This is a genomic window from Flavobacterium sp. 90 (assembly GCF_004339525.1).
GTDB lineage: Bacteria > Bacteroidota > Bacteroidia > Flavobacteriales > Flavobacteriaceae > Flavobacterium.
Window position 1 is genome coordinate 3,632,915 of the sequence record NZ_SMGE01000001.1, and the last position, 57,671, is coordinate 3,690,585.

Genomic DNA, 57,671 nt, shown 5'->3' on the forward strand with positions numbered 1-57,671 from the left:
AAACAACTCCTTCAGAAAATGGAAAACCACTGCTATTTGAATTAAAATAAGCAAAACTATTTTTCGGCGGAGTAAAAGCATCTCCGCTTCCTGAGGTATTTGTAATAGAAACGCAAGAACTATTAACTAAAATATCGTTAATTAATTCTTGCGGTGTTTTTTGATCATTTACACTTATATATTGTGCGTTTACCTTAGAAGATAAACAACATAAAAACAAAACTGGTAAAAGGCATATATAACGATTCATAGTAGCAAATATACTATAAATCTCGATTTTTCAATAATTTATAAGAAAAGTATGTAAATAAATATGTCCAAACCAAAACAATTAAAATTGAAAGATAGTGTACGCTATAATCTTTAGTGTTTTCAACTCCAATTTGAGTTCCGATACTTCTTATGACATTAAGTCTCGAAATAGGTTCGATAATTAAATTTGACATCGCTTCCAACGGAAGAAATCTCGTAATATAATCAGCTGTATTGCTGTCCGGGAAAATTTTGAAAACCAGAAGACCTTTGATGATTCCTTCGATTATACTCCAAACCAAAAGAAAACCCAAAGCAAAAGCCGAGCGTTTAACCAAAATACCCAGAAATAAACAGAAAGAAAAGAAACCAACCAGTTTTACAAAGAAAGCTAATAGGTAATCTAAATCCATAAAAACAACATCAAGTTCTGTGTAAGATGAAAAGCTAAACCCTAAAATTAGACTCATCACAAAAACAAAAACTGTCGAGCAAAATGCAAAAAGAACTACAGTCAGAAATTTCGATAAAATGAATTCCTTTTTGCTTAAACCGTCAATTAGATTTTGTTTTAAAGTACCATAACTATATTCATTTGCCATCATCGAAACAATAACAATAGCCAGAAAAAGTTTTAGTAATGCTGCAACATAGGTATTAAAATGCCAGATATATGGGAAATTGAAAATACCCATTTCTGCCAAGTGAAATTTAAAAGGACCAATGTCAAATTTTATTGATGCAATTAATGCGATAAACGAAAGTAAAATGAAATAGGTTAGCGTAAGTACTTTACTGGCTTTATTTTTCCAGATTTTTTGTAATTCTATAGATAAAAGTCTTTTCATGGCTTAATTGGTTTTGATAGTGGCGTTTTTGGTTAATTCTAAAAATTGTGCTTCAAGACTGTTTTTACGTTTTACTAAATGGCTTAAAGCGATATTTTTAGAAAATAAATACAAATTCAGCTCAGAAGCTGATAAGTCAGATTTCAGATAAACCAAAATTTTTCCGTCTTCTTCCGTGATTCTCTCCACGGCTTCGTGGTTTTCCAAAACTGATTTTAGAGCTGAATTATCATTCGCCTGAAGTTCAAAGAAACCTTCATTTGCAGACATACTGTCAACAGAACCAGAATATAGAATTTCTCCTTTTCTTAAAACAATTACGTGAGAACATACTTTTTCGACTTCATCTAATAAATGTGAAGCCAATAAAATAGTAGTTCCTTGTGAAGCAATTTTTCTTATAATATCTCGAATCTGATGAATTCCCTGTGGGTCTAAACCATTTGTTGGTTCATCAAGAATCAAAATTTCAGGATCATTCAAAAGTGCAGAAGCTATTGCCAAACGTTGTTTCATTCCTAAAGAAAAAGTGCTGAACTTGCTGTCTTTTCTTTCGCTTAAACCAACAAGATCAAGCTTTTCGTTTATCTTGGAATAATTGATGCTTTTTATTTTACAAACTAATTTCAGGTTTTCTTCCGCTGTCATGTAAGGATAAAAGTTTGGTCTTTCGATAATAGCACCTACTTTTTTCAAGGCATCATGCGTTTGAACTTTTCCGTCAAACCAGCTGTAATTGCCCGAAGTTTTGTTTACAACATTCAAAACAATTCCTAAAGTGGTCGATTTTCCACTTCCGTTTGGGCCCAGAATTCCGTAAACGCGGCCTTTTTGTATTTCAAAAGATACATTTTTTAAGGCCTGAATGCGACCGTATCTTTTATGAAGATTCTCAATAGTAAGTATGGTTTCCAAATTTATTTCGGTTTTAGTTTTAAGTATGACGATTCAATTGGTATATTGTTACGTTAAATTTTATTTAATGTAAATTTGTATTAAAGATATTTAAAAAAATGAGCGAACCTTTAATGGTTTTAAAAAAACCTTCCTATCCTTTAACGCAATCATTATTAAGTTATTTAGAGCGATACGAGCGAATTTCGAAAGTATCAGTATTCTATGATGATTTATTGCGTTTTTCAGGTTCTGTAAATGTGTATGATAAAAATGAAAATGACACACTATGGATTCGGGTTTATTATAGCGAATTTGAAAGAAATGAAATCGATCTGAATCTGAAAAAAATCTATTCGCTTTTGCATTCTGATGGAAATAGTGAGATTATTCAGTTTCTGAATATTGATGCGATTGATTATTGCACTTTCGGAAATTCGAAACCTTTTAGAATCAAAGTTCGAAATATTCTCAATGATAACTATGTGCATTTTTATATTAAAAAAGCAGATGCTTCAAGAATTTACGGTTTAGAATTAGAAGACATTCTTTCGCCAGATAAAATCAACTTTTTAGTTTATAAAGACACACTGATAGAAGAGCATATTATCGGGATTCCGGGTGATGTTTTTATGGATACATTATTGGATAATTGTACAGAAATGGAGAAATCGCAAATCGCAAAAGAATTTGTAAAGTTCAACGAGCGCTGTATGATCAGGCTTCTTGGAGATATGCGTGCGTATAATTATGTAATAGTGCCAATTCACGATTTTGATCAAGTGGTTTACAAAATACGTCCAATTGATTTTGATCAGCAATGTTATGAAGGTAATTTTAAAGTTTATCGCCCACAGTTTTTCAAGGAAAATTATCCGATGATAAAACTCATTAAAGAGAAACTGGAAGAACGTTCCATCATTCAATATAAAGACGAAGAACGAGCGATTCTTGCAAAACGTATTCATTCTGCAGAAAACAGAATAAAGAAATTATTGAATATAATGTGTCACGATACTATTTCGACAGAAGAGCATTTGAATCAACTAAAAATGGAATTATACCGTTATACCAACGATATGAAGTTCAAGAATGCAATATCAATGGGACATATTATGTTTGCTGCATTTGAATTTATAACGCGTAACTTTAAAAATACTAATTTGGTTTAATTTTTAAACCATATAAGTTATAGAAGTCAATTTAAGAAGTTGTTTTTACATGAACTTATATGGCTTAAATGGTTTACATTGAACTTAAACATTTAAAAATTATGAAAAAGTTTTTTTTACTTGGAGTTTCTATTGCTTTATTGGCTTGTCAGCAAGACTCAAATACTGATTTTAAGACACTTTATTCACTTCCTAAAAAGTTAAAAGAAGTTTCAGGAATTACCTATTTTCCGGAGACTAATTTGATTTATACTTTAGAAGACAGCGGAAACGCAAATAAAATCTATGCGATAAATTCAGAAGGAAAATTAAATAAAACCATCACGATTACAAACGCAACAAATGTCGATTGGGAAGACATTACCAAAGATAAAAGCGGTAATATTTATATTGGTGATTTCGGGAATAATGCTAATGAGCGCAAAGATTTATGCATTTATAAAGTCAATAAAAATCAGCTAAGTAAAGATTTGGCTGTAGCCGAATATAAAGTTTCTTTCTCGTATCCGGAACAGACAGAATTTCCTCCAAAGAAAAAAGAGATGTTTTTTGACGTTGAAGGCTTTTTTGAACACGGAAATTACTTTTATCTTTTTACCAAAAACCGAAGCAAAAATTTTGACGGAACGGCTTTTATTTATAAAATTCTAAATGCTCCCGGAACCCAAAAAGCAACGAAAATAGGAGAGTTTAAAACCTGTGATAATTACAATCATTGTGTTCTGACAAGTGCTACAATTAGTCCTGACGGAAAAAAAGTAGTTTTGTTAAGTCACGATAAAATTGTTTTATTCAAAGGTTTCAAAGGAGATTTGTTCCACAAAGGATCTCAAACCGAAATAAAATTAGGTCACTTTTCGCAAAAAGAAGCAATAGTTTTCAAAGACAACAACACATTGCTTATCGCCGATGAAAAAACAAACAAAATAGGAGGGAAGGTTTATGAGTTTAAACTTAAGTAAGGTTCTGAGGTACTAAGATGCTAAGGGTCTAAGAATAAAAAAGTTTGCTACGAATTTCACAAATTTTCACCAATTAATTATTCGTGGAAATTTGTGAAATTCGTGGCAAAAACCTTTGAACCTTTGTCCCTATGCCACTACAGCTAGAAGCTATAAGCTGCTCCAAAAATAACCCTTCCTTTTTCGTCAGGAGATTTAAAATAAGAGATTCTTGCTGTCAAAACGTTGATTGCATTCAGCCAAAGTCCGCCACCATAATCCTGGTGCCATTTTCTGGAACTTTCGCCGTCAAGCCAAATTCTTCCATAATCAAAACCACCTAAAATTCCGTAAGTTAATGGCGCTACAGTGCGCTGAATTTTTCCAATAGTAAAACGTAAATCAGAACTTTGAGAGAAATAAGAACTTCCTAAAAAGCGTTCGTTTCTATAACCTCGCAAGTCTTTGTCACCACCCAAAGTTGCACCTTGATAAAACTCGTAATTGTTATTTAGAAGAGCTTTTCCTTTTAAAAGAGTTGCTAAAACTAATTTTCCGTTATGATCAATTTTATGAGTAAATCCTAAAAGACTTTCCAGCGTTGGGAAGTTTTGTTTAGTATTATCTAAATTAGCCATCCATGTTGCCGAAATCATAAAAGCAACCCCAAGAGTTGGTTTCGCAGCAAAATCAGCATTTTTAAAGGCATATTTTACTTTCATTCCGCCATAAACCTGACTGTCAAAAACAATTGGATTTATAATATTTGGAGTATCTATAAATCTGTTGTCTGTTTCTTCAACTCGCATTTGTTGTAACATTGGCTGAATACTAAATTCACTTCCATAACGCCCAACATGTCTGATGGCTCCCGAAACATTAAACTTTTGAATACGAACACGATTATAATCCATTCCAAAAGTATCGTCGTTATTTTTAGTTTCGTTTCCGTAACCAAAATAATTCATAGCAAAATTTGGAGTTGTGTATTGAGATTCAACATCAATAACCCACTTACCTAATAATCCCGGAAAATGTGCCGCATAATTAAATTCCAAACCTCCGGTTGCAAAATAATAGAAACCGTTTAGAACATGTCTTTGTGTGTAAGGGTTCTGTTTGAAATTATTAACCGTATAATTTAAGTTGAAACCTACTTTTACGCCATCATCAGGATTATATCCAATATTTGGAAGTCCTGAAACTACATTATATTTTGGTTTTTCATAATTATACAAGTTCACATCATAATCATCCGTTAGCTGAGTTCTTGTTTTAGAATCAAGATTGTAAGTGTTGTTTTTTGATTTAAAATCATAAACAATCACTCTTTTTCCGTTTTCGATATTATACGTATCATTATTTTGACCACCAATTAAACGAATTTTAATGCTTGATTTTTTATCTCCAATTACTTGGAAAACATCAGAATCATCTAAACCATAAATCCATAAATTTGAAGTTTTTGCATCTGTAACGGTTTTTGTATATAGTAATTCGTCACCTTCTTTTTTAACCCTGAAAACTTGAATTTCAAGACTTTTCTTTGCATTGTGATTAATGACAAACTTGTCTTTTTTATCTGTTCCGGCAATCATTACCGTATGACTTAAAACATCAAAATAAGTAGAAGCATATTTTTGAAGGTCTTTTTTTCTACTTCTTAGTTTTTGCTTTATATCTTCGATTGTTTCATCCTGAACTTCTTTTGGTAAACTTTTAAAAGCCTCGTCAATGTCTTTATCAGTTAAATTCTCCTGAATGAATTTTGCCTGAGCAATCCAGTCTTTTTCATCTGCAGTTTTTAAGAACGCCAAATCCATAGGATAAGGTTCTCTGTTAATCCATTTTACGTTGTCGATTTTATTTTTAAAGGTTCTCATATGACGAAGCGCCGGAATATTCATTAAAAGAGAAAGCAAAGTCCCGTCATACTTGGCAAAAGCCTGATCACGATCACGCGGAATTGGTTTGTAAATAACTTTGTCTCCAATTTTATGTTCAGCCCAACGCCATTGATCACTATGTCTGTCCCAATCGCCAATAAGCATATCAAATAAACGTGCTTTTATGTATTCTTTTTCATCCACGCTATATTTTTCGTCCTTATGAAGATTTTTCATCATATCGTCCGTACTAATAATATTAGTTGGATTTCCGAAGTTTTTGGCATCCAAATGATTATCAGCTGGTCTTTCTTCGACCATATATAATCCATCTCCAAAATTCGAATTAAATTCACCCAAAGCGTTTTGTTTCGGGATATAATATAAGATTGGGTTTGTATGCAAAATCCCTAATTTATCCGCCATATTACCAACTGCAAAAGGAGTATAAGGATGACAAGTGGTATAAAAGTCAAGAAGGAAATTTTCGGCATAAGTATCTTCAAAATCATTCACAATGTATTGATCTTTAAACGCAACAGATTGCAAAAATGCAGTGGCGCTTTTTTTCAAAGCTCTCATTACATATTCCCTTCCTTTAGGATCAGACATTCGCAATGAAACAGATTGATGTCCTCCGCCTTCGCGAATTGGTTTTAAACCGCCCATTAAAGTGTCAAGAGTTGCGGTTTTGGCTTCGATTGGTAAGCTGTAATATTTTCGATAATGATTTCCAAATAAAAATTTATGAACTAAACTCTTTTGAGTCATTTTCTCTGAATAAATAGAAGTCGTAATCTTTGGCGGGAAATCATTAGAAGGATTTGGTTTCCAGTTAAATTCTTTTGCTTTTATAATTTCATGTTCAAAAAGCTCTTTTTCCTTATTGTTTTCATTTCCAAAGAAAGTCACTTTTGCATCACCACTTTTAAATAAAGTAAGCGTTGCATAACCATTTCCTCCGTAAGAGAATTCAGTTGGATTTATGGCTCTTGCGGCTTCAGATTTTGATCCGGCGCCACTAATAATTTGCTTGATATTTTCTTTGTTAACGTACTGTAAGTTATGATCGTGTCCGGAAACTACAATTACATTTTTCTGAGCCTGTAAAAGCGTTTTAATTCTCTTGGCATAAATTGTATATTGTTTATTTTGAATATCCTGCGGACTTGCACCGGAAGTTTTTCGCAATAAATTAATAATAGAACCAATTACCGGCAACGGAATTTTTTGTTCTAATGGAAACAATTGTTTTTCTAAAGAATATTGACCGCCGTGAGATCCGTTGCTCATCAAAGGATGATGAATGGCGATAACAACCGTTTTTTCCTGATTTTTATTTAAAATACTTTCCAGTTCAGTAAAAAAATCTTCTCTGGTTTTAATGTCGCAATTATCGTTTATCGTTGGATGATTGTCCCAATCTTCCAGAAACCATTCACTATCAATGGTAACCAAAGTTGCTGTGCTGTCAATTTTCACATCTTCGATTGGACAGCTTTTGCGAGGTAAAAAGGCTTTTTTGTCATTAAGATATTTAGTCACAAAATCAGCCTGACGTTCCAGACCTTTTATACCATTGTACCAATCGTGATTTCCGGGAATAAAAATCGTTTTTCCTTTAAAACCTTCTGTCAATTTTAATTGATTTTTAAGCTTCGTTTCGGCCAAAGCTTTCTCAGAAGCATTGTCATTTGCAGGAAAACCTTTAGGATAAATATTATCTCCTAAAAATAATAAAGTTGCTTTTTTATTTGATTTTTTTAGCTTCTGGTGCAATAGTTCAAGCGTTTGCTGCGCTTGCTCTTCATCAGCATTTCCTGCATCGCCAACTAAATAAAAAGTGTGTGCAATTTTTATGGTATCAGTTGCGTTTTCCGTTTGGTTTGCACTAACATTTTTTCCATATTGCGCTTTATGCGTTGCGCAGGAGTAAACAAGTAACAATACAACTATTGCTATAGAACAAGTTTTAATCTTAGTAATAAAATGATTATCCAAAAACAATTTCATAATTTAGTGGTGTAAAAATATTCTTTATGAATCTAATAGAACAATCCGAAGACTTCGTCAGTAATTTACTCAAAGATAAACTTTCTAATCTATATTCTTATCATAATTTTAACCATACTTTAACGGTTGTAAATGCTGTAAAAGAGCTTTGTAAAAAAGAAGAAGTTAAAGGAGACGATAAAGAACTTCTTTTAATTGCTGCGTGGTTTCACGATACAGGTTACATTGAAGGATATGAAAATCATGAACAGGAAAGTGTTAAAATTGCTTCGGCTTTTTTGGAAGAAAAAGAACAATCTGAAGAATTTATAGCAACTGTTTCCAGTTTAATTATGGCAACGGTCAAGGAATATATCCCCAAAACTCATTTAGAAAAAATAATAAAAGATGCTGATTTCGCTCATTTAATGGGAACCGAATATGCAACAACTTGCGAATTATTACGCATTGAATTGAAAAACACCTGGAATTTAAATTTTACTAATGCCGAATGGGCAAAAGAAAATTTGAATTTTCTGATGAATAAACATCGATTCTATACGGATTATGCGCAAAAAAAATGGCAGCCATTAAAAGAGAAAAACCTTCTTTTGGTTCAAAAGAAAATTGAAAAGCAAGAAAAGAAAGAAGCTGATAAAATCGAAGCCGAAAATAAAAAGAAAGACAAAATAGAAAAACCGGATCGTGGTGTTGATACTTTATTTCGTGTTACTTTAGGAAATCATACTCGCTTAAGCGGAATTGCTGATAGTAAAGCCAATATTTTATTGTCTGTAAATGCGATTATTATTTCGATTGCACTTTCATCGATTATCCCAAAATTAGACAGTCCGAAGAATGCTCATTTAGTGATTCCTACTTTTATAATGTTGATGTCGAGCGTAATTACTATTATTTTTGCTATTCTTTCTACACGTCCAAAAGTAACATCGGGATTTTTTACGCGTGATGATGTAGAGGCAAAAAAAGTGAATTTGATGTTTTTTGGAAATTTCTATAAAATGCCTCTTGAGGATTACGATTGGGCAATGAACGAAATGATGAAAGATCGCGATTACTTGTATTCGACAATGATTAAGGATTTGTATTACCTCGGTTTAGTACTTCAAAGAAAATACAATTTACTGCGAATTGCCTACAACTTTTTCATGTTTGGATTAATTATTACGGTAATAGCTTTTGTAATCGCTTTTAAATCAATTTAATCTATAATTATAATTAAATACAAAGATAGATCGTTATTGAAAACAGTGCTAAAAGCGTTTCACTCATCTAAAAACAAATAGTTATGTGTTGCCAGCAATTTAAAAATAACAATTGTGAAAATAAGAATATCAATATTTTTAATAACAATCACTTCTATATTTTTTTATAGTTGTAAAGAAGGCATTAAAGAACCTAAATTAGAATATAATAACAAAGCAAATGAACTAATTGAACAGTTGATTTCAGAAGAAAATTGTAATTGTGTTTTAGAAATACCAAAAGAAAATATTGTAGAAATTGAAATGCTTGAAAATTCAACTTTAAATATAGAAAAAGATTATATTAAAAAACTTTCGCTTAAAGATAAAAACGAACTTGATAGTTTAATTAAAATTTCTGAAGGTTTTGAATTAGACAAAAATTATGTAACAACTAAAAAGATAAAATTAATCAAAAGAGATTCTTCGTTTAGAACTTTATCTAAAGACATAATATTTAATACCAAAACTTGTAGAAAAGGAGTATTATATTTTGTAAAACCGATTTTCAATAAAAAATTTAATTTAGCAATAATAAAATATGGAAAGAGTGGTATTTGTTGTGACTTAGGAAGAAATTTTTTTGAATATAAAAACCATAAATGGGAAAGAAAATAAATTACTGGTAATAGTCGTTTGTCTAATGACATTGTTTGGCTGAATTTAATCGGCGAAAATCCGTTTAATCCGTCTAATCTGCGGGCTATTTATCTAGGACATGAATATAAAAAAATAAGCTCAACTATTAGTTGAGCTCATCTAGTAAATCCTGATAGGTAATTTTCTTCGCCGCCGGATTAGCCGTATTATTGATAACTTTTACACGAATCGCTCTCAAACCAGAAACTCCCTGAAGATCTTCAACCTCAAATTGTTCGATCGCAGGTTCCAGTATTTTCTTGTGCTGCAAGTATTTGATATATTTTAAATATTCTGCTTCTTCACTATTTTGAGAATACACAATCGTGATTTTTTCTTTCTCTGTAATACGATCTTTTGTGCCTTTAATATTCGATTTATCGATACGTTTTTTTACCACTTCATATCTGGCATTGTAAGTTCCGTCAACATCAAAACGTTTTTCATCCATTCTAAAACGAATAGAAAGCGGCGCACTAAAAACTAAAATCAAAGAAGTCACATCCAATTCATACGGAAGAGATTCTTTTAGCTGATGATGTTCCAGTTCCATTTCGCATAAAGTCTGCAATTGCCACAAACGTAAATTGTGCAAATACATAATGTCAAACGGTTTTGTTGGCGCAATAGACGCACCAATATAGAGATTATGCTCAACGCCATCAGTTTTGAAACGCTCGTAATAATGCGGATAAATCTGTTGTGCCTCAATTTGTTTTTTATCCAGAACCGAAGCTAGTTTTTTATTGATAATAGACATTGCATTATCAAACTTCTTTCTTTCCTTATAAAACAAACCCGTTTTTTCGTCCAGACTTTCAAAATACTCACGTTCCAGTTTTTCGCTTTTCTCCGTTTCTTTCGTGTTTTTCAAAAGCGGATGAATTTCTTCTTCGATATAACGCTGAATATGTTGTTCAGTATCAGCTTTAAGCGGAAAATCTAATTCCTCGCGAAACGATTCCAATTCAAACTTTCTTTGTTCCAATAATACCAAATTAGTATTAGGATCCAGAGATTCAAAAATCTCTAAAATAGCAGATAATTGATTTTTAAGATCTCGTTTAACCGTTTCGTTTCTGTGTTCAGACGAACTTTTAATATCAATTTGTCCATATAACGGATATACATTTTTGAAGACAATTTCCTTAAAAATATAATCTTTCGTATGATTTATGTTCTGAAAATAATTTTGAGATTCTTTTTTAAATTTCCAATATACACTTGGGTGAATCGTCGTGTATTCTCTTTGTATAATCGCTTCAATCTGATGTTGCATATCAGTATTGTAGCGATCAATCGTGTCTGTCAAATACGGAAGAACCAATTCGAGTTTTGTTGCGTTTACCGTATTTAAATCTCTGGCGTGCGGAGAAACTAATTCTACAACGCCCAATAAATGTCCGTCTTTTATAACCGGAGCAAAAACGCAACTGTGAACGCCTTGTTTCAATAAATGTTCTCCAAGTTTCTTGTTTGCTCCTTCTTCAATGAATTTTTGAACATTAGAAATTACCAAAGGTTCTTTATTGTCTAATAATTTTTCGAATGTACATCCAAAAAAAGCATTCTTACAATCTAATTCCTGATCTTTTGAAAGTAGAAAACTTTGCAATTGAGTATCAAATTTTATAGGTCTGATGAATTTTTCTTCTTCAGGATTATAGACAATGAAACCAACTTTTAAATCCGGAATTTTAAAAATAGATTTAAAAATGCTAGATACAATTTCGTTCGTTGGACCACCTTTTGAATCCGGTTTTAGTAAATTACTTTTTAAGTTCGAAATGGCACTTTCTGTAGTAGCATCAAACAAAGAAACAATTCCGAAACCTTTCAAAGTCCAGCTTCCTTTTGGGAATTTAGATTTCCAAAGTTCAATATCGCCGTAATTGTCCATTAACAAATCAATATCTTCCTGAGTTAAATGTACCGAATTTTCTGTTGGAATAATTTCCATGAAGTCAGCATTGTACAAGATGCGATAATGTTTTTCAACACCGTTTTCATCCGGAATATCGTAGAAAAAGGGTTTGTTGAAATCTATTTTTTGTTTGTAATAAACGCCTAAAATTAAACAACAGTTATTGATATAGAATTGGTGATCGTCAAAATCACGAATTTCCATATCAAATTCAGATCCTGCATTGCTCAGAATCTTTTTGAAACGTTCTGTATAATTGAAAGATAAATTCTGAAAAGGAATTGTAATTGCTTTTATTTCATTGTGCGTTAAAGCAGTAGGAAACAAATCCGCCAATAGATTTTTAATTAAAGCTTCATTATCCTTAATAGTAGAATATTCCTTAATACCTGTTCTTAATTCAGGAAAAGGTTTTATTTGCTCCAGTATGGCTTTGGCGTAGTTTGCTCTGTAATCAACATCTGATAAAGCAATTTCTTCAAATGATTCAATTAGCTTATGAAATGATATGATAGTTTTGAAAGGACTTTCGTTGTATAAATGAATATCCATCTGTGTATAGTTTAGAGATGCAAAATTAAGCAAATATTAAGAATGTTAGCCAATTTATTATTTGTTTCCTTTATGATAGTATAGATATAAACCCTTGTAAATAGGAAGGTTTGAAAGTGAATTTTTAATTTAACTAAATTTTAACATTAACAATAACGGAACGATCGTTCCGTTATTATATCTTTGTACCATAATAATTGAATAATCAATAACTTAATAAATAAACAAAATGAAAAATTTAGAAAACAAAGTAGCAATTGTAACTGGTGGAAATAGTGGAATTGGTTACGCAGCTGCAGCTGATTTAGTAGCAAAAGGTGCAAAAGTAATTGTAACAGGAAGAAACAAAGAAGCTTTGGCTAAAGCCGAAAAAGAATTGAATGTAACCGGAATTGTTGCAGATCAATCAGATTTAAAATCTATTGATAGTTTAGTAGAACAAGTAAAAGCACAATTCGGGAAAGTTGATATTTTATTCTTAAACGCAGGAATTGCAGCTTTTGCTCCGGTAGATTTAGCTTCAGAAGATCATTACGATAGTATTATGAATGTGAATGTAAAAGGAGTTTATTTTACAGTTCAAAAAGTATTACCAATCTTAAATGATGGAGGTTCTATAATCTTCAATACTTCAATTAATGCTCATGTTGGTATGCCAAATTCTAGTGTTTATGCCGCAAGTAAAGCAGCAGTATTATCTTTAAACAAAGTATTTGCAACAGAATTAGCTCCAAGAAAAATTAGAGTAAACGCCGTTTCTCCCGGACCTGTTGAAACTCCGCTTTATGGAAAATTAGGTTTAGAAAAAGAAGAAGTAGAAGGTTTTGGAGCAGTTTTAGGAGACAAAATTCCATTGAAACGTTTTGGACAAGCTTCAGAAATTGCAAAAACAGTTAGTTTCCTTGCTTCAGATGACGCATCATTTATAACTGGAGCAGAAATTGTAATTGATGGTGGATTAACTGTTAATGCTGTAGTTTAATTTTTTTTGCTAAAATTCAGGAACGATTGTTCCGTTTTTGTACCTTTGTAAAGTTAACAGAATTTAGAAATCATGGCTAGAACGAAAGAATTTAATGAAGATCAGGCTTTGGATAAAGCAATAGAAATTTTTTGGCATAAAGGTTATAACGGAACTTCGGCTCAGGATTTAGTAACACATTTAGGTTTAAGCCGTTCGAGTTTGTATGATACTTTTGGCGATAAGCAGAAACTTTTTGCTCAGTCTTTACAACGTTATCAGAAAAATGCCCAGGATCAAATCGTAAAACTTTTTGATGAATCGGAAAATATAAAAGAGACTTTGCGTGATATTTTTAAACAAGCTGTTATAGAAAGCCTTGAAGATCGAATTACAAAAGGATGTTTTATGGTAAATTCTTCGGTGGAATTGGCAATGCATGATGAAGAAATTGCCAAAATTGTAAAAAATAACAGCCAGATAATGGAAGAAGTTTTTACAAAAGCCGTTCAGAAAGGGCAGGAGTCAGGTCATATTTCAAAAACGCTTGATGCGAAAGTTTTAGCACGATTTATTTTTAATAATTACTCCGGAATCAGAGTTTTGGCAAGAACCGGAGAAAGAGACAAACAAGTCTACGATGATATTGTAAAAGCAATGTTTTCAGTACTCTAAATTGCTAATTAAGAAAAGAATATAAAAAATCCCATTCATATTTATGCGAATGGGATTTTGGTTTTTGAGACTTTTATGCTAATGATGAGTTTTTTTATTTACTGTCAAAAACATTTAATTTAAACCAATCTTGGGTTTTATCAATCATTTCTTGTCCATATTGTTTACGAATAGTATCATAAACCCATTGAAGATTTTTCTCTTTTAAAGTCTCTTTTATCTTGTTTTCCGCCTCGATCATTACCAAATGTATGGCGCAATAATTGTTTTCTTTCCAGGGAAGATTTTTTTTATCTACCAATACACAGTTGTCTCTGATGTTGTTGCATTCAAAAAACGAAATTTCTCCTTCAACAGCAAGAACAATATCTAAAAATGTGATTTCATCAGGTAATTTGGAAAGTGTATATCCACCTTTTACTCCAATATTTGATTTCACAATTCCTGCTTTTTTTAATTTAGTAAAAGCTTTGGCTAGATAAGTTTCGGATATATTCTGAAAATTCGCCAAATCCTTTACAGTTATTTTATTTTCTTTTGGATTGTCAATCAAATACACCAAAGAATGTATCGCATATTCTACATTTTTTCCTAAAGTTGACATAGTAATGATTTAGTTAGTTTTATGAAGTTTATAATTTTAAACAGCGTTTTGGCTAACATTTGGAACCTCAGGAAAAGAATCTTTCAGTGCAGTTTCAACGTCTTCTGCAGGATAAATTAGCTTTGTAGTAACTTCCATTTTTATATTCTTTCCTTCAATTCCGCTAAAAGCTAATGTGCGTTCCCATCCGGTTGTTAGCATACCATCTTCCTGACCTAAATCTACACACGTTACATAATCTGTGTAATTGTAAGGTTTTAAAGGTTGCGAAAACAAGCTGTTTACAGCATTATGTCCAGCCCATTTTCCTAAGAACATGGAGAATTGACAAGCCATAAGCGAATTATTACCTTCATCATCAATAGGAATATTAGCAACATCTCCAGCTGCGATTACATTGTCATATTCTTCTAACTGAAGATATTTATTTACATGAAGACGTCCCAGTTTATCTTTTTCTCCTTTAAAGAAATTACAAAGCGAACTTGCAACTAATCCAACAGTCGAAATAACTGTTTGCGAAGGAATAAATGTACCATCACTTAGGGTTGCTCCATTGGAAGTCACGCCAGCCAATGAAACTCCTGTTGCAATAGTAACGTCTTTCGATTCTAATGTTTTTATAACGTAATCCTGCGCTTCAGCTGAATAATAGTTTCCTACTTTATCAGCTTTTTCGATAAGTACTACTTTAAAATCAATTGGTTTCTGATCCTGTTCCCTTAATATTTTCAAGGCTTTTTCTTTAATAACAGTCACTACTTCAAGGCCTGTTAATCCGCTTCCGGCAACGACAAAAGTTGTAGCGCCATCGCCATCAAATTTTTTACTTGCTAATTGCGATAAATGATCTTCAAGTCTTTGAGCGCCATTGAATGTGTCGACATTAAAAGTGTTTTCGATTCCCGGAATGTTTATCGCTTTTAAAACACTTCCCGAAGATAAAATTAGGTAATCGTAGTTCAAAATTCTTGAACCATGATTTGTCGCAACCGTTACGAGATTTTGTTCCGGATCGATAATTTCTGCTTTACCAATGATGAATTTAATATTTAATGGCTTGAAATATTTTTTTAATTCAACTCTTAACCCTTCTAATGAAACTTCATATAATCTTGGACGAATCGTTAGATATTCATCCATATTCACTAAAGTCACCTCAAGTTCATTTTCCTTTTGTAATTCACGACTTTGTCTAATAGCGCTTAAAGCACTCCAAAAACCTGCGAATCCTCCGCCGATAATTAATAATTGTTTTTTCATTTTATTTATAGATAATTACGATAATAATTGTCGCAAATTAAAGCATAATAATCTTACAAAATAAGTTTATTCTTATATTTTTAAATTATTAATTTTAAAAATATAGCTAAATACCTATAAATTAATGAAAAGGAAATTGAAAAAAATGAAAGATTTTGATTGTCTATTTTGAGAAAAGGGTTTGAAATTGATTTTTTAGATTAAAGTTCTAAGATTTTAGAGCAATAAAAAAACGGCAATTACAAATAAATGTAGTTGCCGTTTTTTGTTTTAAGTAAGTAATAGAAAATGAATAACTCTTAGCTTTTTTCTTCTTTATTGAAATAAACTAAGTAGTAATACATTTGTTTTTCTTCATCCCAGCCTTTTTCAACAAATTTTTCTGCGCTTTCAGGATTGATAAAATCCATTTTAATCTGAATATGAGTATCTAGATTAATAACGTTTTTAATCGATTTTCTTGCGTCAGAAACTGCTGCGTTGGCAATAGGGAATGAGGTTACATCTTCGATGCTGTATTTTTCTCCTTTATCAACTTTATAGTTTTTGAATTCAGGAATTAAGTCTGGATTGTCTAATACTTCATTCAGGAAATTTTGCTCTTCAAACTGATCGTTTTTAGCGAAATAATTCACAGAACGGTTCATGAACATTACTTCTTCTTTTTTGTCTTCTGCAGGTAAAACAACATCTTTAGCAAAGTTTTGACAGAATTTCAAGTATTTTTTAGTGATGAAGTTTTCATCTTCAAAAGCATCAACTGATAAAAAGTGCTCTAACCAATAACGCGCGTCATAACGGTTGCTATCTACAGTTAGAATTTTGTATCCTTCTTCTTTTTTGTAGTTAAAAATCAAACAGCCTTTATCTAATTTGCTTAGGTTGATACCTTGTTGCAAGATCATTTCAAGATTACTGTTTTTCTCTTCAAATTGTAAAAAGTCAGCTTGTAACTCACTTTTAAAAATCCCGATTGCGTCAACAACATTATTGTCAATACTTAGATTTGTTAAATAAGTTACATAAACCTCTCCGTTTTTAATGTGCGGATGATTTGATTGCTCGAATAAATGTGTCGTGATTCTTTTTGAAACCTCCTGTAAATTGCCCGGATTATTAAAAATCTCAGTAGCATATTTAAACATGTCGTTATAATCCAAATCGACTTCGTGCGCAAACTGATAATAGTTTTCTTCTTTCTCTCTAAAAGGCTTAAAAAAGTATTCTTTTATCAAAGGCACAATTTCATCATTTAGATTAAATGGTTGTTCTGATAAAAAAATCGCTTCGTTCCTGCTTTTATTTCCTACGCGGTGTATCGCAAGCGTCTCGATGTGGGTGTTGAAAAGGTTGATCATATTTAAAGGTGCTGAGGTTCTGAGTTGCTAAGGTTCTGAGGTTTTAGTTTCTATCTTTAATTTTCTTTATAAATGAAACTAACATTCTCTCTACTTCTCGACTGTCCTCATATAAATTATTAAATTCTTGTTCGTTAAGATAGGTTATATTTTTTGCAATTTCTAATTGAGTCTGCATTTCAAATAAAGAACCTACTGAAATATTTAAAAAGCGTAAAAAATCTTTGTCACTTTCTCGTCCGGAACCTTCAGCAATATTGCTTGAAATTGAAACGGAACTACGTCTTATCTGTGACGTTAATCCGAAGATTTCTTCTTTTGGAAATTTGTTTGTTGAAAAATAGATTTTAGTAATCAAGCTCATTGATTTCTGCCAGATTAAAAGTTTTCGAAAATCACTCATTTTTATTTTTATTTAATCTGATAAAATTAATAAAAAAAAATAAGATAAATCCTTCAAAATAAAAACTTAGAACCTTAGCAACTCAGAACCTAAGAACCTCAAAAAATTAATTCCAGTTCTCCTCAAATCCATAATCTTCAAAGCTATCGTCTCCTTCGAACATGTCAAGATCGTCTTCGTCTAAGTCGTCTTCAAATTCTCCGTAAATGTCATTGTGCATATCATCTGCTTCGAAGTTTTTTTCTAATGCTTCATCAGGCATTTCTCCGTGTGAGAATAAAGTTTCAGGGTAAGGAGCTCCTGCAATTTGATCTTCAATAGCGGCAAGTTCAACTAAGAAAGTCCACATATTAATGAAATCGTACACGTAGATGATTTTGGTATTTTCTTTATCCAGGATAGAAGACAATGGATAATCGCCCATAGTTCGTTGCTCACCGGGAACATCGCCAGTATCAAAAAGTGGAATTTCATCTTCCTGATTCCAAGTTTCATCGCAGGTATAAAACGAAGCTACTTCCATTCCGTCAAAACCAAAAGCGTTGAAGATAGCATTGTGTAAATCCTCAAGAGTATCGTCTTCAAGAATAGCAATGTCTCTAAAAATATCTTCTTCGGCGTCTAGAATTACTCTAAATTTATAAACCATAATCTTTGTTTTTATTGAAAGGTCAAAGGTAAAATATAAAAAACGAAATACGAATTGTGATTTACGATTTGTTGAAAAGATTTTTATTTATCGGGATGAGAGGAGTCGTTGTCTAATTAACAAACTTTTCGGCTAGTTTGTCATTGCGAGGAACGAAGCAACCACACTAGAAAGAAATGCAAAATGATTCAGCAAGTGAGATTGCTTCGTTCCTCGCAATGACAAGGCAAAATCACCTCCCAATCAATCTTTTTCTAATCTTATGATAACGTTTATGATAAGTACTATGACTAGGATAACTTCTGGTTGAAGTCATATTATTAAAAATTAAAGCAGTAAGAAGTAAAATCAAAGTCCCCACTAAAACCGGTGATATCACATACAAATATCCTAGAGCTTTTACTTTTTCTGTGCCAATAACCGCAATTAATGCCGTTGCGCCTCCCGGCGGGTGAAGTGTTTTTGTGATTTGCATAGCAATTATAGCAAACGAAACTGCTAATGGCGCCGCGATCCATATAATATCCGGTGCAAGTTTATGAACTGTAACCCCTATAAAAGCAGAAATTACGTGTCCACCAACTAAATTTCTTGGTTGCGAAAACGGACTTTGGATAATTCCATAAACTAATACACTCGAAGCTCCAAAAGAACCAATTAAATACACCGCGTCATTTCCTGAAAAATGAATGGACTGTACATAAGCGAGAATTCCAATTCCAACAAACGAACCTATAAACGACCAAAAATGTTCTTTAGAGTCTATTAAAGTTTCTTTATAAAGAATATATCGTGTTTTGCGGTAGCTTCTTTTAATTTTAGGAGTGGGCATAATGTAATGTGGTATTTTACTTGAAGAAGTGTTTAAAATGTTATTTAATTAAGCTTGGAGAATAACTATATACGGTATAAGGATAAATCATTTTCGCGGTATATTTAGAAATTAAACAAACTACTAAAATTGGTAAAAATAAAGTGTAATCATTTGTTAGTCCACAAACCAGGAATATGGCTGTAAAAGGCGCATGAATACTGGCACTTAATACTGCAGCCATTCCAATAATCATAAAATTAACCGGAATTACATTTACATGGAAAAAGCTATTTAAAACGGATGCCAGCAATAAACCTAAAAATGCGCCAATAAAAAGACTTGGAGCAAAAACGCCGCCATCGCCCCCAGAAGCCAGTGTTACCGAAGTTACAATTGGTTTTAAAATCAAAATTCCAATAAAAGTTAATGCTAAAGTAAGTGTTAACGGAATTTTACTTGTGTTGCCAAAGATTCCTTTTATAGCGTGATATCCTTCTCCGTATAGTTGTGGAAAAACGAATAAAGAAACGCTCAAAACTACTGAACCAATTAGTATTTTGTAATAATGAGTGTCAATTTTTCCGAATTGAGATTTGAAAAATAATACACATCTTGTTAAGTAAACCGAGTTCATTCCGGCTAAAATTCCTAAAAGAATAAAATACGGAATTGCTTTTAAATGCCAGGTTGTAATAGATACTGTAAACAATGGTTCTTCTTTTAAAATAGAAAGTAAACCAAAGGCAATTGAAACAGCGATTACATTTGAAATAATAAAAGCTCGCGTTACTTTTCGAGAAATAACTTCAAGAGCAAACAAAACTCCGGCAATTGGACTGCTGAATAAAGCCGTAACCCCGGCAGCAACTCCCGCACAAATTAATTCGGTTTTGTATTGTCTGAAGATGTTTTCTTTTTGCTGTGCTACAGAACCAATTGTTGCAGAAGCTACAACGGTAGAAACCTCAATTCCGGTAGAACCTCCAAAAGCAACCGTTATTAATCCGTTTATAAAGTGAGATGGAATTTTATAAGAAGGTAAATTTTTTGAAGTCGATTTTGTACTTTCAAAAACCTCTTTAATTCCTTTGTTTTCTTTTTTCTTAAAAAGATAATGTCTTAAAAAATAAATTACAGATAATCCAAAAACAGGGAAGAGAATATACAATAATGGATGTACAGTAACTTCATGAAAAAAGATTTCTTCGTAGTATTCTGTGATTTTTTTTAGTGAAATTCCGAGAAAGGCAGAAAGGAAGCCAATTAAAATAGATACAATAACTAATTTTCGGAATTTGATAAATTGATGATTTTTTTTGATTTGCGCCGTTTTGTTCATCAGAAGTGATCGCACTTTTTTTATGCGGATTACAAAATTAAGAATCAAATTCGGTTTTTAATAGAAAAAACGCAATATAATGTGTTAAAACTGATAAAAACAGGAAAATTCTTTCAGTGTGTTTTTCTTTGAATGTCGCTTATTTTAGGTTCAAAGAGACAAAGTTGCAAAGTTTTATTAAAATAATAATATAAAAGCATGTTTGTGATTTCTCCTTTTATCGAAATGACATAAAGTGAGAAAACCTTTGTCCCTTTGAACCTTTGTAACTCTGAACCTTTACCCCCTATCTCTCATAAAACTCTATTGGCAACAAATCAGGATCGGCAATAAAAGTGAATCGTTTTTCAGTGGTTTCATCGATTCTTATAGGTTCTGATTCGATGTTTTTCGTATCCAAAAAAGCGATAGTTTCTTCTAAATTTATGACTTCAAAAGCCAAATGACGCAATCCAACAGCTTCAGGTCTTGAAGGTCTTTTTGGCGGATTTGGAAACGAGAATAATTCGACTACATAAGTGCCGTTTAATGCTAAATCAAGTTTGTACGATTGACGTTCTTCGCGATAAATTTCTCTGATAATTGTTAAACCTAAAACTTCTGTATAGAAAGTTTTAGATTTTTGATAATCGGAGCATAAAATGGCAATATGGTGAACTTTATTTAAAGTAAGCATTATGAATTTGATTCAGGTTCTTGGTTTAATTTTCTAATTACTTTCGCTGGATTTCCAACAGCTAATGAATTGTCCGGAATGTCTTTTGTAACCACAGATCCGGCACCAATAACACATCCTTTTCCTATCGTTACGCCGGGGCAAATTACAGAATTTCCGCCAATCCAGCAATCGTCGCCAATTGTAACCGGATAAGCATTCTCGAGTGTTTTTCTTAATTCGGCGTCAAGCGGATGAGAAGCGGTATAAATTTGAACATTTGGTGCAATAAATACGTTTGAGCCAATATTTACAGGAGCACAATCCAGAACAACACAATTTACATTAAAATAAACATTATCACCACAAGTTATGTTATAACCATAATCGCAATGAAACGGAGGTTCGATATAAAAACCCTTACCAACATTTGGGATTAATTCGGCTAGAATTTCTTTTGCTTTTTTCGTCAAACGATATTCTACAACGTTTAAACGATGGAGTAGATTTTTAGCTTTTCGGCGGTCTTTTACTAAAACAGGATCTCCTGCAACATAATATTCTCCTGAGATCATTTTTTCTTTTTCTGTCATTATATAAAGCATTTACATTTTAGTCTTGGCAATTTTTTCATGTATTTTTAAAGTTTCCTGCAAAGCTGCAGATGAATACCAAGGTGTTAATTCGGCTTCGAGTAATTTCGCCTGTATTGCAGGATCTGTGGCAACTAGAGCTTGTGCTTCTTCAATAGTTTCAACATTAAAAATATAGATTCCTCTATAATTTCTGTCATTTTTCATAAAAGGTCCGGCCACGACAAGTTTTCCTTCTTTGGCTAATTTTCCAATGTTGGCCATATGACCTTCAAATAATTTCTTAGTTTCTTCTTTAGATGCCGTTGTATTTGTTCCCGATTTCAAAAGACAAAACACATATTTCTTCATTCCATATTCGTCAGCGTGTAATGATTTTGCCAGATTTTCGTCGAATTTCACTTCAGTTTCCTGAGAAAATCCTAGAAGACTTATCAATAAAAAAGCGAGTAATAGTATTGATTTTTTCATGTGAATATTTATATAAAAAAGATGGTTCCTATTTAAAAATAACTACCAGTTTTGTCATTCCGACGAAGGAGGAATCTCCGTAAGAAACTCCATAATCAGAATCGCCAATCTTTGTCGAGCTTCTCGTTGAGATTTCTCCTTCGTCGAAATGACAAAAATGCGAGTAAAATCCGTGTAAATCTGCGTTTTCGCAAAGCGAATCCGCGTCATCCGTGTTCAATATTGTCGCCAATCTTTGTCGAGTTTCTTGCGAAGATTTACTTCGTCTGTTCGCTATCGCTCGGGTCTCCTTCGTCGAAATGACAAAATCTAAGCAGAAGCGGGATTTTATCTTTTATAATAACTTCTTCAAAATAACAATCTGTCCTAGATGATAAACATCATGCTGAATGATTCCGTGGATATCTTCATAAAAATTATGATTATTATTTTGGTCTATTTTTTCAAAATCAGCATCATTAAAATCACTCAGACAAGCGCTCCATAATTCCTGTGATTTTGCCAGACTTTGCAGCGATTGTTCCCATGCAGGTTCAGACGAATCTAAAATTGGTACAAAATAATTATGATCAGGAGTTGTAATGATTTCTCCCTGAACACGTCTTAATATATTTCTTCTCCATTGAATTAGGTGATTGACAATTTCCCAAATAGTATTTAAATTCGGATTGACTTTTTTATAAGCCTGAGCTGCAGTAACATCTTTTAAAGTATCTGCTAAAGTAACTTCAAGCCACGGATTTCCATTGTAAATGGATTGATATAAATTTGAAACTCTTTTACTTTCTGACATAGTTAATAGTTTTTAGAAACATGTTAGCTAAGATACAAATAAGTATTTTACAACTCATCCTCGAAATTCTACAATTGGGTTATTTAATATTTTTTAACTTAGATTGTTAAAATACATTTGCCTCATCAAAACCAAATGTTATGAAAACCAAATTACTTTTTACAATTATTTTTTTACTTTTAACGTCTTTTATTTTTGCTCAGAATGTCATTTCTGGAAAAGTTGTAGATCAAAAAGGAAAACCGGTTCCGGGAGCAAATATCTATCTGGACGGAACTTATGACGGAGCTACAAGTTCTGAAAACGGAGATTTTTCTTTTGAAACCACTACAACAGGAAATCAAACAATAGTGGTTAGTTTTTTACTTTATGAAACTTTCAAAACAGAAATTGATGTTGCCAATTACAAAAATCAAACTGTTAAATTAAGAGAAAATGTAAACGCTCTTGATGCCGTAGTTATTACCGCAGGAACATTAGAATCCGGAGACAAAGCCAGAGTTTCTGTTTTAAAACCATTAGATATTGTTACAACTGCTGGTTCTGCCGGAAATATTATTGCAGCCTTACAAACTTTGCCGGGAACGCAAACTGTGGGTGAGGACGGACGTTTATTTGTTCGTGGAGGAGAAGCAAGCGAAACGCAAACCTTTGTTGATGGACTTCGTGTGGCACAACCTTATGGCGCAACAACCAATAATTTACCAACAAGAAGTAGATTTTCACCTTTCTTATTTAGTGGAATTGCATTTTCAACAGGAGGTTATTCTGCTGAATATGGAGAAGCTTTATCAAGTGTTTTACTTTTGAATACACAAGACGAACCGGACCAAAATAAAACAGATATTGCTTTAATGACCGTAGGTTTAGGAGTTGGAAATACTCAAAAATGGAAAAAAAGCTCTTTTAGTATTAATACCAATTATATTAATCTTGCACCTTATCAGGCTGCAATTCCGCAAAATGTAGATTGGAATAATCCTTATCAATCTTTGGGTGGAGAAGCAGTTTACAGATATCATTTCGAAAGAGGAATTTTTAAACTTTATGCAGCTTTCGATTCAGAGAAATTTGACTTGAATCAGAAAAATGTAAATTTTGTAAATCCAATCAGAACTGATTTAAACAATAATAATTTCTACCTGAATGCTTCTTACAAAGGAGATTTTGGAACAGGATGGCAACTTACATCAGGAGTTAGTTATGGTTACAGCAAGAATAAAATCAAGTATGATATAAATGATGTTGATAGCAACGAAAATGCAATGCAATTGAAGTTGAAGTTGAGAAAAAACATTTCGAACTATTTTAAATTATCTTTTGGAGCAGATTATTTTATCACAAAATTCAATGAAAATTTCGATGATAACATTTCGATTAAAGTTGCAAATGGTTACGATTCTAATATTGCCGCTTTTTATACCGAAGGAGATATTTTATTCTCTAAAAAATTAGCGATGAAAGTAGGTTTAAGGTATTCGAACAATAGTTTGTTAAATGAAAACAATTTTGCGCCAAGAGCTTCTATTGCTTATAAAGTTTCAAAAACAAGTCAGTTTTCATTTGCTTACGGAGATTTTAGTCAGACTCCGGTTGTTGATTATATTAAATACTCTAAATACCACCAGTTTGAAAGTGAAAAAGCACAACATTATATTTTAAATTATCAGTTTACAAAACCTGGACAAACTTTTAGAGCAGAAGCCTATTATAAAGATTACAGCAATTTGGTTCAATACGATACAAAAGACATTCAATACAATTCGGTTTTCAATAATAACGGATCAGGATATGCAAAAGGACTTGATTTATTTTGGAGAGACAGCAATTTGTATAAAAACTTAGAATATTGGATTTCGTATTCTTATATCGATTCACAAAGACAATACAAGAATTTTCCAACGATGGCAACACCAAGTTTCATTGCAAATCACAGTTTGTCTATTGTAACAAAGTACTTCATTACAGATTGGAAATCGCAAATTGGTTTTACGAACAGTTTTACAACAGGAAGACCTTATAATGATCCAAACCAAACTCAGTTTATGAGTGGAAAAACTAAAAGTTATAATAGTTTAAGTTTTAACTGGGCGTATTTATTGACAACACAAAAAATCTTGTATTTCTCTGTTTCGAATGTAATAGGAACAAAAAATATCTACGGATATGATTACGCAAAATTACCGGATGCAAACGGAGTTTATAACAGGCAAGCCGTAACACCAACCGCAGACAGATTCTTTTTCGTAGGTTTCTTCTGGACGATTAGCCAGAATAAAAATGAGAATCAATTGAAAAACTTATAGTCTCTAAGTTGCTAAGGTTCTGAGTTACTAAGAAAAAAGCTTAGAACCTTAGCAACTCAGAACCTTAGAACCTCAAAAAAAACAATTCAGTCATCAAATTCAACAACTCAGTATCATTTAATTTTAAAACAGTAAAATCCAACATACTTTTGAAGTATAAATAATAAGGGACTAAGTTGCTAAGCTTCTAAGACGCTAAGAAAAAACTTAGATACTTAGCTCCTTAAAATCTTAGAACCTTAAAAAAAAGTTTTAATCATCAATCAAAAAAAGCTTAGCATCTCAGAACCTTAGTAACTTAGAAACTTTAAAAACAGAAATCATGACCAAAATTATTACAATAATCACCTTATTTATTTGCAGTTTATTATCTGCTCAAAATGTAAAATTAACTGTTGCTGTTTCAGGTTTAAAAAATGATACAGGAATTGTAAAAGTAGGTTTGTACAACTCAGACGGGACATTTCTTAAAACGACTTATAAAAGCCTTACTTCTGAAATTAAAAATAACCAAGTAGTTGTAACGTTTGATAATCTTCCGACAGGAGAATATGCAATTTCAACTTATCATGATGAAAACAATAACGGAAAACTTGATCGAAATGCGATGGGAATACCTTCTGAAGCTTATGCAGCGTCAAACAATGCTAAAGGATTTATGGGGCCTCCTTCGTATAAAGATGCTAAATTTATTGTCGATAAAGATTCAAAAATTGAAATAACATTATAAATAAAAACTAACAAATTAACCATTTAAATAACTTATAAAATGAAAAAGATTATCACTTTGATTGCATTATTTGTAGTAGGAATAAGCTCGGCACAAACACAATTTGAACAAGGAATGACCAAAGCTTTCGGACTTTGGAAAGAAGGAAAAAGTACAGAAGCTTCGGCATTATTTGAAAGAATTGCTGCGGCAGAAAAAACAAGTTACTTACCTAATTATTATGTTGCATTGGTAAATACTACGACTGCGTTTTCAGAAAAAGATAAAACAAAAATCGATTTGTTATTGACAAAAGCACAAGACGCTTTGGATGTTGAATTTATAAAAGATCAGAATAATGCAGAGTTATACGCCATGCAAGCTTTGATTTATACGGCTTGGGTTGTTGCAGATCCAATGACAAACGGAATGAAATATTCGGCTAAAGTGATGGAAGCTTACGCGAAAGGTAAAGCGATTGATCCAAATAATCCACGAATTGTTTTTGGAGAAGCTGATTATCAAATTGGAGGAGCAAAATGGTCAGGTGTAGATACAAAACCACTTTGTGCACAAGTTGATAAAGCTATTGAACTTTTTGCTACTTTTAAACCAGAAACACCTTTTTCTCCAAAATGGGGATTAGAAAGAGCTTTGGAAACTCAAAAAAATTGCAAAAAATAAAATTAATTAAAGCAGATTAACAAATGAAGGATCATAGATATGTATACGGGAGTTTAAAAAGCGGAACAATTGTCTCGTTTAAGATTTCTATGATTTTTGCTATAATATTTATAGCGCTTCTAGGAGAAGATTTAACGATCAAAAACGTTCTTGTTACTTTTTTTGTTAGCTGCCTTTATTCTTTTGGACTTGGTTTTGGAAACGGATACATCAATGTGCTCTTAGATAAAAAATGGGATTGGCTCGAGCAAACAAATCTTAGGGTTTACTACGGAATCCTGGTGACTGTTTTGTACACGATTCCCGTAGTTTTAGGAATAAACTATTTCATTTTTGTTGTCCTGCAAAATGTAACTCTCGATGTGTTTTTTGGAGCGAGAATGCTTTGGGTACATCTTTTTTATATTATTCTTTCGTTAGGAGTTTCGACTTTCATGCAAGCGAGAAGCTTTATGGTAAAATGGAAACAAGCTTCTAAGTTCGAAATAACACAACAAAAGATTATCGCAGGAACGGCAAATGCTAAATTCGAAAGTTTAAAAAATCAAATTGACCCGCATTTTCTTTTTAATAGCTTGAATGTTTTAAGTTCTTTAATCGAAGAAAACCCAGATAATGCACAACGATTTACTACTTCTTTATCTAAAATTTATCGCTACGTTTTAGAGCAAAAAGACAAAGAATTGGTTTCTGTTGAAGATGAATTGTCATTCGCAAAAACGTATATGAATCTATTGAAAATGCGTTTTGAGAATAGTTTATTTTATGAATTGCCAACAACAAATATAAATCCGGATGCAAAAGTAGTTCCGTTATCATTACAGCTTTTGCTTGAAAATACGGTAAAACACAATGTTGTAAGTGAGCAAAAACCATTACATATTCGAATTTTTGTTGATGGAGATTATTTGGCAATTCAGAATGATTTTCAGAAGAAAGAAGTTCTTCAAGACAGACAAGGTGTTGGATTACAAAATATTGTAAATCGATACGGAATTGTAACCAACAGAAAAGTTTTGATTGAACAAAACGAAAAAACTTTTACAGTTAAAATTCCAATTTTAACCAAACAAATTACGGTTATGGAAAAAAATGCAGAATATACAGATGAAAATAAAGCTTATTTCAGAGCTAAAAAAAGAGTAGAAGAATTAAAAGGATTTTATGCAAATGTTATTTCATATTGTTGTGTGATTCCTTGTTTGATCTTCGTGAATTTGACCTTTTCTCCCGGATTTCAATGGTTTTGGTTTTCGGCTTTAGGCTGGGGATTTGGAGTTGTAATGCATGCTTTTAAAGTTTTTGGATACAGCTCAAATTGGGAAGAACGAAAAATTAGAGAAATTTTGGAAAGAGAAAATAATAAACAAAGCTGGAAATAATCATGGGAACAAATTATTCAGATTCAGAACGATATTATCAGGCTCAAAAAAAAGTCGAAGAAATTAAAAAGTTTTATCAGCATTTAACGGTTTATCTTCTTTGTAATCCAATCGTAATTGTTGTAAATCTAATGACTTCACCAGGTTACCTATATTTTTGGTATTCTTTGTTAGGGTGGGGAATTGGAGTTGCTTTGCACGGATTGAAAGCTTTTGATTGTTTTCCGTTTTTTAATAGAGAATGGGAACAACAAAAAATAAAAAAGATCATGGAGAGAGAAATAGAAAGTCAAAGACAAATTTGGAAATAATTATGGAAAGAGATTTTGATAATGACGCGAAAAAAAATGAACTGCTACAAATAGCTAGCAGAAAAGTAGTTAAACTAAAATCATTTTATATTCATGCTTTTTTCTATAGTATTGGATTGATTTTGTTTACTTTAAAAAACTATTTCGGACTTCCGTTGAATGTGTTTCCAGTCCGATATTTAAATAGTTTGGTAATGATAGTTTGGAGTACTGCGTTTCTGGTATCTGCAGTGGATATATTTGCTTCTTTTAAAATTTTTGGAGAAGAATGGGAAGAACGTAAGCTGAAAAGCATCTTGGAGAAAAAAGAGAAAAAACAAAAATGGGAGTAATCATGGAAGTGAAATTTACTGAAGAGGATAAATATTATATAGCAAAAAAGAAAGTAGAGAACATTAAAGGTTTCTACGGAAATCTGACTTCTTTTATCATTGTGAATATTATATTGATAATCATAAATTTGTGGACATCACCAGAATATTTATGGTTTTTCTGGCCACTATTGTGGTGGGGAATTGGAGTTGTTTTTCATGGATTAAAAGTTTTTGAAGTATTTCCGGTTTTGGGAAAAGACTGGGAAGAAAGAAAAATCAAAGAATTGATGGAAAAAGAAAAAGAGAATCAAAACAAATGGCAATAATTTTTTAAATCAAAGTAAAATGGGACGATTTAGAAGACGCATGTTCGAAGAATATGCACATGAATTTAGTACAGACGAAAGTTATAATATAGCTTACAGAAAAGTAAAAAGAATTAAAGGATTTTACTCGCATTTGAAGGTTTATCTTATTGTGAATATTATTATCATTATTTCAAACTTGAATAGAGGTCATTTTGGTTTTATAGGAAATCATTTTGAAGTGAGAGGTTTCAGAGATTGGGAAATTTATTCAACCGCATTTTATTGGGGAATAGCTTTAGTCATTCATGCATTTTCTGTTTTTGGTCGTGATTTCTTTTTTGATGATGAATGGGAGCAAAAGAAAATCCAAAAAATTATGGAGAAAGAGGCTCAGAATAAAAATAAATGGGAGTAAATTTGGGTTAAATTTTCAATTTTTGCATTTTAGTAAATGACGACATTAATCATAGAAGACGAAAAACCAGCTGCAAGATTGTTGCAGAGAAAACTAGAAAAGTTAGATATTGCTGTAGAAACAATGTTGCATTCTGTAGAAGAATCCATTCATTGGTTTACAAATAACCAACATCCCGATTTAATTTTCCTTGATATTCAGTTATCAGATGGTTTGTCGTTTGAGATTTTTGAAAAAATAGACATTCAAAGCGCTATTATTTTTACAACGGCTTATGATGAATATGCTTTAAAAGCGTTTAAACTAAACAGCATTGATTATCTTTTGAAACCAATTGATGAAGATGATTTAGAAGTTGCCGTTACAAAATTCAAAACCCGAATCCCTAAATTAAACTCAGAAACACAAAATCTTCAGGCTGATTTTGAAGAAATTCGCCGAATGTTGTCAAATCCTTTTGAGAAAAGTTTTAAAAAGCGATTTACGGTTAAAATCGGACAGCATCTAAAAGTTATTACAACAGAAGAAATCGAATGTTTTTTTAGTGAAAATAAAGGAACATACATTCATACTTTCGACAATAGAAACTATTTAATCGATTCGACTTTAGAAGTTCTGGAGCAGGAATTAGACATGAAAGATTTCTTTCGCGTAAGCAGAAAATATATTGTTCCGCTATCGGCAATAAAAGAAATTCAAGTTTATACCAATTCTCGTCTTAAAGTTATTCTACCAACTTATAAAGAAGATGAGGTTATTGTAAGCCGAGAAAAAGTACAGGATTTTAAAGCCTGGTTGGGATAGATTTTACAGAGAATATAAATAAAACCATTCGTATAGAATTCAATACAAAATGCAACATTAAAGAGCCAAAGGCTCGATTTATATTGTAGAGCCGGATTTTAATCCGGTTGACACAACGAAGAGTATCAAAAGTTTGAAATAGTTAAAAATAAAAAAAATCCTTCAATTGAAGGATTTTTTTTATTTTCAAGAGTTTTTATTATTTACTCAATCGATGTAACGTATATGTCATTGCGCTCAAAAGGAAGAAAGCCATAATTTGGTGAATTAATCCTAAAGCCAACGGAACACTATATAAAAGTGTAAATACTCCCAATGCAAATTGAATAAAAACAAAAGCTACCAGAGTTTTTATAGCATGCGATTGATTTCTTGTAAGTGAAAATTTAGTGCTTCGGTAATAAAGGAAAAGAATAAATGCCACAACAACATAAGCAAAAGTTCTGTGTACGAACTGAACGCCACTTTTTCCTTCGATTAAATTTTTAACCAAAGTCGGTTGTTCGATAAAAACAGAATCGTGTATAAATTGTCCATCGCTCATTAAAGGCCAGTGGTTGTGGATTAATCCAGCATTTAAACCTGCAACAAAACCACCATAAATAATCTGAATTAATAAAGCTACTAATGCAAATCGTGCAATATTACGAAGCGGAATTACTTTTGTAATGCTGCGTTCCGGATATATTAAATCTAATGCAACCCATAAAGTATACGCAAAAGTGATAAATGCAAAAGTAAGGTGTAATGAAAGTCTAAAGTGGCTTACATCTGGATTATCGATTAATCCGCTGCGAACCATAAACCAACCTAGAAAACCTTGAAAAGCTCCCATTGCCAATAGAACGATACATTTTTTGATAGTATCACGATCCAGTTTTTTTCTGATTAAGAAGTAAACAAAAGGCACAAAGAAAACCAATCCAATGATGCGACCGATAAAACGGTGAAACCATTCCCAGAAATAAATAAATTTATAATCGGCTAATTGAAAGTCATTGTGAATATTGATTTTTTGATACTCCGGAAACTTCTTGTATTGTTCGAAAGCTTCATTCCATTTTGCATCTGTAAGAGGCGGGAAAGTATCTGTTACCAAATGCCAATCCGTCATTGATAAACCTGAATTAGTCAAACGGGTAATTCCGCCAACAACAACCATTAAAAATAATAAAACACAACCTGATAGTAACCAAATGATTACTGATTTATTCACTTTTTTCATTCTATTCCAATTAATTCTATATCGTTTGTTTTGTTTTTATTTTTTCTTTCTCTTCTTTTTATATAAAGTTTTAATAAAGAAAAATTTGCTATAATATTGATAATCCAGATAATTGTCATAAGAGTTATTCTATATGGATAGCTTTCAATATCAGTTGTTATTTTAAAATAATCAATTAAGACTACATTTTGAAAGAGCGCAGCTAAAATCATTATTACACATATGGAAGCAATACTGATTAAAAAAAAGAAGATTTTATATTTATAATGACAGATGTTATTTCTGTTAATTTTTCTAAAAAAAATAAAATTTGTTATTACTATGATAAGTAAAAGAAAAAATAAAAAAATCCCTCCTAAAACATCCATTATTTTTTAAGCGTTAAATTTAACTTTTCAGCTTTTTTAATTACAAAATCGTAAGCAGCCTGATATTCATTCGGGATATCACCTTCTAAAATGGCTTCTTTTACCGCTTCTTTCAAAACTCCAATTTCACGTGAAGGTTTCAAATCAAACATTTCCATAATTTCTTCACCGGAAATTGGCGGTTGAAAATTACGTACATGATCGCGTTCTTCGACTTCAACAATTTTCTTGCGAACGATTTCAAAGTTTTTATGATACTTTTTAAACTTCGAAGGGTTTTTGGTAGTAATATCTGCTTCGCATAATGTCATTAAATCTTCGACATCTTCTCCAGCATCAAAAACCAAACGACGAACTGCACTATCCGTTACAATATCCTGCGCCAAAACAATTGGACGAGAACTCATCACAACCATTTTTTGCACAAATTTCATTTTGTGATTTAAAGGCATATGCAAACGCTCGAATATTTTCTTCGCCATTTTTCCGCCCAGGAATTCATGTCCGTGAAAAGTCCAGCCTTGTTTTTTGTTAAAACGTTTTGTTGGCGCTTTTCCAATGTCATGCAACAAAGCCGACCAACGTAGCCAAACATCATCTGTATTTGGACAAATGTTATCGACAACTTCTAAAGTGTGATAAAAGTTGTTTTTATGAGTGTGACCTTCAATTTCTTCAACCTGATTCAAAGCGGTTAATTCAGGTAAAATAATGTCTAAAAGTCCAGTTTGATATAAAAGTAAAAATCCGATAGAAGGTTTATCTGTAGAAAGTATTTTGTTTAATTCATCAACAATTCTTTCACCTGAAATGATCTTGATTCGATCTGCATTTTTGGTAATCGCATCAAGAGAGTTTTTCTCGATCTCAAAACCTAATTGATTTGCAAAACGAATCGCACGAAGCATTCGCAAAGGATCATCAGAATAAGTAATGCTTGGATCTAAAGGAGTTTTGATGGTTTTATTTTCAAGATCAGTCAATCCGCCAAAAGGATCAGATAGTTCTCCAAATGTTTTTTCGTTCAGCGATAATGCCAATGCATTGATGGTAAAATCACGACGGTTTTGATCGTCTTCAAGAGTTCCATTTTCAACAATTGGGTTTCTGCTTTCGAAATTATAAGATTCCTTTCGGGCACCAACAAATTCAATATCAGTATCTTCAAAACGCAACATTGCTGTTCCGTAAGTTTTGAAAACCTGAACTTTAGGTTTCTTTGGTAATAATTCAGAAACTTTCAAAGCCAATTCGATCCCGCTACCAACTGCAACAACATCAATGTCTTTTTTAGAACCTCGGTTTAAAAGCAAATCACGAACAAAACCGCCAATTACATAACTGTCAACGTTTAATTCTTGAGATGCCTGCGAAATAATTTCGAAGATTTTATTTTGTAAAGCTGCTTTATAGTTTGTTTGTATAGCCACGAATTCACTAATTTTAAATAATACATTTCTATTCTTGAAGAGAATGAAACGCCTGCAAATTTACAACATAGAAAATGCCTATTATAATCTATTGTTGACTTTTTTGAATAAATTCACAATTTGTTATGCAGAATTTTATCAAAATAAAAAATGTTGCCACGAATTGCACGAATTTTCACGAATTGGATTGTATATAAAAAAGGAATTAGTGAAAATTCGTGTAATTCGCGGCAAAAAAAACATTTATAGCGTCATAAAACAAATCAATTTAGATCTCTTATTTTTAAAAATTCAATTTGTATTTTTGAATTCTATAAAAACGCACACATGAAAATTGTTATATCGCCGGCGAAGTCATTAAATTTCGAAAAAGAATTACCAACAACTCAATATACAGAACCAGCTTTTTTAAAAGAAGCACGTTTGGTTCACAAAGTTTTAAAACCTAAAAAGCCTTCTGAATTATCTGAATTAATGTCTATCTCGGACAAATTAGCCGATTTAAACTGGAAGAGAAATCAGGAATGGAAAACACCTTTTTCTCCAGAAAATGCACGTCCTGCAGTTTATACTTTTGATGGAGATGTTTATACTGGTTTAGACGCTTATACAATTCCTGTTGAAAAATTAGAAGTGTTGCAAAATAAACTCCGAATTTTATCCGGACTTTACGGAATCTTGAAACCTCTGGATTTAATGCAGGCGTATCGTCTTGAAATGGGAACAAAATTACCTGTCGAAGAATCCAAAAATCTACACGAATTCTGGAAACCAACAGTTACTAAAGCATTAAATAAAGAATTGGCAAAAGGAGAATTGTTTGTGAATCTTGCAAGTAATGAATATTTTTCGGCTGTAGATGTTAAAGCTTTAAAAGTTCCTGTAATTACGCCGGATTTTAAAGATTACAAAGATGGAAAACTTAAAATGATCAGTTTCTTCGCTAAAAAAGCAAGAGGAATGATGGTTCGTTATATCATCGATACAAATGCTGAAACGATTGACGATTTAAAAGGTTTCAATTATGAAGGATATCAATTTGATGCGAATCTTTCTAAAGGAAATCATTTGGTTTTCACAAGATAGGTTTCTTTGAAAAAGGTTCAAAGGGACAAAGGTGTAAAGGCTCAGAGGTTTTTTTTAAAGGTTCTGAGGTTCTATCCCGAAGCTTCGGGACTGAGGCACTAAGTTTTTTACAAGAGAGTCGGAGACTCGGGCTATATTGTAGGGAGGGATTTTAATCCCTCCGGATTAACAAAGTGTTTTTTTTACAAGAGAATCGGAGATTCGGGACATATTGTAGGGAGGGATTTCAATCCCTTCAGGTTAGAAAATATTGTATGCTGGGAATTTCAATTCCATAAGGTTTGAAAATATGTTAGGTAGGGATTTCAATCCCTTCGGATTAGCACAGATAGTATATTTCTAATTTTTTTTGAAAATAAATTAAAATAAAAAAGCCGGACTAAATAAATAGTTCGGCTTTTTCGTATTATAAATCAATTATTATTAATGCATTGCATCAGCAGGATTAATCTTGTTCTTTCCTTTTTTAATTAAAAGAATAATTGGTATACAACATAGGAACATAATTCCTAAGTACATAAAAATATCCATGTAGGCCATTACTGTACTTTGTTTCATTACTGAATATTCCAGTGCTTGATAAGCTTTTTTCAGTGCAACATCAGCGCTATATCCTTTAGACATAAAAGCTCTTTGCATTCCTGCAATACGTTGCTGAACATCGAATTTTGCAGGGTCTAAATTGGTCAATAAATTTACTCTGTGTTCCTGACTTAAACGAGTGATAAAAGTGGTAATAATCGCAATACCAAATGAACCACCTAATTGTCTCATCATTCCGGTAAACGCGGCTCCTTCACCGATATGTTTTCCTTTTAAAGTCGAAAGCGAAAGTGTTGTAATAGGTACAAATAGTAATCCTAAACCAATTCCTCTTAAGATTAAAGGCCAGTACATATGTTCAACACCAGTATCTGGAGTCATACGAGTTTGCATCATAAAGGTAAAGAAGAAGAAAACTAAAAATCCAACTCCAACCATATATCCTTGCGGAACTCCTTTTTGAATCATATTACCCACAAATGGCATCATAATCGCTGTTGTAATCGAACCTGGAATCAATAATAATCCGGCATCTGTTGCGGTCCATCCTAAAATAGATTGCGTGTAGATCGGAATAATTAAGGTTGATCCATAAAGACCAAAACCAAGAATAAAACACATTACAGTACCAATTCTTAAATTTCCATCTTTTAGAACACTTAAATTTACGATTGGATATTTATAAGTAAGCTCTCTCCAAACAAATAAAATCAATCCAAGAACCGTAACAACACTAAGGGTTACAATAAGTGAATCATTAAACCAATCGTCTTGTTGTCCATGTTCCAAAACAAATTGAAGTGATCCAATAAAAGCGGCTAATAATATAATTCCCCACCAGTCAACCTGATTTGCTTTTAATTTCTCACCATATTTTGGACTTCTTACGAAAGTAAGCGCCAAAATAGTTGCAATAATTCCCAACGGAATATTGATATAGAAAATATAAGGCCAAGAATAATTATCTACTAAATATCCTCCCAAAGGCGGACCTAATGTTGGACCAACAATTACACCCATTCCGTAGATAGCTTGCGCCATACCACGTTTTGCTATAGGATAACTTTCGGTAATAATCGTTTGGGCTGTTACCAGTAATGCTCCACCACCCATACCTTGTACGAATCGAAAGGCAACTAGTTCCCAAATGTTACTGGCATTTCCGCATAAAAAGGAGCAGACTGTAAATATAATGATCGAAGCCACAAAATAATTACGTCGACCAAATTGCTGTGAAAGCCAACTCGTCATCGGAATTACAATAACATTCGCAATTGCGTATGCTGTAATTACCCAAGCCACATCAGTTAAAGTAGCACCAAGGCTACCTCGCATGTCTGTTAGAGCTACGTTTACAATCGTGGTATCTACAATTTCTAACAGTGCACAAAGTACTGCAGTAATCGTAATGATTACACGTCTATAACCGTATTCTACTAAATCGTCATCTGCTTGTACTGCTGTTGCCATATTTTATTTTAAATGTACATCTACATCAACATTCATTCCCGGACGTAGTAATTTTACTTTTTCAGGATCGTTTGATTCATCTAAACTAATTTTTACTGGCAATCTCTGAATCGTTTTTACAAAGTTTCCTGTCGCATTATCAGGAGGTAATAATGAAAAACGAGATCCTGTTGCAGGAGAAAATGAAGTAACAATTCCTTTGAATTCGTAGTTTGGATAAGCATCAACTTTTAAACTTACTTTTTGTCCAACAATCATCTTGTTTAATTGCGTTTCTTTAAAGTTAGCAACAACCCAAGCTTCATTATTATTGATGATATAAAATAAAGATTGTCCTGGTTGAACCAATTGTCCCGGTTGGATATCTACTTTAGAAACCTGACCGTCGATTGCAGCAGTAACTACAGTATAACTAAGATTTAAATGCGCAACATCAAGCATTGTTTTTGCTTTTTTGATGTTTGCGGCAGCAACTTCAGTTTGTTTGTCAGAAGCTTTTGACTTAGATTCAATTACAGATTTTTGGTAAGAACTTGCTTTTTGTTGTTGTTCCAAAACACGAACTTGATTTTCAGCTTCTTCTTTTGAAGATAATGCTTGCTCGTATTGTTGTTTTGTAATCGTATGTGTTTTGTATAAATTATTGTAACGGTTGTAATCGTTTGTAATTTGTCTCAATCTAATTTTTGCACTTTCGATAGAACCGGTTGCAGATTTCATTTGAGCATCAGAAACTGAAATACTTGCATTTGCGCTTCCAATATCAGCTTTTGCAGCTTCGTATTGACCTTCAGCACCTAATAAAGCAGCGTTAGCTTCGTCGATTTTTAATTGGTAATCTCTTTTATCGATAGTAAATAAAGTATCTCCTTTTTTTACAAAGTCATTATCTTTTACATACACTTTACTAATATATCCGGAAACTCTAGGAATAATCGGATTCATTTTTTTCTCAATCTGAGCATCATCCGTTTCTTCGTGTGCTTGTGCGTGTAAGTATTTTGTTATTCCGTAAGTTCCGCCCACTAAAACCAAAACGGTTAGTATAATGATGAATTTAGTATTTGTTTTTTTCTTTTCCATGAGAGCTATCGATTATATTTTAGAAAGATTGAATGATTGAGATAATTGTCCTGATACGGATAGTAATTCGTAATATTTTTGAATGATTGTTGCTTTAGAAACAGCAGTATTAATTTTGGCACTTAGTTGTTCAACATCAGCTTCAACCAAATCATTGGTATCTGCTAAACCATTGTCAAACTTATCTTTTACAAGTCTGTAATTTTCAGATGCCTGTTGAAGCGCTTCATCATAAACAACACTTTGGTTAATAGCTAAGTCATAATCTTCAATAGATTTTTGAACCTCAACTTTAATACGATCAGTCATTACAGCTTCTGTATTTTTAACTTCCAAAGCTCTGCTTTCAGCTTCTCTTACGTGAGAACTATTTTTGTAAATTCCAGAGATATCATAAGTTAAACCTAATCCAAAGTTCATTGCATATTTTACAGTAATAATGTCTTTAAGATCTAAAGCAGTATAACCACCAAGTAATGCTAAAGTAGGGTAATAAGCAGCTTTTGCAACTCTAATATTTGCTTCAGATGCTTTTTGTTGGAAACGAATAGCTTCTAAATCTTTTCTGTTTTGCAATGCTAATGCATCAGATGTTGGTGCATTACTCGTTTTCAAATTAAAGAAATCATCTTCATTAACCTGAAGTTTTGTACTTGGATCCAACTTTAATAAGGTAGTCAGATAGAAGTTGATATTATTAAGATTGTTATTAGCTTCATCAATAGATAATTGCGTTTTTGAAACTAATAATTGTGACTTCAATAAATCATTTCTTGGGATAATTCCGTTTTTCTCTAATTCTGTAAAATCAGTAACACGTTGTTTAGCGCTTTTTTGATTTTCATTTAAAACATCCAAAGTTTTTTGAGCTTTGTATAACGCAGTATAATACGTAATAACTCTCAAAGCAACGTCTTCTTTAGTTTTAGATGCATTTGCACTTTCAGCTTCGTATAAATTATCATAAGCTTCAATGCTATTTTGAATTTTAAATCCTGCAAAAAGAGGAAGGCTTAAATTTGCCATTCCAAGCATTGCTCTGTCAGGAGATGCAAGTGATTTGCTTTCTCCCTGATTTGGCATATCAATCGATGCTTTTGTAAGACGTTGATATTGTCCGGAAAGTTTAATATCAGGATATTGATTGTTTTTTACCGATTGTAATTCGTACTTTTTTGTGTTTACCTTAGTGCTGGCAAGCGTAACTTCGTTACTTTTTTCCCAGGCCAATTTAACGGCTTCGTCTAAGGTTAAACTTGTTTTTTCTTGTGCTTCTACTGAAGATATTCCGATAAAGAAAACTCCAAAGAGCATTAATTGACTAATTTTCATAAACAAGTAGCGCTTTTATAGTTTGTTGAATGTGCTTCGTAAGACTGGTTTTAATGTACTCGTTGTACATTTCTTCTGTATTTAAATTTAATAATTCTTCAAAAAAAGGTTTATTCATATGAAAGTGAAAAAAAGTTCCAATAATAGTTGGAGTAATTAGCGGGATGATAACATCTTTTCTAAAAACACCCTTTTCCTGACCTTGTGCTATAATGCTTTCAACAGATTTTAAATTTCCTTTTTTTAATTCTGTAAACGCAATAAAGCTTTTTTCTCTCTTTTCTGCATTAATTTCAAAGTGTAACACCCTGAAAATTCCTTTGTTACAATTAATTCTATTAATGTAAATTTCGATTAATTTATTGACTTTCTCTATAGGTTCTAGATTTTCTTGTAATAAATTTTCGAGTTTTAGTTTTAAATCAGATGTTTTGTAAATAATTAAAGCTTCGAGAAGCCTTTCTTTAGAGCCAAAATAATACGAAACCATGGCAATATTAATCTTGGCATGTTTTGAGATATCCCGTATCGATGTTCCTTCAAATCCTTTTTCAGAAAATAGCGTTTCGGCCACTTCAAGAATCTGAATTTTTTTATCGTTTAATTCGATGTTTGACATGGTATTGTTTCTAATCGGGTACAAAATTAAACAAGTGTTTAATTTAAACACTTGTTTAATTTTGTTTTAACATAATATTAACAGAAAACCGTGTAGTCGTTTCTAAGCTAAAATACTCTTTAAGGCTAATGTTTATAACGAAAAAGCTGAAATAATATAACTCGTAATATTATTTCAGCTTTGTAATTAACGCAATTTTGTCGTTTCTCGAAATCGACAAACTAGAAGTTATTGTATATTTAGAAGAAAAATTAATTATCTAATCTCGCTAACAAATTCGCTAATTTTTCCAGAACCATTTTCGCTTAAATGTTTTATAAAAGCACTTCCAATAATGGCACCTTTTGCAAATTTAGTAGCCTGATTAAAAGTTTCTTTATTCGAAATTCCAAAACCTACAATTTGCGGGTTTTTCAGATTCATGTTTCCAATTCTTTCGAAATAACTTTCCTGAGTATTTCCAAAACCAGATTGAGATCCTGTAACGCTCGCAGAACTTACCATATAAATAAATCCGTTTGAAACGCTGTCGATAAAACGAATACGCTCGTCAGAAGTTTGTGGCGTAATCAGGAATACATTTATTAAGCCATATTTTTCGAAAATTGCTTTGTATTCGTCTGCATAAACATCAACAGGTAAATCCGGAATGATTAATCCGTCGATACCAATTTCGGCACATTTTTTACAGAATGTTTCAACTCCGTATTGCAACATTGGATTAAAATATCCCATAATAATCAACGGAATTTTTACGCTTTCGCGGATGTTCTTCAGTTGATCGAATAGAATTTGAGTCGTCATTCCGTTATGAAGCGCCGTTGTTGAACTTGCCTGAATGGTTGGTCCATCAGCCAAAGGATCGCTAAATGGCAAACCAATTTCGATTAGATCAACGCCATTTTTTTCTAAATCCTGAATGATTTGAACCGTATCATTCAAATTAGGATATCCTGCAGAAAAATAAATCGAAAGTATCTTTTTATCTTCTTGTAATTTTTGAGTTATTCTGTTCATTTTAATATCGTTTTTATCCTAACAGGTTTCCAAAACCTGTTAGGTATTTTATTAGGTTTTGTTTTTGCCACTGATTAAAAGATTTTCACTGATTAGCTATAAATTTATTTCACGCAGATTTAAATTGATTTAAGCCGATTTGCGCAGATTCTTCTAAAAAAATAATAATTAAATCTGATTTAATCTGTGAAATCTGTGGCATTATATTTTTACAATTTTACTTGTCCAATTATCATTTTGATTTTCGATCAATAATAATCCGGAATCTGAATCATTCATTTGAGCAACCAATTCACCTTTGTTATTCCAGAAAGCACTTTGTCCAGCCGAAGGAGATCCCCAGGATTCTCCACTGAAATTCGACATCAAAACATTCATTTCGTGTTTCTGTGCATAACTTTGTAAATCGCGATATGCATTCGGAATTCCGTTTGGTGAAAAGAAAATACTGGCGATATAAATATTGGTTTCTCTTTTACGGGCATTTTCAGGATGTAACGGATTGTCAATATCAGCACAAATAGCAAATGAAATCTTTTGATTTTCAATAGTCACCATCGGATTATAATCGAATGAAGATTGGAAAAATTCGTCTTCACCTTCATGTAAAAATTGCTTCGTGTAGATTTGAACTGAATTATCAGGAGAAATAATAAATTCCCCAATAAACAATTCTGAGTCTACTTGAATTGGAGCACCGACAACAATAATAATATTATTTTCGACTGATAATTTTTTTAAGTGATCCAATCGGGAATCATCTTTTTTGAAAGCTAGTTTTTGGGCATATTCTCTTTCATAACCGGTAATCGACAATTCAGGAAATGCAATTAATTGTGCTCCATTTTGTACCGCCAAATCAATAAAACGATAATGGTCTGATAAATTGGCTTCAATATCTACTCGCGTAGGTTTTGTTTGCGCTGCTGCTAAAATCATTTGGATTTTTATTTATTTTCGATATAAACCCAGGCAACTGTTCCGGATTTTAACTCGACCTGAACTCTTTTATAAGCATTAGATTCGAAAATATCTACTTTGGCTAAATCAGAAGCCAAAATATTAAAAGCAACACCATGAATAGGATCTGAAGAATCTGCGTTTGCTACCGCTACAACATAATCAGCCATTCCAAATTCTTCTTCAATTTGGAGACTTTTTAGTTTATAACCCAATAACTGATCAGGAGTTCCGGTTAGAACTTTATTAAAAATCTGCATTTGAATTTGTTTCGATCTCAATGTTCCGTAAGAGAATAACTTTTCCATAATTACTATTTTTCTCGTTGTTTGTTTTTTGCGTTAGGAATAACCCGATCCGCGGCGGCGGAGAACGCCCAAATTACGATTTTTATTACAATTTAAAATAATCAATATAATTGTCTAGATCTTTGTCGCCACGTCCAGAAAGACTGATTACCACAATATCTGTTGGTTTAAATTTCTTTTGATCTAGAACCGCAAAAGCATGCGCGCTTTCGATCGCCGGAATAATTCCTTCTAGTTTTGTCAATTGCAAACCTGCATTCATCGCGTCATCATCAGTCACAGAGAAAAACTCGCCGCGTCCGGTTTGTGCCAAATGTGCGTGCATTGGTCCAACTCCGGGATAATCTAAACCTGCCGAAATCGAATATGGCTCGGTAATTTGTCCGTCTGGAGTTTGCATTAAAAGGGTTTTGCAACCATGAATAACACCTACTTTACCTAATTTACTTGTTGCCGCACTATGACCACTATCAACGCCTTTTCCGGCTGCTTCAACGGCAATAATTCCAACTTCTGGCTCATGCAAAAAGTGATAATAAGTTCCTGCAGCGTTACTTCCGCCACCAATACAAGCGACAACATAATCAGGATTTTCACGTCCTTCTTTTGCTTTTAATTGCCATTTGATTTCTTCGGAAATCACACTTTGAAAACGTGTTACCATATCCGGATAAGGATGTGGTCCAATCGCAGATCCAATAATATAATGTGTGTCAACCGGGTTATTAATCCAATCTCTAATCGCTTCGTTTGTAGCATCTTTTAAAGTTCTTGAACCCGAAAGTGCAGGACGAACCTCAGCGCCTAACATTTTCATACGAGCAACGTTTGGTGCCTGACGTGCAATGTCTATTTCGCCCATATAAACGATACATTGCAATCCCATAAGTGCGCAAACTGTTGCAGTCGCTACACCATGTTGACCAGCTCCGGTTTCGGCAATAATTCGTTTTTTACCCAAACGTTTTGCTACCAATATTTGTCCAATTGTATTGTTTACTTTGTGCGCTCCCGTATGGTTTAAATCTTCTCTTTTTAAGTAGATTTTGGTATTGTATTTTTCAGATAAACGCTTTGCAAAATAAAGCGGACTTGGGCGTCCAACGTAATCTTTTAACAATTGGTCAAATTCTGCTTTAAAATCCGGTTCGCTGGTTATCTTTAAATAGTTTTGGCGTAATTCTTCAACATTTGGATATAACATTTCAGGAATGTAAGCTCCTCCAAATTCTCCGTAATATCCTTTTTCGTTAACGTTAAAATTCATTTTATTCCAATTTTAAAAGTTGGCAACATCAAATTTGCGTTTGAAATTGCTAAATAGATTTCTGTTTTTTAGCCCGGGTTCGATTTCAAATTTACTATTTATATCGACAGCATAAATAGGAAGATTTGTTTTTGAAATCTCTTCGATAGCTTTTAATTCGTTGATTCCGATTCCGCCGCTTAAAAAGAAGGGTTTATCAGACTTGTATTTTTTTAAGATCGTCCAGTCAAATGTGGTTCCGTTTCCGCCGGGTAATTTTCCTTTTGTGTCAAACATAAAGAAATCGCAAACCGATTCGAATGGTTTTATAATTTCGAAATCAAAATCATTATCGGCTGAAAATACTTTTATGATTTCGATTTTCTTTGGTAATTGATTTTTTAATTCTGATAAAAATTCAACAGATTCATTTCCGTGTAATTGAACAGCTTGTAAATTGTATTTTGCAACTTTCTCCAGAATTTCTTCTTGTGTTTGGTTTACAAAAACGCCTACTTTTTTTATTGTTCCAATTAATTCCGGAATTGTTCCGTTAAAGTATCTTGCGGATTTTTCCCAGAAAATAAATCCCATATAATCGGGTAGGAGTGCACCTACTTCGAGGATATTATCAGGATATTTCATGCCGCATATTTTGAGTTTCATTGTATTGTGTTTTTTCTGTGTGTTTTTTACCGCAAAGAGCGCTAAGATTTTTTTACTATTGTAATGTTTACAAACGCAAAAGTTTGCAAAGCTTTGTGTTTAGTTTTTGCCGCGAATTACACGAATTTTCGCTAATTCAATTCGTGCTAATTTGTGTAATTCGTGGCAAACTTAATTATAGCTTGCTTATGAATTCTGTTGCGGCTTTTCCGGCGTTGTCGGTTTTCATGAAGTTTTCTCCAATTAAGAAACCGCTGTAACCATAAGGTCTAAGTTCTGAGATGGCTTCGATTGATGAAATTCCGCTTTCGGAAACTTTTACAAAATCATCTGGAATTTGTGATGCCAATTGTTTACTGAAATCTAAACTTACTTCGAAGGTTTTTAGGTTTCTGTTATTTACACCAATCATGTCTAAACTTGGCATAATCGATTTTTCTAATTCTTCTTGATTGTGAACTTCCAATAGAACTTCTAAACCCAATTTCTTTGCAAATTCAGATAATGATTTAATTTCTTCGCGTGTTAAAACTGCTGCGATTAGTAAAATCAAATCGGCACCAAAAGCTTTGGCTTCCAGAATTTGGTATTCGTCGACAATAAATTCTTTTCGCAAAAGCGGAATATTTACACTCGCTCTTGCCAAAAGTAAATCGTCAAGTGAACCTCCAAAATATTTTCCATCTGTTAAAACAGAAATTCCGCAAGCTCCCGCATTTTCATAGCCTTTTACAACTTCTTCAACCGTGAAACTATGATTGATTACTGATTTTGAAGGAGAACGACGTTTGTGCTCTGCGATAATTCCAGTGGAACTTGTTCTTAGTTTTTGACTTAAAGAAATGGTTTCTCTTCCAAAAAACACTGAACTTTCCAATTGCGAAACCGGAATGATCGATTTTTTAAGAACAACTTCTCTTTGTTTGTCAAATATTATTTTATCTAAAATATTCATTTTTAAGGTGCTAAGTTTCTAAGGTACTGAGGTACTAAGTTTTTAATTTTAAAGAGATAACTCTTGTAGTTTTTTGAGTGCTTGATGTCCTTTTCCGGAGAATAAACTTTCTTTTGCCAATTCGAATCCTTCAAGCGGAGAACATTTTGTAACCGTTGCGATTGCCATTGCGGCATTTGCGCAAACCACATTATTCTGTGCTTCGTTTCCTTTTCCTGATAGAATATTGATAAACATATCAGCCGATTCTTCGATGGTTTTTCCGCCTTCGATTTCGCTTTGTGATAAAAGTCTAACGCCAAAATCTTCCGGTTTCAACATTCCTTCCATATGTGATGTGATCGTTTTGGTTGGACCCGTTAAGGAGATTTCGTCATATCCGTCAAGCGAATGTAAAATCGTGAAATTGATATCGGTATTTTGATATAAATAAGCGTACATTCTCGCCAATTCAAGATTGAAAACACCAACCAATTGATTTTGTGGAAATGATGGATTTACCATTGGTCCCAACATATTAAAGAAGGTTTTTACCGCTAATTCTTTACGGATTGGTCCAACGTTTTTCATTGCCGGGTGAAATAGGGGAGCGTGCAAAACACAGATTCCTGCTTTATCAATACAATTTTCTAAAAACGAAGGATCATTGCTGAATTTGATTCCCATTTTTTCCATCACGTTGCTTGATCCTGAAATCGATGAAACTCCATAATTTCCGTGTTTGGCTACTTTTATTCCTGCTCCTGCCGAAATAAACGATGCTAAAGTCGAGATATTAAAAGTGTCTTTTCCGTCACCGCCAGTTCCACATAAATCGATGGTATTGTAAGCTGATAAATCGACGCGAATGCATAATTCTAATAATGCTTCACGAAAACCCGAAAGTTCTTCAATCGTAATACTTCGCATCATAAATACGGTCAAAAATGCCGAAATCTGACTTGGATTATATTGTCCGCTTGAGATATTAATCAATACATCTTTGGCTTCTTCTTTTGAAAGCACTTCGTGATTGATTAGTTTATTTAATATATTTTTCATTTTTTTTAAGGTTCTAAGTTGCTAAGGTTCTGAGTTACTAAGTTTTTCTGAAAACTGTGACTGCGACTGTTTACTTTTTTAATGTTCATCTCCCTGATAAATCCACATTGGTTCTGTTTTTCCGGCTCTTTCAAATCCGTTTTTCTTGTAGAAGTCAACAGATCTTCCGTCGGCGGTTAGCATTTGCATGTGAAAGTGATTGTATTTCTCTTGCATTTTATCCATAATCAATTTTCCAATTCCTTTTCCCTGATATTCCGGAAGCACCAATAAATGTGGATAATAAACGGTTAAGAATCCATCAGAAATCGCATTGCCAAGTCCTACTAATTTCTTTTCTTCCCAAGCCGTAATCAAAGTTTCTGAATTCAAAAGACCGTTATGCAATTCGTTTGGCTTATTTGCTGAACTCCATTCGTTTGCTTTGTATAAAACCAATATGTCTTCAATATTGATTTCTTTAGTTTCTGAAATAGTTATCATTTTTTTGAGTCTTAAAGTCTAAAGTCGAAGGTCTTAAAGTCTTCTGACTTGTGATATTTGTTATTAGATATTTTTTGGTTTTAAAGACGGAAAGATTAAGCTATAATATGTGACTTTATGACTTTCGACTTTAAAACTTTTGACTAACATCTAACTATTAATCCAATTTTCCAAAATCAATTTCCCTTTTGGCGTAAGCACACTTTCCGGATGAAACTGAACTCCTCTTACATCAAAAGTTTTGTGTCTTAGCGACATAATTTGTCCGTTTTCGTCGATTGAAGTTGCTTCAAGAACATCTGGCAAATTGGCATCAACAACCCAGGAATGGTATCTTCCAACTTCGAATTCATTGCCTAAACCTTCGAATAAAATTTCATCTGAAACTACGGTTTTTACATTCGTTGCAACGCCGTGATATACTTTATCAAGGTTAGAAAGTGTTCCGCCAAAAACTTCTCCAATTGCTTGTTGTCCTAAGCAAACTCCCAAAATGCTTTTTGTTGGAGCATATTTTGCGATTACCGCTTTTAATAAACCTGCTTCATCAGGAATTCCGGGACCTGGAGAAAGTAGAATTTTATCGAAAGAAGCGATTTCATCAATATCAAATTCGTCGTTTCTGTAAACGGTAACTTCGCAATTTAAATCTTCTAAATAGTGTACTAAATTATAAGTGAAACTATCGTAATTGTCTATAACTAATATTTTTTTCATTTTTCTTGAGGTTCTAAGTTTCTATCCCGAAGCTTCGGTTCTGAGTTACTAAGTTTTTTTACTGTGACTGTAAACCGCGACTGAATACTTTTTTTATTTTTCTCGAACGTATTTTTCAGTAATAATGCGGTCGATTCCTAATTTTTCTACTTTTTCGATTCCTTTTTGAATTAGAGTATCATTTTTAATTTTCACTACAAATTCAAACTTTCCATTTTCCCATTGACGATTATTGAAATATTCCAGATTCTCAGTATAAACACTGTCTTTCAAAGTATATTTTCCGCCTCCGCCAAAGAATACTGCATTTGTTGAATCCTTGCCGTTGTGTAAATCATGATTGAAAAAAGCAAAATGAGTATCATTTATAATCTTAATCATTTTTGTCTTTGGATTGAAAGTCGAGAACGTTGAATCTTTTTCTGTCGTTTCTGCTGATATCAGACGCCAGGTTCCTGTTAACGGAAGTACGTTTGATTCTTTCTTAGATTCACATGATATTAAAAGAACGAAAGTGATAACAATTGCAATTAAATTTCTCATAGGGTTTATAGTTTGTGGTTTATTTTTTTCAGGTTTCAAGTTCTGCGACTGAAAACTGCGACTGAATACTAAATCTTCTCCGCCATTTCAAGCGCTGTATTCAATGCTCTTAATTTATTGTAAACTTCCTGCATTTCGCTTTCTTCATCAGAACTTGCTACGATTCCGGCTCCGGCCTGACAATGTAATTGATGATTTTTACTTAGGAAAGTTCGAATCATAATTGCGTGATTAAAGTTGCCTTCAAAATCCATAAAGCCAATTGCGCCTCCGTAAAAATTACGATTTGTTTTTTCGTAATCTTCAATCAATTGCATCGCTCTGTGTTTTGGTGCTCCGCTCAAAGTTCCTGCCGGAAAAGTATCTGCAACAACTTGCATTGTGGTAGCTTTTTCGTGTAAATGACCTGTAACTTTTGAAACCAAGTGAATTACGTGCGAGAAAAACTGAACTTCTCTGTATTTCTCCACATTCACATCGTGTCCGTTTCTGCTTAAATCATTTCTGGCTAAATCAACCAACATAACGTGTTCGCTGTTTTCTTTTTTATCTTCCGAAAGTTCTTTGGCTAAAACTGCATCACGTTCGTCATTTCCGGTTCTTTTGAAAGTTCCTGCGATTGGATGAATTTCAGCTTTTCTGTTTTTTACGATAATTTGTGCTTCGGGCGAAGATCCAAATATTTTGAAATCTCCATAGTCAAAAAAGAATAAATAAGGAGATGGATTAATACTTCTTAAAGCGCGGTAAACATTGAATTCGTCGCCTTTGAAACCTTGTGTAAATCGACGTGATAAAACCAATTGAAATACGTCTCCGCGGAAACAGTGTTTTTTGGCTAAAGCCACATTATGCTTGAATTCTTCATCAGTTAAGTTAGAGAAACCTTCGCCTTCTTTGGTGAATTTATATGAAGCAATATTTCGGGATTGTAGTAATTGTTCAATTTCCGAGATATTGTTTTTTCCGTCTACACTATGACAGAAAATGTAAGCTTCGTTTTTGAAGTGATTTATCGCAATGATGTTTTGATAAACCGCATAAAAAACATCCGGAATTAAAGTAGCGCTGTCTTTTTTAGCGATCGAAACTTTCTCAAAATAACGAACGGCATCATAAGAAATGTAACCGAATAAACCATTATTGATGAATTTAAAGTCATTTTTCTCCGATTTAAACTGACTTGAAAATTCCTGAATTACTTCTGGAATATTTGTGTTTGCATCAATAGCAATTTGTTCCGTAGTTCCGTCAGGAAAAGTTTTAGAGATAATTTCGTTTTCGATTTTGATTGTCGCAATCGGGTTGCAGCAAACGTAAGAGAAACTGTTGTCATTTCCGTGGTAATCACTACTTTCCAGTAATAAACTATTCGGGAATTTATCTCTAATTTTAAAATAAATACTAACTGGCGTAATGGTATCTGCCAGAATTTGTTTGTAGTTTGTGTTGAGTATAAAAGGTTTCAAAGTATGTTGTTTTTAATTTTTAATTATGTTTTCGCTTGAATTTGGACCAAAAAAAAAGGCTTGTCGTGATGACAAGCCTTTTATATTTATAGTTTTGAAAATACCATAGGAAGCTTTGTTCACGACGTTTGACGTAAATTCTTCCACCACCAAGTATTGTTCATTAATGTTTTCATTTCTTTATTTTGATATGGCAAATATATAAATGTAATTTGAATTAGAATACATAAAATTTCAAAAAAAACTTTTCTAAATTCTAAAATTTGTTAAATTTCAAATAAATAAGTTGTTTTAAGTTCTTAATTTCCAATCGCAAGTGTATTGTTTTGGTTGATTCTAAAGTCCGGATTTCCTTTGATATTTGGCGTTGTAAACAATTCAATATTTTTCATTGTAGTGTAATCTATTAATAATGCCGGATCGCCGTAATATTTTTGAATTGCAGCATTTCCGCCACTTGCTTCGCTTGTAATTCCTCCGTTGCAATTGTTTACAATTAGATTTTTGAATGTTATTTTAGACAAATTCGCTTGTCCGTCTCCAATATTTGATTCTAATATGACAAAAGGAGTAAAGCCTGAAACTATACTATTAGTTAAATTAAAGAAAGTATTTTCTCTAACATGAACAGATTCTCTAACAAGACCTTGGTTGTTCTCTTCTAAATTTACCATAGTTATGTTACTTGCGTTTATTTTGGTTAATTTTTTGGTCATATCGGTATTTTCAATTTTATCGTATGAATCAACTTCAAAACATCTTGAACCTGAAACATCTGATGAAAATGGGTGACGAATTGCGATACTGTTGCTTATATTACATTGAACTCCTTGTGTAAAATCGAAATCATCATCTGTAGTTCTGTAAGAAATTAAGTTATTCATAACTAGATCTCCACCATAACTTTCGAAAGAGTCATCATTTGAAAAACTAATTTGGATGTTACTCAAAACTGTTTTTCTTCCAACTCCTGCTAACGAAAGTCCGTTAAGTTCTTTTAATGAACTTAATTTTCTACCGGCATATTCAATTCTCACATATTTTAAAATTCCTGAATTATCTTCGGCATCTGGACCTCCGTAATGATTTAGCATTGGTTCCAAATCAAAAGGAAGAATGTGAATACCTCCAATAGTATTTATTGGAGCTTTACCTAAAATAATGATTCCTCCCCAGTCACCAGGTCTTCTTTCTGTAATTTCTTTGTTTGAAGTAAAAACGATAGGATCTGTTTCAAGACCTTCGGCCATAATTTTTGCTCCATTTGTAACAACAAGAGTTCCACAGGTTTTGTCATCTCCACGAATAACGGTTCCCGGTTCTATTGTCAAAACTGCATTGTTGGTAACGTATACTACACCAACTAATTGATAAGTATTTCGTTTGGTCAATCTCATATCTTTATCAATAGTTCCAGCTATGATGTTTGTAGCTTCGCTATATTCTGTGTTTGCAGGTTTAAAATTAGTCCAATTATTCATCCAGTTAGAGCTACCAATAATTCCTTTTGGTTGTTGTTGTGCTTGTAGACAAAAAGTGCTCAGTAAAGTGATAATAGCAATACGTATTTTTGTTTTCATAACGATGATTTTGATTCTATTTTTTGGATTTTTTAATCAGCCCAAAAGTAGAAGCCCAATGTTAATCAATGTCCTGTCTGTTATTACGAAAGTGTTATCTAAATATTAAGAATGTTATTTTTTTGAAAATAATATAAAAAGAAACCCCAATAGCATTGAACCATTGGGGTTTTTCTTATAATATTAAGAATTCTACTGTTTAAAATATTAGAATTTTAAAGCTACAGTTAATTCGAAATCATCATTGATAGTTTTGTCTCCTAAACCTTCGAAGAAGTTTCCTGAACCATATTTAATATCGTATTTAGTTCTGTCAACTTTGAAAGCAGTAGTTGCAGTGTTTCCAGCTACAGTAATGTCAAAAGTTACAGGTTTAGTGATTCCTTTGATAGTTAAATCAGCAGTTACAGTATATACGTCAGTTGCTTTAGCTCCGATAGTTTTGAAAACTAATTTTGCAGTTGGGAATTTGTCAGTTCCAAAGAAATCGTCAGCTTTTAAGTGACCATTCAATTTCCCTTGGTATTCTCCAGTTAAATCAGTAGAAGTTAATGAAGTCATATCAACAGTGAAAGAACCACCAGTTAATTTTTTTCCTTTGAAAACTACAGCTCCATCTTTGAAGTTTACAGTTCCAGAGTGCTCTCCAGTTACTTTTTTACCTACCCATTTAATAGTAGATGCTTTTACGTCGATTTTTTTAGTTTGAGCATTTACTGAGATACTAGCCGCTGCTACGAATAATGCTATTGCAATTGTTTTTAAATTTTTCATGTTGTTAAAATTGATTGTGGATTAATAATAATTATATAGTGATAAATAAATTCTCGTGTGATTTTCTAACTTTTTTGTAGTGTTGAGCTTCGTCCTCATCATGTCTGTAACCTACAGTTGCAATAACAGATGCGTTTAGACCTAATTTGTCAAAACCTAAAATTTCGTTGAATGCAGCAGGATTGAAACCTTCCATTGGCGTAGCATCGATTTTTAATTCAGCAGCAGCAGCCAATAATGTACCTAAAGCGATATAAGTTTGTTTTGCAGTCCAGACATTTTTAGCTTCTTGAGATAAATTAGCGATTGTACCTTTCATCATATCAGCAAATCCAGCCAAAGCATCAACAGGAACACCTCTTGTTTCGCTAATATCTTGAATGTAAGCGTCTACAGAATCTGCTCCGGCGTTTAAGTCATTTGCAAAAATGAATAATTGAGAAGCATCAGTAATTTGAGTTTGTCCGTAACCAGCAGCTTTTAATTGCTCTCTGATTTCTGGATTCTCGACAATAATAACCTTGTAAGGTTGTAATCCGTATGAAGAAGCACTTAATCTAACCGCTTCTTTTAAAGTATTTAAATCCTCTGCAGATACTTTTTTCGTTGCATCAAATTTTTTCGTTGCGTATCTCCAGTTTAAATTTTCTAATAATGTACTCATAATTTTAAATTTATTTATTGGTTCTGTATTTTTCTAATAACTGATTTAATAATTCTAATTCTTCTTTACTTATATTTTCGGCAAACTCACGTTCATGTTCATCTACCTTCGGGTCTAATTCTTTAAGAACATCCAATCCTTTTTGAGTGATTAGCACTTCAATTTTTCGGCGATTGCCCGGACAAACATTTCTAGTTACAAAATCCTTCAGTAATAATTTGTCTACCAATCTTGTTGTGTTACTTGTTTTTGCCAACATTCGTTCCTGTATGACACACATATTAGCAGGATTTCCTTTTTGTCCTCTTAGTATACGTAACACATTATATTGCTCTCCGGATAAATCATACGGTTTTATCAACTCGTTGAAATGATCCTGAATCACATTTTGCGTGTACATGATATTCAGAATAACTTTTTTCGCATTATCCATCTTAACTGTACTTTTTATAACCTCTTCAATTGTCATAGTTGTAAGTGTATAATTTGTATGTACAAATGTATAGCTTTTAATAGTTGTATATACAAATGTCATGTTAATTTTTTGTTAATTGAATTAAGACGAATAAATAACTTGATAAACCCTATAGAATTAGTGTAAAAATAATATTTATTTTTTAAAAGTACCAAATTATCTTTGCTAAAGATTTTAAAGCTTTGATAAAGATAGGTTTAAGTTTTTGTTGCTTAAAATAATTGGCTTTAACAGAATGTAAAATTTTATCATCAGGGCGTGCCACCATCCTGACAAGAGGGCAAACTTACTTTGCGCATATACGCCCTCTTATCAGGATGCTGTCGGGCTATACACGCTACTTCGGTAGCCAGCTTCTATCCCTCACGCGAGCCCAATGTTATTAAATTAAGTTTTTTAGATAATTTGATTTAGTTTTTTTGCGTACAAAATTTATTGAATAGTTTCCTACTTCAGCAGGAGCATATTCAAAAAAACTTCGCTCCCGACGCCTCGGGATTGAGACTTTGCGAGATTAATTTTATTCCTAAAAACTTAATTTAATGACATTGCACAAGAGTCCAAGACATGTAAAACCTTAATTAATGACGAGATAAAGTGCAGCCGCCAAACCAGAACCAATTATTGGACCCAGAATCGGAATCCAGGCATATGTCCAATTACTGCTTCCTTTTATAGGTAAAATAGCGTGCATGATTCTCGGACCTAAATCTCTTGCCGGATTTATGGCATAACCTGTAGTTCCGCCCAAAGAAAGACCAATTACCCATACCACAATTGCAACCGGAAGTGCTCCAATTGTTCCTAAACCAATTGTCGCCGTACTATCAGTTGCGATTTGTAAAGTTGGTCCCGCAATATAAAAGATGGAAAAAATCAAAACGAAAGTTGCAATTACTTCGCTAATTAAATTTGATACATTGTTTTTGATTGCCGGCGATGTAGAGAAACAAGCAAGTTTTGCACCTTCATCTTCTGTTGCGGCAAAATGATCTTTATGAGATAACCACACTAAAAAAGCACCAATCATTGCACCAATCATTTGGGCAAAAATATAAGACGGAACTAAATTCCAATTAAATTTTCCAATCAAAGCCAAACCTAGCGTAACAATAGGATTTAAATGTGCGCCACTAATTGGTCCTGCAATAGTCACGCCCACAAAAACGGCAAATGCCCAAGCTGTTGTGATAACAATCCAACCAGAGTTGTTTCCTTTAGTGTATTTAAGAACAACGTTTGCAACAACGCCATTCCCTAATAGAATCATTATCATTGTACCCAGAATTTCGGCTATAAATGGAGTCATGTCTTGATGTTTTGTTAATTGCTTAAAATCTATTCTTCAATCCAATTAGAGGCGCGTCCAACAGCTCTGTCCCAATTTTTTACAAGCTTATTTACTTTCTCTTTATCCATTTTTGGAGAAAATACTTTGTCTATCGACCATTGCTCTTTCAGATCGTCTAAGTTTGACCAATAACCCACGGCAAGTCCTGCCAAATATGCGGCGCCCAAAGCTGTAGTTTCTAATGTAGTAGGTCTCGTAACATCAGATCCAAATATATCCGATTGAAATTGCATTAATAAATTATTTCCCGCAGCGCCACCGTCTACTCTTAATTCTATGCCTTTATTTCCAAAATCAGCTTCCATAGCTTTAAGCAAGTCGTTTACCTGATAGGCGATTCCTTCTAAAGTTGCTCTGGCAATATGTGCATTTGTTGTGCCTCTTGTTATTCCAACTATTGCGCCTCTTGCATATTGATCCCAATATGGCGCTCCTAATCCGGTTAAAGCAGGAACAAAATAAACTCCTCCGTTGTCAGGCACACTTGCTGCAAGAGTTTCGATTTCGTCAGATGAGTTGATTATTTTTGCTCCGTCTCTTAACCATTGTACAGCTGCGCCACCAACAAAAACGCTGCCTTCTAAAGCATAAGTAGTTTTTCCGTTGATTTTCCAGGCAATTGTTGTCAATAAGTTATTGGTTGAAAAAATAGGTTTTTCGCCCGTATTCATCAACATAAAACAACCAGTTCCATACGTGTTTTTGACCATTCCTGAGTTGGTACAAAGCTGACCAAAAAGTGCCGCTTGTTGATCTCCGGCAACTCCACTAATCGGAATTTTTGTCGAAAATAGGGTAGTGCTCGTTTCGCCATAAATAGCACTGCTTTCTTTTACTTCAGGCAACATTGCACGTGGAATATCAAACAATTCCAGTAATTCATCGTCCCAATCTAAAGTGTTTATATTGAATAACAAAGTTCTGCTGGCATTAGAAACATCCGTCATAAACAATTTACTACGGGTTAGTTTCCATATTAGCCACGTATCTACAGTTCCAAAGCAAAGTTTTCCTTGTTCTGCTTTTTCACGTGCTCCGGCAACATTATCCAAAATCCATTTTACTTTGGTTCCCGAAAAATAAGCATCCAGAATAAGTCCGGTTTTCTTCTGAATCATTTCCGTGTGACCTTGTGCTTTCAGTTCGTCACAGTATTTTGCCGTTCTTCGATCTTGCCAAACGATTGCATTATATATAGGTTCGCTTGTTTCACGATCCCAAACAATAGTAGTTTCTCTTTGATTGGTGATTCCAATTGCTGCAATTTCGCGACCCGTAATTCCAACTTTTGCTATAACCTCAGCAGCAACACTAACTTGCGAAGACCAGATTTCGTTAGGATCATGTTCAACCCATCCCGGTTTTGGGAAAATTTGCTTAAACGGTTTTTGAGAAATACTAACAATTCCTCCTTTATGATTGAATACAATGGCTCTGGAAGAAGTCGTTCCTTGATCCAAAGCCAGAATTAATTTATCTTGCATGATCTGTATATTCTTAAGTTAATAAAAATCTATTGAAATTCTTTTAGAAGAAAACCTCTTGCAATTCCGTGGAAGTTGGTAATTTCTTTTTGTATCCAGGTTTCGTCATGTCCGTTTTCTTTTGCCAGTAAACGAGCTACTTTTTCAGAAGATGCAATTGCAGCTCTGGCATCTAAAAATAACAACCGAACACGTCTTGCGAGAACATCATCTACCGTTCTTGCCATTTCATATCGAATAGCCCAAACAACTTCGGACATTGTAAACTCGTGATTCGGATGCAGTTTTTCTTTTAATTCAGGTTCGTTTTCTTGTAATTTTAATATCTCAGGAATATCTGAACCATAAATATATAAGTGATTTTCTCTGTCTAAAGTTGTTGTAAGTTGATTTCCATGAATGGGAAGATGTTCCGTAACGCAAGCTTTCTTAGGTAATTTGCCTGTTTTTATAGCTTTATCGATAATATCCTCTGAAATTTTTCTGTAAGTTGTCCATTTTCCTCCCGTAATCGTTATTAATCCCGTTTCCGAAACTATAATTTTATGACTTCGGGAAACTTCTTTCGTACTTTTTCCTTCTTCTTCGGGCGCAGCCAAAGGACGTAAACCCGCATAAACAGATAAAACATCTGCTCGTGTTGGTTTCTTAGCCAGAAAATGTTGAGCAGTTTCCAGAACAAATTCAATTTCGCTTTCAAGCGCAATAGGTTCCAAACTATGTTTTCTTATTAAGGTATCAGTTGTTCCTACGACAATTCTATTGTGCCACGGAACGGCAAATAAAACTCGTCCGTCACTTGTTTTAGGAATCATTAAAGCATGTTCACTTGGCAAAAATGATTTGTCAAATACAAGATGAATTCCCTGACTTGGTACAATATATTTTTTGTATACGGTATCGTTAAGTTTCATGATGGCATTTGTAAAAACTCCGGTTGCATTAATAATAGCCGAACCTTTTATTTCGTACTTATCGCCAGTTTCATGATCTATGGCTTCAACTCCAATAATTTGGTTTTTATCATCCTTTAGTAAATGGACAACTTTAGTATAATTCAAAAGACAAGCTCCTTTTTCGATAGCGGTTTGAGCAAGGTTTATCGCCAGACGAGAATCATCAAATTGACCGTCTTGATAAATAACGCCATTTTTTAGCCCTTTTTCTTCAACAGTCGGAAGCATTTCAATTGTTTTTTTCTTCGAAATATATTTTGATCGCCCCAAACTTAATCGTCCTGCCAATAAATCATAAACCGTTAACCCAACGGTGTAAAGTAAACCGTCAAATAAGCTGTAATTGGGAATCACAAAAGATTGATTTTTGACTAAATGACCAGCATTTTTAGACAGTAATCCTCTTTCTTTCAAGGCTTCGATAACCAAATGAATATTTCCTTGTTCTAAATACCGAACGCCGCCATGAACTAATTTGGTGCTTCGGCTGGAAGTTCCCTTTGCAAAATCTACAGCTTCAAGCAAGATAGTTTTATAACCCCGACTTGCAGCATCAAGTGCCGTTCCCAGACCGCTTGCTCCACCACCAATTATAATTACATCCCAATGTTCCGTATTTTTTAGTTTCGACAATTGCTCTGAGCGTTTCATATGGCTTTGATTTGTTTACTTTTTGTAAGATTAAATCTTGTATTGTAAACTTACTGAAACTTAATGAAAGTAAAATGAAGAAATACTATTAATAAGAAATTTTGTCTCTAGAGAAATCGAGAGCCTAAATTTCACGCAAAAATAAACCCGACAAGTCTTATAACTCGTCGGGTTTGATTTCTAATCGTGAGATTGTATTTTTTAAATCAACTTTTTTTCGAAAGCTTTTCGAGCTGCTCCTCTAAAATAGACTTCACCACAATAAGTGTAATCTAGTTTTTCTAAGATTTTCAACATCGGAACGTTGTCAAAATTAGTATCTACTTTTATGCTGGGTATATTTTTTTCGAGACATAAAACTTCTATGCTTTTAAAAAGTTTTGTTGCGATGCCTTTTCCTTTTGCCAATTTAGATACGGCTACACGATGCACAACACCGTAATCTCCATTCGTTAACCATTGACCTTCTATTTCTTCGTAAGCGGGTTCTTTATCGAATATAATTGCTGAATAGCATAAAATAGTTTCGTTTTCTGTAAGTACATATCCGTAACCATTTTTTATATCGTTAGTGATCGAAAGTTCATTAGGATAACCGTCTTGCCATTGCGAACTTCCTTCTTGACGTCTTTGTTCGATAGCATCTTGTATAATAGTCCAGATAACCGGAACTTCTGAAATATCAGCTTTTCTTAATAGCAATTGTTCTGTTGTGTTGCTCATTTTTTATATATTAAATTCTAATGAGGCAATTTATCTTTGAAGAAACCATAAACCCACGTTCCTGCAATTGCACTTACAAGAGTTATAACGATTACGGTAACTCCGGTTCCAATTTGTGCAAATAATGGTCCTGGACAAGCTCCGGTTATTGCCCAGCCAAAACCGAATAATAAACCACCATAAATTTGTCCTTTATTGAAAGTTTTAGGCTGAATTTCGATTTTTTCACCGTGAATGGTTTTAATATCGAATTTTTTAATCAGCCAGACAGATATA

59 protein-coding genes (2 of these 59 running past the window's edge) are annotated in these 57,671 nt (G+C 33.0%); 16 read left to right on the forward strand and 43 right to left on the reverse strand.

What is annotated here, in order from left to right:
* The 3 genes in view from C8C83_RS15270 to C8C83_RS15280 are tightly spaced (at most 13 nt apart) and all read right to left on the reverse strand, a layout consistent with a single transcriptional unit that may run on beyond the window.
* Positions 1-250 carry the 5' portion of a choice-of-anchor L domain-containing protein gene (locus C8C83_RS15270; RefSeq protein WP_121329291.1) on the reverse strand. Its footprint begins 2,084 nt before the window's first position, so the window shows 250 of its 2,334 coding nt (coding positions 1-250); it begins with the start codon at positions 248-250; the stop codon falls past the left edge of the window.
* A gap of 13 nt (positions 251-263) precedes the next feature.
* Entirely contained in the window at positions 264-1,100 is an 837-nt protein-coding gene (locus C8C83_RS15275) for an ABC transporter permease (protein WP_121329292.1), read from the reverse strand.
* Between the two features lie 3 nt (positions 1,101-1,103).
* Positions 1,104-2,015, reverse strand: a complete 912-nt coding sequence (locus tag C8C83_RS15280) for an ATP-binding cassette domain-containing protein (protein WP_121329293.1) — start codon at positions 2,013-2,015, stop codon at positions 1,104-1,106.
* A 98-nt stretch (positions 2,016-2,113) separates the two neighbouring features.
* Here C8C83_RS15280 and C8C83_RS15285 point away from each other — a divergent pair, with 98 nt between their 5' ends.
* Together C8C83_RS15285 and C8C83_RS15290 are read left to right on the forward strand one after the other, a co-directional pair.
* Positions 2,114-3,166: a hypothetical protein gene (locus C8C83_RS15285; protein WP_121329294.1), complete on the forward strand. Its 1,053-nt coding sequence runs from the start codon at positions 2,114-2,116 to the stop codon at positions 3,164-3,166.
* Between the two features lie 101 nt (positions 3,167-3,267).
* Entirely contained in the window at positions 3,268-4,128 is an 861-nt protein-coding gene (locus C8C83_RS15290; RefSeq protein ID WP_121330064.1) for a hypothetical protein, read from the forward strand.
* 143 nt (positions 4,129-4,271) lie between these two features.
* Here the strand turns inward: C8C83_RS15290 and C8C83_RS15295 are convergent, their stop codons facing one another.
* Positions 4,272-8,006: a metallophosphoesterase gene (locus C8C83_RS15295; protein ID WP_132011803.1), complete on the reverse strand. Its 3,735-nt coding sequence runs from the start codon at positions 8,004-8,006 to the stop codon at positions 4,272-4,274.
* Positions 8,007-8,032: 26 nt separating this feature from the next.
* Here C8C83_RS15295 and C8C83_RS15300 point away from each other — a divergent pair, with 26 nt between their 5' ends.
* Both C8C83_RS15300 and C8C83_RS15305 read left to right on the forward strand, forming a co-directional pair.
* Positions 8,033-9,211 carry a Pycsar system effector family protein gene (locus tag C8C83_RS15300; protein WP_121329295.1) on the forward strand — a complete coding sequence of 393 codons (1,179 nt, stop codon included), beginning with the start codon at positions 8,033-8,035 and terminating at the stop codon, positions 9,209-9,211.
* Positions 9,212-9,325: 114 nt separating this feature from the next.
* Positions 9,326-9,868 carry a hypothetical protein gene (locus tag C8C83_RS15305; RefSeq protein WP_121329296.1) on the forward strand — a complete coding sequence of 181 codons (543 nt, stop codon included), beginning with the start codon at positions 9,326-9,328 and terminating at the stop codon, positions 9,866-9,868.
* Positions 9,869-9,995: 127 nt separating this feature from the next.
* Here C8C83_RS15305 and C8C83_RS15310 read toward each other — a convergent pair whose 3' ends face one another.
* Complete coding sequence (locus C8C83_RS15310) at positions 9,996-12,365, reverse strand: GAF domain-containing protein (protein ID WP_121329297.1); 2,370 nt, start codon at positions 12,363-12,365, stop codon at positions 9,996-9,998.
* A 229-nt stretch (positions 12,366-12,594) separates the two neighbouring features.
* Between C8C83_RS15310 and C8C83_RS15315 the strand changes: the two genes are divergently transcribed.
* Together C8C83_RS15315 and C8C83_RS15320 are read left to right on the forward strand one after the other, a co-directional pair.
* Positions 12,595-13,347, forward strand: coding sequence for a glucose 1-dehydrogenase (locus C8C83_RS15315; protein WP_121329298.1), 753 nt, complete (start codon positions 12,595-12,597; stop codon positions 13,345-13,347).
* A 72-nt stretch (positions 13,348-13,419) separates the two neighbouring features.
* A complete protein-coding gene (locus C8C83_RS15320) occupies positions 13,420-14,001 on the forward strand; it encodes a TetR/AcrR family transcriptional regulator (protein WP_121329299.1) in 582 nt (193 codons plus the stop codon).
* A gap of 94 nt (positions 14,002-14,095) precedes the next feature.
* Here C8C83_RS15320 and C8C83_RS15325 read toward each other — a convergent pair whose 3' ends face one another.
* The 11 genes from C8C83_RS15325 to C8C83_RS15375 all read right to left on the reverse strand — a co-directional run bounded on the left by C8C83_RS15325 (position 14,096) and on the right by C8C83_RS15375 (position 22,943).
* On the reverse strand, positions 14,096-14,605 hold the full coding sequence (locus C8C83_RS15325; RefSeq protein WP_121329300.1) for an Rrf2 family transcriptional regulator: 510 nt from the start codon (positions 14,603-14,605) through the stop codon (positions 14,096-14,098).
* 36 nt (positions 14,606-14,641) lie between these two features.
* Positions 14,642-15,868, reverse strand: coding sequence for an FAD-dependent oxidoreductase (locus C8C83_RS15330; protein WP_121329301.1), 1,227 nt, complete (start codon positions 15,866-15,868; stop codon positions 14,642-14,644).
* Between the two features lie 299 nt (positions 15,869-16,167).
* Positions 16,168-17,226: a nucleoid-associated protein gene (locus C8C83_RS15335; protein ID WP_099709076.1), complete on the reverse strand. Its 1,059-nt coding sequence runs from the start codon at positions 17,224-17,226 to the stop codon at positions 16,168-16,170.
* A 43-nt stretch (positions 17,227-17,269) separates the two neighbouring features.
* On the reverse strand, positions 17,270-17,629 hold the full coding sequence (locus tag C8C83_RS15340) for a four helix bundle protein (RefSeq protein WP_121329302.1): 360 nt from the start codon (positions 17,627-17,629) through the stop codon (positions 17,270-17,272).
* A 106-nt stretch (positions 17,630-17,735) separates the two neighbouring features.
* Entirely contained in the window at positions 17,736-18,278 is a 543-nt protein-coding gene (locus C8C83_RS15345; RefSeq protein WP_121329303.1) for a hypothetical protein, read from the reverse strand.
* A 232-nt stretch (positions 18,279-18,510) separates the two neighbouring features.
* Complete coding sequence (locus C8C83_RS15350; protein ID WP_121329304.1) at positions 18,511-19,110, reverse strand: HPP family protein; 600 nt, start codon at positions 19,108-19,110, stop codon at positions 18,511-18,513.
* 40 nt (positions 19,111-19,150) lie between these two features.
* Positions 19,151-20,431 (reverse strand): chloride channel protein, encoded by a 1,281-nt coding sequence (locus C8C83_RS15355; RefSeq protein ID WP_121329305.1) that lies wholly within the window; start codon positions 20,429-20,431, stop codon positions 19,151-19,153.
* Positions 20,432-20,717: 286 nt separating this feature from the next.
* The gene (locus tag C8C83_RS15360; RefSeq protein ID WP_121329306.1) at positions 20,718-21,107 is read right to left on the reverse strand and encodes a VOC family protein; all 390 of its coding nucleotides are present in this window, start codon (positions 21,105-21,107) and stop codon (positions 20,718-20,720) included.
* On the reverse strand, positions 21,107-21,682 hold the full coding sequence (locus tag C8C83_RS15365) for a sugar O-acetyltransferase (protein ID WP_121330065.1): 576 nt from the start codon (positions 21,680-21,682) through the stop codon (positions 21,107-21,109). The genes C8C83_RS15360 and C8C83_RS15365 overlap by 1 nt, the downstream gene beginning before the upstream one ends.
* A 9-nt stretch (positions 21,683-21,691) precedes the next feature.
* Entirely contained in the window at positions 21,692-22,150 is a 459-nt protein-coding gene (locus C8C83_RS15370; protein ID WP_132011804.1) for a YciI family protein, read from the reverse strand.
* A gap of 334 nt (positions 22,151-22,484) precedes the next feature.
* Positions 22,485-22,943, reverse strand: coding sequence for a DinB family protein (locus C8C83_RS15375; protein ID WP_121329308.1), 459 nt, complete (start codon positions 22,941-22,943; stop codon positions 22,485-22,487).
* Between the two features lie 140 nt (positions 22,944-23,083).
* On the opposite strand from C8C83_RS15375, the gene C8C83_RS15380 reads away from it, so the two are divergent.
* From C8C83_RS15380 to C8C83_RS15420, 9 genes are all read left to right on the forward strand, one after another.
* Positions 23,084-25,249 (forward strand): TonB-dependent receptor, encoded by a 2,166-nt coding sequence (locus C8C83_RS15380; protein WP_121329309.1) that lies wholly within the window; start codon positions 23,084-23,086, stop codon positions 25,247-25,249.
* 322 nt (positions 25,250-25,571) lie between these two features.
* Entirely contained in the window at positions 25,572-25,979 is a 408-nt protein-coding gene (locus C8C83_RS15385; protein ID WP_121329310.1) for a DUF2141 domain-containing protein, read from the forward strand.
* A gap of 39 nt (positions 25,980-26,018) precedes the next feature.
* A complete protein-coding gene (locus C8C83_RS15390) occupies positions 26,019-26,642 on the forward strand; it encodes a hypothetical protein (protein ID WP_121329311.1) in 624 nt (207 codons plus the stop codon).
* Between the two features lie 23 nt (positions 26,643-26,665).
* Positions 26,666-28,024, forward strand: a complete 1,359-nt coding sequence (locus C8C83_RS15395) for a histidine kinase (protein ID WP_121329312.1) — start codon at positions 26,666-26,668, stop codon at positions 28,022-28,024.
* 2 nt (positions 28,025-28,026) lie between these two features.
* Positions 28,027-28,335 (forward strand): 2TM domain-containing protein, encoded by a 309-nt coding sequence (locus C8C83_RS15400; RefSeq protein WP_121329313.1) that lies wholly within the window; start codon positions 28,027-28,029, stop codon positions 28,333-28,335.
* A complete protein-coding gene (locus tag C8C83_RS15405) occupies positions 28,266-28,667 on the forward strand; it encodes a 2TM domain-containing protein (RefSeq protein WP_233566092.1) in 402 nt (133 codons plus the stop codon). Before C8C83_RS15400 ends, C8C83_RS15405 begins: the two co-directional genes overlap by 70 nt.
* Before the next feature lie 2 nt (positions 28,668-28,669).
* Positions 28,670-28,975 carry a 2TM domain-containing protein gene (locus tag C8C83_RS15410; protein WP_233566093.1) on the forward strand — a complete coding sequence of 102 codons (306 nt, stop codon included), beginning with the start codon at positions 28,670-28,672 and terminating at the stop codon, positions 28,973-28,975.
* A 19-nt stretch (positions 28,976-28,994) separates the two neighbouring features.
* A complete protein-coding gene (locus C8C83_RS15415; RefSeq protein WP_121329316.1) occupies positions 28,995-29,372 on the forward strand; it encodes a 2TM domain-containing protein in 378 nt (125 codons plus the stop codon).
* Positions 29,373-29,408: 36 nt separating this feature from the next.
* Positions 29,409-30,176, forward strand: coding sequence for a LytTR family DNA-binding domain-containing protein (locus C8C83_RS15420; RefSeq protein ID WP_121329317.1), 768 nt, complete (start codon positions 29,409-29,411; stop codon positions 30,174-30,176).
* A 199-nt stretch (positions 30,177-30,375) separates the two neighbouring features.
* Here C8C83_RS15420 and C8C83_RS15425 read toward each other — a convergent pair whose 3' ends face one another.
* The 3 genes from C8C83_RS15425 to C8C83_RS15435 are packed head-to-tail and all read right to left on the reverse strand — an operon-like array spanning position 30,376 to position 33,199.
* Positions 30,376-31,401: a COX15/CtaA family protein gene (locus C8C83_RS15425; protein ID WP_121329318.1), complete on the reverse strand. Its 1,026-nt coding sequence runs from the start codon at positions 31,399-31,401 to the stop codon at positions 30,376-30,378.
* Positions 31,398-31,769 carry a hypothetical protein gene (locus tag C8C83_RS15430; protein ID WP_121329319.1) on the reverse strand — a complete coding sequence of 124 codons (372 nt, stop codon included), beginning with the start codon at positions 31,767-31,769 and terminating at the stop codon, positions 31,398-31,400. Before C8C83_RS15430 ends, C8C83_RS15425 begins: the two co-directional genes overlap by 4 nt.
* Positions 31,769-33,199 (reverse strand): HD domain-containing protein, encoded by a 1,431-nt coding sequence (locus C8C83_RS15435; RefSeq protein ID WP_165877242.1) that lies wholly within the window; start codon positions 33,197-33,199, stop codon positions 31,769-31,771. The genes C8C83_RS15430 and C8C83_RS15435 overlap by 1 nt, the downstream gene beginning before the upstream one ends.
* Before the next feature lie 327 nt (positions 33,200-33,526).
* On the opposite strand from C8C83_RS15435, the gene yaaA reads away from it, so the two are divergent.
* On the forward strand, positions 33,527-34,285 hold the full coding sequence (gene yaaA, locus C8C83_RS15440; RefSeq protein ID WP_121329321.1) for a peroxide stress protein YaaA: 759 nt from the start codon (positions 33,527-33,529) through the stop codon (positions 34,283-34,285).
* Positions 34,286-34,708: 423 nt separating this feature from the next.
* Here yaaA and C8C83_RS15445 read toward each other — a convergent pair whose 3' ends face one another.
* From C8C83_RS15445 to C8C83_RS15560, 24 genes are all read right to left on the reverse strand, one after another.
* Positions 34,709-36,298, reverse strand: coding sequence for an MDR family MFS transporter (locus tag C8C83_RS15445; protein WP_121329322.1), 1,590 nt, complete (start codon positions 36,296-36,298; stop codon positions 34,709-34,711).
* A 3-nt stretch (positions 36,299-36,301) separates the two neighbouring features.
* Positions 36,302-37,381, reverse strand: a complete 1,080-nt coding sequence (locus C8C83_RS15450; protein ID WP_121329323.1) for an HlyD family secretion protein — start codon at positions 37,379-37,381, stop codon at positions 36,302-36,304.
* A gap of 12 nt (positions 37,382-37,393) precedes the next feature.
* Complete coding sequence (locus tag C8C83_RS15455; RefSeq protein WP_121329324.1) at positions 37,394-38,713, reverse strand: TolC family protein; 1,320 nt, start codon at positions 38,711-38,713, stop codon at positions 37,394-37,396.
* Positions 38,703-39,332: a TetR family transcriptional regulator gene (locus tag C8C83_RS15460; protein ID WP_121329325.1), complete on the reverse strand. Its 630-nt coding sequence runs from the start codon at positions 39,330-39,332 to the stop codon at positions 38,703-38,705. Before C8C83_RS15460 ends, C8C83_RS15455 begins: the two co-directional genes overlap by 11 nt.
* Positions 39,333-39,587: 255 nt before the next feature.
* Positions 39,588-40,349, reverse strand: coding sequence for a tryptophan synthase subunit alpha (gene trpA, locus C8C83_RS15465; RefSeq protein ID WP_121329326.1), 762 nt, complete (start codon positions 40,347-40,349; stop codon positions 39,588-39,590).
* A gap of 201 nt (positions 40,350-40,550) precedes the next feature.
* Complete coding sequence (locus tag C8C83_RS15470; RefSeq protein ID WP_121329327.1) at positions 40,551-41,288, reverse strand: carbon-nitrogen hydrolase family protein; 738 nt, start codon at positions 41,286-41,288, stop codon at positions 40,551-40,553.
* Between the two features lie 8 nt (positions 41,289-41,296).
* Positions 41,297-41,617, reverse strand: coding sequence for a gamma-glutamylcyclotransferase family protein (locus tag C8C83_RS15475; RefSeq protein WP_121329328.1), 321 nt, complete (start codon positions 41,615-41,617; stop codon positions 41,297-41,299).
* An 85-nt stretch (positions 41,618-41,702) separates the two neighbouring features.
* Complete coding sequence (trpB, locus tag C8C83_RS15480; protein WP_121329329.1) at positions 41,703-42,884, reverse strand: tryptophan synthase subunit beta; 1,182 nt, start codon at positions 42,882-42,884, stop codon at positions 41,703-41,705.
* A 12-nt stretch (positions 42,885-42,896) separates the two neighbouring features.
* Positions 42,897-43,529, reverse strand: a complete 633-nt coding sequence (locus tag C8C83_RS15485) for a phosphoribosylanthranilate isomerase (RefSeq protein ID WP_121329330.1) — start codon at positions 43,527-43,529, stop codon at positions 42,897-42,899.
* A 175-nt stretch (positions 43,530-43,704) separates the two neighbouring features.
* The gene (gene trpC / locus C8C83_RS15490; protein WP_132011805.1) at positions 43,705-44,484 is read right to left on the reverse strand and encodes an indole-3-glycerol phosphate synthase TrpC; all 780 of its coding nucleotides are present in this window, start codon (positions 44,482-44,484) and stop codon (positions 43,705-43,707) included.
* A 48-nt stretch (positions 44,485-44,532) separates the two neighbouring features.
* Positions 44,533-45,525 carry an anthranilate phosphoribosyltransferase gene (gene trpD, locus C8C83_RS15495; protein ID WP_121329331.1) on the reverse strand — a complete coding sequence of 331 codons (993 nt, stop codon included), beginning with the start codon at positions 45,523-45,525 and terminating at the stop codon, positions 44,533-44,535.
* Positions 45,526-45,603: 78 nt separating this feature from the next.
* Positions 45,604-46,008 carry a GNAT family N-acetyltransferase gene (locus tag C8C83_RS15500; RefSeq protein ID WP_121329332.1) on the reverse strand — a complete coding sequence of 135 codons (405 nt, stop codon included), beginning with the start codon at positions 46,006-46,008 and terminating at the stop codon, positions 45,604-45,606.
* 150 nt (positions 46,009-46,158) lie between these two features.
* Positions 46,159-46,725 (reverse strand): aminodeoxychorismate/anthranilate synthase component II, encoded by a 567-nt coding sequence (locus C8C83_RS15505; protein ID WP_099709042.1) that lies wholly within the window; start codon positions 46,723-46,725, stop codon positions 46,159-46,161.
* Between the two features lie 93 nt (positions 46,726-46,818).
* Positions 46,819-47,268 carry a hypothetical protein gene (locus C8C83_RS15510; protein ID WP_121330067.1) on the reverse strand — a complete coding sequence of 150 codons (450 nt, stop codon included), beginning with the start codon at positions 47,266-47,268 and terminating at the stop codon, positions 46,819-46,821.
* Between the two features lie 68 nt (positions 47,269-47,336).
* The gene (locus tag C8C83_RS15515; RefSeq protein WP_099709040.1) at positions 47,337-48,737 is read right to left on the reverse strand and encodes an anthranilate synthase component I family protein; all 1,401 of its coding nucleotides are present in this window, start codon (positions 48,735-48,737) and stop codon (positions 47,337-47,339) included.
* Positions 48,738-49,036: 299 nt separating this feature from the next.
* Entirely contained in the window at positions 49,037-50,317 is a 1,281-nt protein-coding gene (locus C8C83_RS15520) for a hypothetical protein (RefSeq protein ID WP_121329333.1), read from the reverse strand.
* Positions 50,318-50,524: 207 nt separating this feature from the next.
* Positions 50,525-51,091: a YceI family protein gene (locus C8C83_RS15525; protein ID WP_121329334.1), complete on the reverse strand. Its 567-nt coding sequence runs from the start codon at positions 51,089-51,091 to the stop codon at positions 50,525-50,527.
* Between the two features lie 31 nt (positions 51,092-51,122).
* Positions 51,123-51,755 carry an NAD(P)H-dependent oxidoreductase gene (locus C8C83_RS15530; RefSeq protein ID WP_121329335.1) on the reverse strand — a complete coding sequence of 211 codons (633 nt, stop codon included), beginning with the start codon at positions 51,753-51,755 and terminating at the stop codon, positions 51,123-51,125.
* A 10-nt stretch (positions 51,756-51,765) separates the two neighbouring features.
* Entirely contained in the window at positions 51,766-52,224 is a 459-nt protein-coding gene (locus tag C8C83_RS15535; RefSeq protein WP_121329336.1) for a MarR family transcriptional regulator, read from the reverse strand.
* A 583-nt stretch (positions 52,225-52,807) separates the two neighbouring features.
* On the reverse strand, positions 52,808-53,539 hold the full coding sequence (locus tag C8C83_RS15540) for an MIP/aquaporin family protein (RefSeq protein WP_121329337.1): 732 nt from the start codon (positions 53,537-53,539) through the stop codon (positions 52,808-52,810).
* A 29-nt stretch (positions 53,540-53,568) separates the two neighbouring features.
* Positions 53,569-55,065, reverse strand: coding sequence for a glycerol kinase GlpK (gene glpK, locus C8C83_RS15545; protein ID WP_121329338.1), 1,497 nt, complete (start codon positions 55,063-55,065; stop codon positions 53,569-53,571).
* Between the two features lie 29 nt (positions 55,066-55,094).
* Complete coding sequence (locus tag C8C83_RS15550) at positions 55,095-56,672, reverse strand: glycerol-3-phosphate dehydrogenase/oxidase (protein ID WP_121329339.1); 1,578 nt, start codon at positions 56,670-56,672, stop codon at positions 55,095-55,097.
* Between the two features lie 201 nt (positions 56,673-56,873).
* Entirely contained in the window at positions 56,874-57,395 is a 522-nt protein-coding gene (locus tag C8C83_RS15555) for a GNAT family N-acetyltransferase (RefSeq protein ID WP_121329340.1), read from the reverse strand.
* Positions 57,396-57,412: 17 nt separating this feature from the next.
* Positions 57,413-57,671, reverse strand: the 3' portion of a protein-coding gene (locus C8C83_RS15560; protein WP_121329341.1) for a DUF6691 family protein. 221 nt of this gene lie beyond the right edge of the window; only the last 259 of its 480 coding nucleotides appear in the window; its start codon lies beyond the right edge, outside the window; it ends in the stop codon at positions 57,413-57,415.

Coding starts and splice junctions, on each gene's coding strand:
- trpA (WP_121329326.1), bottom strand. CDS start 40,349: ATGAACAGAATAACTCAAAAATTACAAGAAGATAAAAAGATACTTTCG.
- C8C83_RS15540 (WP_121329337.1), bottom strand. CDS start 53,539: ATGACTCCATTTATAGCCGAAATTCTGGGTACAATGATAATGATTCTA.
- C8C83_RS15500 (WP_121329332.1), bottom strand. CDS start 46,008: ATGATAACTATTTCAGAAACTAAAGAAATCAATATTGAAGACATATTG.
- C8C83_RS15550 (WP_121329339.1), bottom strand. CDS start 56,672: ATGAAACGCTCAGAGCAATTGTCGAAACTAAAAAATACGGAACATTGG.
- C8C83_RS15525 (WP_121329334.1), bottom strand. CDS start 51,091: ATGAAAAATTTAAAAACAATTGCAATAGCATTATTCGTAGCAGCGGCT.
- C8C83_RS15505 (WP_099709042.1), bottom strand. CDS start 46,725: ATGAAAAAAATATTAGTTATAGACAATTACGATAGTTTCACTTATAAT.
- C8C83_RS15385 (WP_121329310.1), top strand. CDS start 25,572: ATGACCAAAATTATTACAATAATCACCTTATTTATTTGCAGTTTATTA.
- C8C83_RS15285 (WP_121329294.1), top strand. CDS start 2,114: ATGAGCGAACCTTTAATGGTTTTAAAAAAACCTTCCTATCCTTTAACG.
- C8C83_RS15360 (WP_121329306.1), bottom strand. CDS start 21,107: ATGCTTACTTTAAATAAAGTTCACCATATTGCCATTTTATGCTCCGAT.
- C8C83_RS15445 (WP_121329322.1), bottom strand. CDS start 36,298: ATGGCAACAGCAGTACAAGCAGATGACGATTTAGTAGAATACGGTTAT.
- C8C83_RS15405 (WP_233566092.1), top strand. CDS start 28,266: ATGGGAACAACAAAAAATAAAAAAGATCATGGAGAGAGAAATAGAAAG.
- C8C83_RS15310 (WP_121329297.1), bottom strand. CDS start 12,365: ATGGATATTCATTTATACAACGAAAGTCCTTTCAAAACTATCATATCA.
- C8C83_RS15375 (WP_121329308.1), bottom strand. CDS start 22,943: ATGTCAGAAAGTAAAAGAGTTTCAAATTTATATCAATCCATTTACAAT.
- C8C83_RS15390 (WP_121329311.1), top strand. CDS start 26,019: ATGAAAAAGATTATCACTTTGATTGCATTATTTGTAGTAGGAATAAGC.
- C8C83_RS15340 (WP_121329302.1), bottom strand. CDS start 17,629: ATGAGTGATTTTCGAAAACTTTTAATCTGGCAGAAATCAATGAGCTTG.
- C8C83_RS15425 (WP_121329318.1), bottom strand. CDS start 31,401: ATGAAAAAAGTGAATAAATCAGTAATCATTTGGTTACTATCAGGTTGT.
- C8C83_RS15460 (WP_121329325.1), bottom strand. CDS start 39,332: ATGTCAAACATCGAATTAAACGATAAAAAAATTCAGATTCTTGAAGTG.
- C8C83_RS15450 (WP_121329323.1), bottom strand. CDS start 37,381: ATGGAAAAGAAAAAAACAAATACTAAATTCATCATTATACTAACCGTT.
- C8C83_RS15530 (WP_121329335.1), bottom strand. CDS start 51,755: ATGAGTACATTATTAGAAAATTTAAACTGGAGATACGCAACGAAAAAA.
- C8C83_RS15335 (WP_099709076.1), bottom strand. CDS start 17,226: ATGATCAACCTTTTCAACACCCACATCGAGACGCTTGCGATACACCGC.
- C8C83_RS15430 (WP_121329319.1), bottom strand. CDS start 31,769: ATGGATGTTTTAGGAGGGATTTTTTTATTTTTTCTTTTACTTATCATA.
- C8C83_RS15290 (WP_121330064.1), top strand. CDS start 3,268: ATGAAAAAGTTTTTTTTACTTGGAGTTTCTATTGCTTTATTGGCTTGT.
- C8C83_RS15300 (WP_121329295.1), top strand. CDS start 8,033: ATGAATCTAATAGAACAATCCGAAGACTTCGTCAGTAATTTACTCAAA.
- glpK (WP_121329338.1), bottom strand. CDS start 55,065: ATGCAAGATAAATTAATTCTGGCTTTGGATCAAGGAACGACTTCTTCC.
- C8C83_RS15555 (WP_121329340.1), bottom strand. CDS start 57,395: ATGAGCAACACAACAGAACAATTGCTATTAAGAAAAGCTGATATTTCA.
- C8C83_RS15485 (WP_121329330.1), bottom strand. CDS start 43,529: ATGAAACTCAAAATATGCGGCATGAAATATCCTGATAATATCCTCGAA.
- trpC (WP_132011805.1), bottom strand. CDS start 44,484: ATGAATATTTTAGATAAAATAATATTTGACAAACAAAGAGAAGTTGTT.
- C8C83_RS15330 (WP_121329301.1), bottom strand. CDS start 15,868: ATGAAAAAACAATTATTAATTATCGGCGGAGGATTCGCAGGTTTTTGG.
- C8C83_RS15415 (WP_121329316.1), top strand. CDS start 28,995: ATGGGACGATTTAGAAGACGCATGTTCGAAGAATATGCACATGAATTT.
- C8C83_RS15320 (WP_121329299.1), top strand. CDS start 13,420: ATGGCTAGAACGAAAGAATTTAATGAAGATCAGGCTTTGGATAAAGCA.
- C8C83_RS15510 (WP_121330067.1), bottom strand. CDS start 47,268: ATGAGAAATTTAATTGCAATTGTTATCACTTTCGTTCTTTTAATATCA.
- C8C83_RS15355 (WP_121329305.1), bottom strand. CDS start 20,431: ATGAACAAAACGGCGCAAATCAAAAAAAATCATCAATTTATCAAATTC.
- C8C83_RS15380 (WP_121329309.1), top strand. CDS start 23,084: ATGAAAACCAAATTACTTTTTACAATTATTTTTTTACTTTTAACGTCT.
- C8C83_RS15315 (WP_121329298.1), top strand. CDS start 12,595: ATGAAAAATTTAGAAAACAAAGTAGCAATTGTAACTGGTGGAAATAGT.
- C8C83_RS15395 (WP_121329312.1), top strand. CDS start 26,666: ATGAAGGATCATAGATATGTATACGGGAGTTTAAAAAGCGGAACAATT.
- yaaA (WP_121329321.1), top strand. CDS start 33,527: ATGAAAATTGTTATATCGCCGGCGAAGTCATTAAATTTCGAAAAAGAA.
- C8C83_RS15325 (WP_121329300.1), bottom strand. CDS start 14,605: ATGTCAACTTTAGGAAAAAATGTAGAATATGCGATACATTCTTTGGTG.
- C8C83_RS15350 (WP_121329304.1), bottom strand. CDS start 19,110: ATGCCCACTCCTAAAATTAAAAGAAGCTACCGCAAAACACGATATATT.
- C8C83_RS15295 (WP_132011803.1), bottom strand. CDS start 8,006: ATGAAATTGTTTTTGGATAATCATTTTATTACTAAGATTAAAACTTGT.
- C8C83_RS15420 (WP_121329317.1), top strand. CDS start 29,409: ATGACGACATTAATCATAGAAGACGAAAAACCAGCTGCAAGATTGTTG.
- C8C83_RS15470 (WP_121329327.1), bottom strand. CDS start 41,288: ATGATTTTAGCAGCAGCGCAAACAAAACCTACGCGAGTAGATATTGAA.
- C8C83_RS15535 (WP_121329336.1), bottom strand. CDS start 52,224: ATGACAATTGAAGAGGTTATAAAAAGTACAGTTAAGATGGATAATGCG.
- C8C83_RS15410 (WP_233566093.1), top strand. CDS start 28,670: ATGGAAGTGAAATTTACTGAAGAGGATAAATATTATATAGCAAAAAAG.
- C8C83_RS15370 (WP_132011804.1), bottom strand. CDS start 22,150: ATGAAAAAATCAATACTATTACTCGCTTTTTTATTGATAAGTCTTCTA.
- C8C83_RS15520 (WP_121329333.1), bottom strand. CDS start 50,317: ATGAAAACAAAAATACGTATTGCTATTATCACTTTACTGAGCACTTTT.
- C8C83_RS15345 (WP_121329303.1), bottom strand. CDS start 18,278: ATGGTTTATAAATTTAGAGTAATTCTAGACGCCGAAGAAGATATTTTT.
- trpD (WP_121329331.1), bottom strand. CDS start 45,525: ATGAAAAATATATTAAATAAACTAATCAATCACGAAGTGCTTTCAAAA.
- C8C83_RS15455 (WP_121329324.1), bottom strand. CDS start 38,713: ATGAAAATTAGTCAATTAATGCTCTTTGGAGTTTTCTTTATCGGAATA.
- trpB (WP_121329329.1), bottom strand. CDS start 42,884: ATGAATTTTAACGTTAACGAAAAAGGATATTACGGAGAATTTGGAGGA.
- C8C83_RS15275 (WP_121329292.1), bottom strand. CDS start 1,100: ATGAAAAGACTTTTATCTATAGAATTACAAAAAATCTGGAAAAATAAA.
- C8C83_RS15475 (WP_121329328.1), bottom strand. CDS start 41,617: ATGGAAAAGTTATTCTCTTACGGAACATTGAGATCGAAACAAATTCAA.
- C8C83_RS15400 (WP_121329313.1), top strand. CDS start 28,027: ATGGGAACAAATTATTCAGATTCAGAACGATATTATCAGGCTCAAAAA.